The 40,868-nt window shown below is 69.5% G+C and carries 40 protein-coding genes (1 of these 40 only partly in view); 12 read left to right on the top strand and 28 right to left on the bottom strand.

Annotated elements, in window-relative coordinates; genetic code table 11:
• Positions 1 to 123: 123 nt before the first annotated feature.
• The 12 genes from ACWGIH_RS32790 to ACWGIH_RS32735 all read right to left on the bottom strand — a co-directional run bounded on the left by ACWGIH_RS32790 (position 124) and on the right by ACWGIH_RS32735 (position 13,896).
• The gene (locus ACWGIH_RS32790) at positions 124 to 795 is read right to left on the bottom strand and encodes a response regulator (RefSeq protein ID WP_453448809.1); all 672 of its coding nucleotides are present in this window, start codon (positions 793 to 795) and stop codon (positions 124 to 126) included.
• The gene (locus ACWGIH_RS32785; protein ID WP_453448810.1) at positions 792 to 2,078 is read right to left on the bottom strand and encodes a sensor histidine kinase; all 1,287 of its coding nucleotides are present in this window, start codon (positions 2,076 to 2,078) and stop codon (positions 792 to 794) included. Before ACWGIH_RS32785 ends, ACWGIH_RS32790 begins: the two co-directional genes overlap by 4 nt.
• 36 nt (positions 2,079 to 2,114) lie before the next feature.
• Positions 2,115 to 2,915 (bottom strand): ABC transporter permease, encoded by an 801-nt coding sequence (locus tag ACWGIH_RS32780; RefSeq protein WP_453448811.1) that lies wholly within the window; start codon positions 2,913 to 2,915, stop codon positions 2,115 to 2,117.
• On the bottom strand, positions 2,912 to 3,847 hold the full coding sequence (locus tag ACWGIH_RS32775; RefSeq protein ID WP_453448812.1) for an ABC transporter ATP-binding protein: 936 nt from the start codon (positions 3,845 to 3,847) through the stop codon (positions 2,912 to 2,914). Before ACWGIH_RS32775 ends, ACWGIH_RS32780 begins: the two co-directional genes overlap by 4 nt.
• A gap of 110 nt (positions 3,848 to 3,957) precedes the next feature.
• A complete protein-coding gene (locus ACWGIH_RS32770) occupies positions 3,958 to 5,511 on the bottom strand; it encodes a type IV secretory system conjugative DNA transfer family protein (RefSeq protein WP_453448813.1) in 1,554 nt (517 codons plus the stop codon).
• Between the two features lie 3 nt (positions 5,512 to 5,514).
• A complete protein-coding gene (locus tag ACWGIH_RS32765; protein WP_453448814.1) occupies positions 5,515 to 6,945 on the bottom strand; it encodes an ATP-binding protein in 1,431 nt (476 codons plus the stop codon).
• A 17-nt stretch (positions 6,946 to 6,962) separates the two neighbouring features.
• Positions 6,963 to 8,522: an SCO6880 family protein gene (locus ACWGIH_RS32760; protein WP_453448815.1), complete on the bottom strand. Its 1,560-nt coding sequence runs from the start codon at positions 8,520 to 8,522 to the stop codon at positions 6,963 to 6,965.
• On the bottom strand, positions 8,519 to 9,874 hold the full coding sequence (locus tag ACWGIH_RS32755) for a hypothetical protein (RefSeq protein ID WP_453448816.1): 1,356 nt from the start codon (positions 9,872 to 9,874) through the stop codon (positions 8,519 to 8,521). Before ACWGIH_RS32755 ends, ACWGIH_RS32760 begins: the two co-directional genes overlap by 4 nt.
• On the bottom strand, positions 9,864 to 10,703 hold the full coding sequence (locus ACWGIH_RS32750; RefSeq protein ID WP_453448817.1) for a hypothetical protein: 840 nt from the start codon (positions 10,701 to 10,703) through the stop codon (positions 9,864 to 9,866). Before ACWGIH_RS32750 ends, ACWGIH_RS32755 begins: the two co-directional genes overlap by 11 nt.
• Positions 10,704 to 10,899: 196 nt before the next feature.
• Positions 10,900 to 11,208: a hypothetical protein gene (locus ACWGIH_RS32745; RefSeq protein WP_119293922.1), complete on the bottom strand. Its 309-nt coding sequence runs from the start codon at positions 11,206 to 11,208 to the stop codon at positions 10,900 to 10,902.
• Positions 11,209 to 11,444: 236 nt separating this feature from the next.
• Positions 11,445 to 13,163, bottom strand: a complete 1,719-nt coding sequence (locus ACWGIH_RS32740; RefSeq protein ID WP_453448818.1) for a hypothetical protein — start codon at positions 13,161 to 13,163, stop codon at positions 11,445 to 11,447.
• A 511-nt stretch (positions 13,164 to 13,674) separates the two neighbouring features.
• Positions 13,675 to 13,896, bottom strand: coding sequence for a hypothetical protein (locus tag ACWGIH_RS32735; RefSeq protein ID WP_453448819.1), 222 nt, complete (start codon positions 13,894 to 13,896; stop codon positions 13,675 to 13,677).
• Between the two features lie 93 nt (positions 13,897 to 13,989).
• On the opposite strand from ACWGIH_RS32735, the gene ACWGIH_RS32730 reads away from it, so the two are divergent.
• Together ACWGIH_RS32730 and ACWGIH_RS32725 are read left to right on the top strand one after the other, a co-directional pair.
• Complete coding sequence (locus tag ACWGIH_RS32730) at positions 13,990 to 14,742, top strand: TetR/AcrR family transcriptional regulator (protein ID WP_453448820.1); 753 nt, start codon at positions 13,990 to 13,992, stop codon at positions 14,740 to 14,742.
• A 149-nt stretch (positions 14,743 to 14,891) separates the two neighbouring features.
• The gene (locus ACWGIH_RS32725; protein ID WP_453448821.1) at positions 14,892 to 15,527 is read left to right on the top strand and encodes an NADPH-dependent F420 reductase; all 636 of its coding nucleotides are present in this window, start codon (positions 14,892 to 14,894) and stop codon (positions 15,525 to 15,527) included.
• Positions 15,528 to 15,549: 22 nt separating this feature from the next.
• On the opposite strand, the gene ACWGIH_RS32720 is transcribed toward ACWGIH_RS32725, so the two are convergent.
• Entirely contained in the window at positions 15,550 to 16,269 is a 720-nt protein-coding gene (locus tag ACWGIH_RS32720; protein ID WP_453448822.1) for a DUF4232 domain-containing protein, read from the bottom strand.
• 321 nt (positions 16,270 to 16,590) lie between these two features.
• Between ACWGIH_RS32720 and ACWGIH_RS32715 the strand changes: the two genes are divergently transcribed.
• The 3 genes from ACWGIH_RS32715 (at position 16,591) to ACWGIH_RS32705 (ending at position 19,276) form a co-directional block, all read left to right on the top strand.
• Positions 16,591 to 17,235 (top strand): dihydrofolate reductase family protein, encoded by a 645-nt coding sequence (locus ACWGIH_RS32715; protein WP_453448823.1) that lies wholly within the window; start codon positions 16,591 to 16,593, stop codon positions 17,233 to 17,235.
• 144 nt (positions 17,236 to 17,379) lie between these two features.
• Positions 17,380 to 18,378 (top strand): C40 family peptidase, encoded by a 999-nt coding sequence (locus ACWGIH_RS32710; RefSeq protein ID WP_453448824.1) that lies wholly within the window; start codon positions 17,380 to 17,382, stop codon positions 18,376 to 18,378.
• 199 nt (positions 18,379 to 18,577) lie between these two features.
• Positions 18,578 to 19,276: a phosphatase PAP2 family protein gene (locus ACWGIH_RS32705; protein WP_453448825.1), complete on the top strand. Its 699-nt coding sequence runs from the start codon at positions 18,578 to 18,580 to the stop codon at positions 19,274 to 19,276.
• Positions 19,277 to 19,614: 338 nt separating this feature from the next.
• Here ACWGIH_RS32705 and ACWGIH_RS32700 read toward each other — a convergent pair whose 3' ends face one another.
• Entirely contained in the window at positions 19,615 to 21,198 is a 1,584-nt protein-coding gene (locus ACWGIH_RS32700; RefSeq protein ID WP_453448826.1) for an FAD-binding oxidoreductase, read from the bottom strand.
• 104 nt (positions 21,199 to 21,302) lie between these two features.
• Complete coding sequence (locus ACWGIH_RS32695) at positions 21,303 to 21,458, bottom strand: hypothetical protein (protein ID WP_363213191.1); 156 nt, start codon at positions 21,456 to 21,458, stop codon at positions 21,303 to 21,305.
• Between the two features lie 120 nt (positions 21,459 to 21,578).
• On the opposite strand from ACWGIH_RS32695, the gene ACWGIH_RS32690 reads away from it, so the two are divergent.
• Both ACWGIH_RS32690 and ACWGIH_RS32685 read left to right on the top strand, forming a co-directional pair.
• Entirely contained in the window at positions 21,579 to 22,397 is an 819-nt protein-coding gene (locus tag ACWGIH_RS32690) for a hypothetical protein (protein ID WP_453448827.1), read from the top strand.
• A 120-nt stretch (positions 22,398 to 22,517) separates the two neighbouring features.
• A complete protein-coding gene (locus tag ACWGIH_RS32685; RefSeq protein WP_453448828.1) occupies positions 22,518 to 22,700 on the top strand; it encodes a hypothetical protein in 183 nt (60 codons plus the stop codon).
• A gap of 107 nt (positions 22,701 to 22,807) precedes the next feature.
• Here ACWGIH_RS32685 and ACWGIH_RS32680 read toward each other — a convergent pair whose 3' ends face one another.
• Complete coding sequence (locus ACWGIH_RS32680) at positions 22,808 to 23,161, bottom strand: metal-sensitive transcriptional regulator (RefSeq protein WP_363213188.1); 354 nt, start codon at positions 23,159 to 23,161, stop codon at positions 22,808 to 22,810.
• 223 nt (positions 23,162 to 23,384) lie between these two features.
• Here ACWGIH_RS32680 and ACWGIH_RS32675 point away from each other — a divergent pair, with 223 nt between their 5' ends.
• Both ACWGIH_RS32675 and ACWGIH_RS32670 read left to right on the top strand, forming a co-directional pair.
• Positions 23,385 to 24,005, top strand: a complete 621-nt coding sequence (locus ACWGIH_RS32675; protein ID WP_453400812.1) for a DUF47 domain-containing protein — start codon at positions 23,385 to 23,387, stop codon at positions 24,003 to 24,005.
• A 9-nt stretch (positions 24,006 to 24,014) separates the two neighbouring features.
• Positions 24,015 to 25,013: an anion permease gene (locus tag ACWGIH_RS32670; RefSeq protein WP_453448829.1), complete on the top strand. Its 999-nt coding sequence runs from the start codon at positions 24,015 to 24,017 to the stop codon at positions 25,011 to 25,013.
• A gap of 172 nt (positions 25,014 to 25,185) precedes the next feature.
• Here ACWGIH_RS32670 and pstB read toward each other — a convergent pair whose 3' ends face one another.
• The 10 genes from pstB to ACWGIH_RS32620 all read right to left on the bottom strand — a co-directional run bounded on the left by pstB (position 25,186) and on the right by ACWGIH_RS32620 (position 35,812).
• The gene (pstB, locus tag ACWGIH_RS32665) at positions 25,186 to 25,962 is read right to left on the bottom strand and encodes a phosphate ABC transporter ATP-binding protein PstB (RefSeq protein WP_249589096.1); all 777 of its coding nucleotides are present in this window, start codon (positions 25,960 to 25,962) and stop codon (positions 25,186 to 25,188) included.
• A gap of 52 nt (positions 25,963 to 26,014) precedes the next feature.
• Positions 26,015 to 27,064 carry a phosphate ABC transporter permease PstA gene (gene pstA / locus ACWGIH_RS32660; protein ID WP_453448830.1) on the bottom strand — a complete coding sequence of 350 codons (1,050 nt, stop codon included), beginning with the start codon at positions 27,062 to 27,064 and terminating at the stop codon, positions 26,015 to 26,017.
• A complete protein-coding gene (gene pstC, locus ACWGIH_RS32655) occupies positions 27,061 to 28,083 on the bottom strand; it encodes a phosphate ABC transporter permease subunit PstC (protein ID WP_453448831.1) in 1,023 nt (340 codons plus the stop codon). The genes pstA and pstC overlap by 4 nt, the downstream gene beginning before the upstream one ends.
• A gap of 117 nt (positions 28,084 to 28,200) precedes the next feature.
• Complete coding sequence (gene pstS, locus ACWGIH_RS32650; RefSeq protein WP_453448832.1) at positions 28,201 to 29,331, bottom strand: phosphate ABC transporter substrate-binding protein PstS; 1,131 nt, start codon at positions 29,329 to 29,331, stop codon at positions 28,201 to 28,203.
• Between the two features lie 220 nt (positions 29,332 to 29,551).
• On the bottom strand, positions 29,552 to 29,974 hold the full coding sequence (locus ACWGIH_RS32645; RefSeq protein WP_453448833.1) for an NUDIX hydrolase: 423 nt from the start codon (positions 29,972 to 29,974) through the stop codon (positions 29,552 to 29,554).
• A complete protein-coding gene (locus ACWGIH_RS32640) occupies positions 29,971 to 31,044 on the bottom strand; it encodes a CHAD domain-containing protein (protein WP_453448834.1) in 1,074 nt (357 codons plus the stop codon). The genes ACWGIH_RS32645 and ACWGIH_RS32640 overlap by 4 nt, the downstream gene beginning before the upstream one ends.
• Positions 31,025 to 33,373 (bottom strand): RNA degradosome polyphosphate kinase, encoded by a 2,349-nt coding sequence (locus tag ACWGIH_RS32635; RefSeq protein ID WP_453448835.1) that lies wholly within the window; start codon positions 33,371 to 33,373, stop codon positions 31,025 to 31,027. The genes ACWGIH_RS32640 and ACWGIH_RS32635 overlap by 20 nt, the downstream gene beginning before the upstream one ends.
• Positions 33,374 to 33,480: 107 nt before the next feature.
• Entirely contained in the window at positions 33,481 to 34,503 is a 1,023-nt protein-coding gene (locus tag ACWGIH_RS32630; RefSeq protein WP_453448836.1) for a hypothetical protein, read from the bottom strand.
• A complete protein-coding gene (locus ACWGIH_RS32625) occupies positions 34,500 to 35,399 on the bottom strand; it encodes an ABC transporter ATP-binding protein (RefSeq protein WP_453448837.1) in 900 nt (299 codons plus the stop codon). The genes ACWGIH_RS32630 and ACWGIH_RS32625 overlap by 4 nt, the downstream gene beginning before the upstream one ends.
• Entirely contained in the window at positions 35,396 to 35,812 is a 417-nt protein-coding gene (locus tag ACWGIH_RS32620) for a GntR family transcriptional regulator (protein ID WP_453448838.1), read from the bottom strand. The genes ACWGIH_RS32625 and ACWGIH_RS32620 overlap by 4 nt, the downstream gene beginning before the upstream one ends.
• Before the next feature lie 167 nt (positions 35,813 to 35,979).
• Here ACWGIH_RS32620 and ACWGIH_RS32615 point away from each other — a divergent pair, with 167 nt between their 5' ends.
• A complete protein-coding gene (locus tag ACWGIH_RS32615; RefSeq protein WP_453448839.1) occupies positions 35,980 to 36,333 on the top strand; it encodes an LppU/SCO3897 family protein in 354 nt (117 codons plus the stop codon).
• Positions 36,334 to 36,407: 74 nt separating this feature from the next.
• On the opposite strand, the gene mshD is transcribed toward ACWGIH_RS32615, so the two are convergent.
• Complete coding sequence (gene mshD / locus ACWGIH_RS32610; protein ID WP_453448840.1) at positions 36,408 to 37,331, bottom strand: mycothiol synthase; 924 nt, start codon at positions 37,329 to 37,331, stop codon at positions 36,408 to 36,410.
• Positions 37,332 to 37,624: 293 nt separating this feature from the next.
• Between mshD and ACWGIH_RS32605 the strand changes: the two genes are divergently transcribed.
• A complete protein-coding gene (locus ACWGIH_RS32605) occupies positions 37,625 to 39,445 on the top strand; it encodes a bifunctional metallophosphatase/5'-nucleotidase (RefSeq protein WP_453448841.1) in 1,821 nt (606 codons plus the stop codon).
• Between the two features lie 97 nt (positions 39,446 to 39,542).
• Positions 39,543 to 40,838, top strand: a complete 1,296-nt coding sequence (locus ACWGIH_RS32600) for an LmeA family phospholipid-binding protein (RefSeq protein WP_453448842.1) — start codon at positions 39,543 to 39,545, stop codon at positions 40,836 to 40,838.
• A gap of 4 nt (positions 40,839 to 40,842) precedes the next feature.
• Here the strand turns inward: ACWGIH_RS32600 and ACWGIH_RS32595 are convergent, their stop codons facing one another.
• On the bottom strand, positions 40,843 to 40,868 hold the 3' portion of the coding sequence (locus ACWGIH_RS32595) for a sensor histidine kinase (RefSeq protein ID WP_453448843.1). It continues 1,381 nt past the right edge of the window; 26 of the gene's 1,407 nt are visible here — the last part of the coding sequence; the start codon falls outside the window, past its right edge; the stop codon is at positions 40,843 to 40,845.

The raw sequence follows: 40,868 nt of genomic DNA, 5'->3' as shown, positions 1-40,868 counted from the left end.
CTGCAGGGGGGACCCTGTGGGAGAGTAGGACGCCGCCGAACTATTATTAACGGGAAACCCCCGCACCCTCTGGGTGCGGGGGTTTTCTGCGTTCAGGGCCCATTGCGCCGCCGTGCCCACCATTCACTCCGGCCTCACCAATTTCGTGTCGTACGCCAGAATGACCGCCTGAACTCGGTCCCTCGCCCCCGTCTTCGCGAGAATGCGTCCCACGTGCGTTTTCACCGTCGACTCCGCGACGTGCAGCCGGCCCGCGATCTCCGTGTTCGTCCAGCCCTGCCCGATGACCGTGAGGATTTCGCGCTCCCGTTCCGTCAGTGAGGCCAGGCGTGGGTCCCGGAACGGGTCGGTGTCCTCGCCGGGCCGTGGCGGCAGGTGTTCGGCGTACGCGTCGAGGAGGCGGCGGGTCAGGCTCGGGGCCACGACCGCGTCTCCCGTGGCGACCGCTCGGATACCCGCGAGGAGCTCCTCCGGCATCGCGTCCTTGATGAGGAAACCCGAGGCTCCCGCGCGCAGGCCCGCGTACGCGTACTCGTCGAGGTCGAACGTGGTGAGGATCAGGACGCGGGTGCGGTCGCCCGCGGCCACGATGCGGCGCGTGGCCTCGATGCCGTCGAGGCCCGGCATGCGGATGTCCATCAGGGCGACGTCCGGGTGGAGTTCGGCCGCCATACGGACCGCTTCGCTGCCGTTGCCGGCCTCTCCCACCACCCTCATGTCGTCCTGGCTCTCCAGGAGCATGCGGAAGCCGAAGCGTTGCATCGGCTGGTCGTCGACGATGAGTACGGTCGTCACTGAGGGGAGTCCTTGAGTTCTTCGGGAAGATGGAGTCTTACCTGCCAGCCGCCTGCCGGTTTCCGCAGTGGGCCCGCCTCAAGTGTCCCGTCGTACAGCGCCGTTCGCTCGCGCATTCCCGTGAGACCCCGGCCGGGCGCATCTCCGGGTGAGGGGCCGGGGGATCCGGTGGGGCCGGCCCCCGTGCCCGTGTCCGTCACGGTCGCCCGTACCCCGTCGTCGCCGTACACGACCTCCACGTACGCCGTCGCCTCCGGGCCGCCGTGCTTGAGGGTGTTCGTGAGGGCCTCCTGGACGACGCGGTAGACCGTCAGCTGGCGGCCCGCAGGCAGGGAGTCCGGGCGGCCGCGCACCGTGCTGCGGACCGGAAGCCCCGCGGCCCGTACCCCGTCGATGAGTTGGTCGAGGTCGGTGAGGGCGGGCTGGGGAGCCAGGGCGGCGGCGTCGGGGGCGTCCTCGCGCAGGACGTCCAGGAGCCGGCGCAGTTCCGTCAGGGCCTGGCGGCTGGTCGTGCCGATGGCCGTGAGCGCCTGGGCGGCACGTTCCGGGGACTTGGCGGCGGCGTACGAACCGCCGTCCGCGAGGGTCGTGATGACCGAGAGATTGTGGCCGATGATGTCGTGCATCTCCCGGGCGATGCGCGTGCGTTCGGCGTTGGTGGCGAGCTGCGCCTGCTGGTCGCGTTCGACTTCGAGCTGCCGGGCGCGTTCGACGAGGGCCTCGGTGTAATCCTGGCGCGAGCGCACCGCGATGCCGAGGAGGGCGACGAGGGCGTACGCCCACACGTACGGGACGATCTGCTGGTCCCAGCTGTTCTCCGGGTAGCGGAACGCGCCCACGACGAGCGGTGCGGTCATCATGAGGCCCGCACCGCCCAGCGTCTTCAGGGGCAGCCACATCGCGACGCTGAACAGGACGATCATCTGGATCAGCGAGGCCTGGAGCATGGCACCGGTCCAGCTGCTGACCAGGCTCGCGGCGACCATGACGGTGAGGGCCGCCATCGGGCGGCGGCGACGCCACAGCAGCGGTAGCGACAGCGCGGTACTGAGCAGGAGGACGAGCCAGCCCGGCACGGCCGTGTTCGGCGCGGTGTTGCGCCAGCCGCCCGCGGCGTCGACGAGGGCGGCCACCACGAAGAAGCCGGTGACCAGCAGGTCCCAGACGAGCGGGCGGCGCCTGTCGAAGGCGCGCACCCGCTGTGTCGAACGCTGGAGGAGCCGGGTGAGGGGATGCGGCGCGGTGCGGGGCTCGTCGTGCGGCGCGATGCGTGGCTCGGTCACGGCCTCATCCTCGTACAGGAGTTGAACGTTCGGGCGTCATACGTCGCGACGCTTGAGCAGCACGGATGCCGCGGCGATGACCGCCGCCGCCCAGAGGGCGAGCGTGATCAGGGCCGTGCCCGGCGCGATGGTGTTCTCCACCCGGGCCACCGATCCGAGGGCGCTCGCCGCCTGGGCGGGGAAGTACTTGACGGCGGTGTCCACGGCGCTGAACGGCATCATGGTCACGACCTCGGGCAGGACCAGGACGGCTCCGACGAAGGCACCGATGGCGCCGGGCACCGAGCGGAACAGGGCGCCGAGGCCGAGCGCGATGAGGCTGAGCAAGGTGAGGGCCGCGGCGCTGGACGCGAGGGCGCCGAGCACGCCGGAGTCGGTGAGGGACAGTTCCTTGTCGGTGCCGGAGAGCCAGATCTGGGCGGTGAGGAACGTGACGACGTTCGTCACGAAGCACACCGTGAAGGCGACCGCCGTGAAGAGGCCGGCCTTGGACCACAGGACGGGCAGGCGGCTCGGGACGGCCGCGAGCGATGCCCGGATCATGCCCGTCGAGTACTCGCCCGCGGTGACGAGGATGCCGAGGACGGCGAGGCAGATCTGGGAGAGCTGGGTGCCGAAGAGGGTGAAGACGATCGTGTCGATCTCGGCGTCGTCCCCGTCGTAGGTGACGCCCATCGTGATGCCGACGGCCAGGACGAGGGCGCCCGCGGTGAGCAACGTGATCCAGGTCGAGCGGAGCGTCCACAGCTTGTGCCACTCGGAGCGCAGGACGCCCTTGGTGCTCAGCCGGTACGTCGACGGGGCCGGCCTGGTGGGGGTGAGAGTGCCGGTGCTCATGCTGCGGCTCCTTCCGGCTGCGGTGCGATCGACGGGGTGACGTACTCGACCGAGTCCCGGGTGAGGTCCATGAACGCCTGCTCCAGCGAGGCGGTCTGCGGGGTCAGTTCGAAGAGGGGGATGCCGTTGCGCGCCGCGGTGCGGCCGATGTGTTCGCCGTCGGTGCCGCGTACGTCGAGGACGCCCGGCGCGTCACTCGTGACCTGTACGCCCGGCTCGGCGAGCAGCTCGGCGAGGAGGCCCGCCTCGGGGGTGACGACCTTGACGGAGCCGGTGCCCGACTCGCGTACGAACCTCTCGACCGTGGTGTCCGCGAGGAGCCTGCCGCGCCCGATGATGATCAGGTGCTCGGCGGTCAGCGCCATCTCGCTCATGAGGTGCGAGGAGACCAGGACCGTACGGCCCTCCGCGGCAAGGGACTTGAGGAGATTGCGGATCCACAGGACGCCCTCGGGGTCGAGGCCGTTGACCGGCTCGTCGAGGATGACCACCGCGGGGTCGCCGAGCAGCGCGGCCGCGATGCCCAGACGCTGGCCCATGCCGAGCGAGAAGCCCTTCACGCGCTTGCGGGCCACCTCGTGGATGCCCACGAGGTCCAGGACCTCTTCGACGCGGCGGCGTGGGATGCCGTGCGTGTGGGCCAGGGCCATCAGGTGGTGGAAGGCGGTGCGGCCCGGATGGACGGACCGGGCCTCCAGGAGCGCGCCCACTTCGTGCAGGGGCGCGGTGTGCGTCGCGTACGGCCGGTCGCCGATGGTGGAGCGTCCGCGGGTCGGGGCGTCCAGGCCGAGGAGCATCCGCATGGTGGTGGACTTGCCCGCGCCGTTGGGGCCGAGGAAGCCGGTGACGGCCCCGGGGCGGACGGTGAAGGAGAGATCCTCCACGACGGTCTTGTCGCCGTAGCGCTTGGTGAGTTCGTATGCCCGAATCATGCTTCTGATGCTGGCGTCCGCGGGGGCGCGGGGCGTCGGACCAGGGGCGGGATGAGGGCGGCGGGGGTAGTACCGCGGTAGGACAGGGACCCCGAGAGCTTCGTCCGTGCCTATCCGGGGAGTTCCGCGTGCGGCCAGCGGGTGCGGGCCTGCTCGCGGGAGCGGAGGAGGGCCAGGGTGGGCAGGCCGCGGTCCGCGCCGGTGGACAGGAGCTCGGGGAGCTGGGGGAGCGGGGCGACGGCGGCCACGTCGTCCAGGACCAGCGTCATTGGTGGGTCGAGCCGACCGGAGGATGACCGTTCGGCCATGCGCCGGCCGTGCTCGACCACGCTTGAGGCGAGAGCCGTGAGGAGCGGCATCGCGCCGGGCCCTTGGGGCGACTTGGGGTCCTCGATGGGTTCACCCACCACAAAAAGCGTGCCCCCTTCATCGATGAAGGAATCCAAGGTGAGGGCATCGGTTCGGTTTGGGGTGCACGATTCCCGTACGTTCAGGGTGAAGAGGGCGGAGAGCGCCCTCGCCGTCAACTCCTGTGCCATGTCCCGGCGTTCCGGATACGCGGTGAGTGCCGCCTCCAGCTCGCCCCCGGATCCCGAGGCCGCCCTCTGGTGGGTGCGGAGGATGCGGACCGCGTCCTGGACGCCCGTTCCCTGGGCCCAGCGGTGTACGTGCTTGATGGGGCGGCCGTCCACCGCCGCGGCGTGCAGGAAGCTGCGGAGGAGGGTTTCCGCGGTGTCGGCGACGGTGCTGTCCAGCTTGGCGCTGGGCCTTATGGCGGCCAGCAGAGCGGTGGCTCGGTGGGCCGCTGTTTCCTTGTCCTCGCAGTTGGCCGTGGGGGACCAGTGCATTCTTGCGGGGGTGTCGCAGAGGTGGGAGGGGTCGTAGACGAGGACTGGGCCGAGCTTCGCGCGGGCGTCCTTGGTCTCTTCCCACAGGGTGGGGTCCGAGGTGAGGATCAGGGCTGCGCTTTCCGCGTCGCGGATGGCCTGGATCGCGTGTGCTCGGCGGGTCTCGGCGGGGCCGAGCACCAAGGGCGTACGGGGGGTGGGGACCGTGGCTGTTTCTGCCCCCGGCGGCTCGGTGCCATACCCCACGGTGGCCCTGAGGCCCTCGTCATCAGCCCCCGGCGGTGTGGGCACAGTGGGAGCAGCTGCGGGGACGGCCTCGACGGGAGCCGCCTCGACCGGAGCCGGAGCCGGAGCCGGAGCCGGAGTCTGAGCCGCCTCCGCCGGAGCCTGCGTCTGTGGCGGCTGTGCGAGGCGGGTCTCGCGCCTGGCCCTCCGTACCGCCCGCCACCGCGTCACCGTCCCCATGACGAAGATCGTCAGGACCACGAGCACCATCAGCTGGCCGATCAGCAGGCCCCAGAACAAGCCGTAGCCCGTGAGTTGGGTGGCCGGAGTGGCCGGCCAGGCGCCCGCGATGTCGTGCGGCTGCTGGAGCAGGTGCCGCATCGCCACCGGCGTATTGCCGAAGGTGACGTTCTTGGGCCAGGAGCCGTGCGAGAACAGGCCCGCGAGGCCCGTGGCCGACCAGACCAGGACCGTCAGGCCGAGCACGAAGGCGAGGCCGCCCACGAGGAGGCCGTCGGGGATGCCTCGCTCGCGTGACTCGCGCCGCCCGCCCCGGTAGCCGTGCTCGGGCTCAGGCCCCCGGTATCCCATCGCTCATGCCACCCCGGAACGCGACGACGAAGGACCGTTCATCTGCTGCTCCATGTATGCCGCACGCTCCTCCGCCTCCAGCTCCGCCGCCCGCAGCGCGTCGTCGCCGAGCAGCTGGTCCGCCGCCTCCACCGACGATTCGGTCATGGCGCGGTCGGTGAAGACCAAGGGGCGTTCGGTCTCGGTGATCAGGTGTTTGACCACCTGGACGTTGCCGTTCACGTCCCATACGGCGATGCCGGGCGTCAGGGTGGGGATGATCTCCACCGCCCAGCGCGGCAGGCCGAGAACGCGGCCCGTGGCTCTGGCCTCGTCCGCCTTCTGGGCGTAGATGGTCCTCGTGGAGGCCATCTTGAGGATCGCGGCGGCTTCCTTGGCCGCCGCTCCGTCCACCACGTCGCTCAGGTGGTGGACCACCGCCACGAAGGAAAGACCGAGCCGTCGGCCGAACTTGAGCAGCCGCTGGAAGAGCTGGGCGACGAACGGGGAGTTGATGATGTGCCACGCCTCCTCCACCAGGAAGATGCGCTTCTTGCGGTCGGGGCGGATCCAGGTGTGTTCGAGCCAGACGCCCACGATCGCCATCAGGATCGGCATCGCGATCGAGTTGCGGTCGATGTGCGAGAGGTCGAAGACGATCAGTGGGGCGTCCAGGTCGATGCCCACCGTCGTCGGGCCGTCGAACATGCCCCGCAGGTCACCGTCGACCAGGCGGTCCAGGACGAGTGCGACGTCCAGACCCCACGCCCGTACGTCGTCTATGGCGACGTTCATCGCTTCGGCGGACTCCGGCTCCGGGTGCCTGAGCTGTTCCACGATGTCCGTGAGGACGGGCTGGCGCTCCACGATCGTCTCGTTCACGTACGCGTGGGCGACCTTGAGCGCGAAGCCCGAGCGCTCGTCGAGCCCGTGCCCCATCGCGACCTCGATGATCGTGCGGAGCAGGGCGAGCTGGCCCGTCGTGGTGATCGAGGGGTCCAGCGGGTTGAGGCGGATGCCCATGTCGAGCGCGGCCGTCGGGTCCAGGCGGATGGGAGTTATCCCCAGCTCCTGGGCGATGAGGTTCCACTCGCCCACGCCGTCCTCGCCCTGTGCGTCGAGGACGACGACCTGCCGGTCCTTGAACCGCAACTGCCGCAGGACGTACGTCTTCTCCAGCGCCGACTTGCCGTTGCCCGACTCGCCGAGCACCAGCCAGTGCGGTGCCGGGAGCTGCTGGCCGTACAGCTGGAACGGGTCGTAGATGTAGCCCTTGCCGGAGTACACCTCACGCCCGATGATCACGCCCGAGTCGCCGAGGCCGGGGGCGGCCGTCGGCAGATAGACCGCCTGGGCCTGCCCCGTCGACGTACGCACGGGGAGTCTGGTCGTCTCCACCTTCCCGAACAGGAAGGACGTGAAGGCGTCCGTGAGGATGGTCAGCGGATCCCGCATCTTGGCAGCCCTCAGCTCTAGCGTCGGATGCCGGTCGCGAACGGCAGCGTGTTGACGAAGGCCCTGTGGTGCTCGCGGTCGCACCACTCCAGCTTCAGATACGACTTCCCGGCCGAGGCCCGGATGGTGCGCTTGTCGCGCGCGAGGGCTTCGGGGGAACGGGACGAGACGGTGATGTAGCCGACCAGATTGACGCCGGCCGCGCCGCTCGCGAGGTCCTCGCCGCGCTGGTCCAGACGGGAGTTCGAGGCGATGTCGCGGGGGTCGACCGTGCGGTTCATCTTGGCCTGGCGGCTGGCCTCCGCCTCGTCGTTCGTCTTCTCCGTCAGCATGCGCTCGATGGCGACCTCGGTGGGTTCGAGGTCCATGGTCACCGCGACCGTGCGGATCACGTCCGGGGTGTGGACGAGCAGCGGGGCGAGGAAGTTGACGCCGACGGGAGTCATCGGCCACTCCTTCACCCAGGCCGTGGCGTGGCACCAGGGGGCGCGGGTGGAGGACTCGCGGGTCTTGGCCTGGAGGTAGGTGGGCTCCATGGCGTCGAGCTCGGCCGGCCAGGCGTTGCGCTTCGTCATCGCCTGGATGTGGTCGATGGGGTGGTCCGGGTCGTACATGGAGTGCACGAGGGAGGAGAGGCGCCCCTGGCCGAGCGGCTGACGCACCCGGATGTCGGCTTCCTGGAGCCGCGAGCAGATGTCGGTCAGTTCGCGCGCCATGACGACCGCGAGACCGGCGTCCTTGTCGAGCCTCCTGCCGCCGTGCGGGCGGCTGGCGCGGGCCATCGCCTGGGCCTCGGCGGCCAGGTCGCGGGAGTAGTGCATGCAGGCGACGAGATACGCGCGGTGCTGCTCGCTGCTGGTGGACACCATGGACTGCAGCTGCTCGTACGACTGCTGCAGCCAGGGAAGTGCCCGGTCGTCGCCTCGTACGCTGACGTCCTTGGCGTGGGCGTCCGGGTCGGCGGGGAGGGTGCGCGCGAGCATCTGGAGCCGCGTCACGAAGCCGTCCCCGTTGGCGACGTGCTTGAGGAGCGTGCCGAAGCGGTCGACCAGGGCCTCCTGGTCCTCGGAGTCGCGCAGGCCGACGCCGGGGCCCTCGATCTCGATGGCGGCGGTGACGGTCCTCCGGTCGGCGTGAAGGAGTACGGCGATCTCGTCAGGACCGAAGGGTGCGGCCAGCCAGCTGATGCGGCCGATCCCCGGCGGCGGGCCGACCTCGATCTCCCTGCCGTCGAAGCGGATGCCCGCCTCGGGGGTGGCGGAGCGGTAGGCGGTGCCGCGCTTGAGGGAGCGCTTGTAGCTGCGGTTGATCTCGAACCACTTGAAGAACGTGCGGCCCTTGTAGGGGACGTAGACCGCGGCGATGCCCAGCATCGGGAAGCCCATGAGCAGCACGATGCGCAGGGAGAGGACAGGGACCAGGAGCCCGCACATCATCCCGACGAAGGCGCCGGCGATGATCAGCGCGATCTCACCGGTCTCCCGGTTCTTGCCGACGATCGCGTTCGGCCGCGCACGGCCGATCAGATATGTGCGGCGGGGCGCGACCGGATGGGACACGTGGGACTGGGTGGTCATGAACGCCCTTCACCTCCCGAGCGATTGGTGCCAGTGGAGCCATTTCCTGAGCCGCGGTTGCGCGCGTGCGGAGTGCTGGTCGCGGCGCCCCGGGGCGGGGGTGCGGCGGAGGGGACAGATCCGCCGCCGTTCGATGAGCCTCCGCCGCCGCCTCCGCTGGGGCGGCTGCTGTGGGCGGCGACGCCGCCGCTGGCGGGGTTGGAGGGCCGGGCCTGGTTGTTGCCGCCGCCTCCGCCGCCCCCACGGGAGCTGTGGGTCTTGATGCCCTGGGAGACGAGGGACGCGGGGGAGGTGATGACGGCCGCGGCGCGGTTCTCCGCACCCTGGGAGATGCGGTTGTTCCGGGAGCCCGCGATCTCGTCGCCGAAGCCGGGGACGAAGCGGTAGATCATGGCGCTCGCGAAGATGGCGAGCAGGATGATCGAGAGCCCGGAGACGACCGCCGAGAAGGCGTCGGGCCCGTCGTCGGCGGACAGCGCGCCGGCGAGGCCGAGCACGATGACGATGATCGGTTTGACGAGGATGACGGCGATCATGATCCCCGCCCAGCGGCGGACGTGCGTCCACAGGTTCTTGTCGACCAGACCCGCGTACACGACGGTGCCGAGCAGGGCGCCCACGTAGAGCAGGGCGGCCCGGATGACGAGCTCCAGCCAGAGGACGCCGGCCGCGAGGATCGACACGAGCGAGACGACGATCAGCATGATCGGGCCGCCGCCGATGCCCTCGCCCTTCTTCAGGGCTTCGGAGAACGTCCCGAAGAAGTTGTCCGTCTGGCCGCCGGTGGCCTTCGCGATGACGTCCGTGATCCCGTCGGCCGCCGAGACGACCGTGTAGAGGATCAGCGGCGTGAACGCGGAGGCGAGGACCGTCAGCCACAGGAACCCGATGGCTTCGGTGAGCGCGGTGGTGAGGGGGACGCCTCTCACTGCGCGTTTGGCGACGGCGAGGAGCCACAGGAGCAGGGTCAGGATGGTGGACGCGGCGAAGACGACCGCGTACTGCTTGAGGAAGCTGGCGTTCGTGAAGTCGACCTCGGCGGTCTCCTTCACGGCTTCGGAGAGCTTGTCGACGGTCCAGGACGCGGCTTCGGCGCAGCCCTTCGCCAGGGAGGAGAGGGGGTCGGCGGTGGAGTCCAGGGGGGCGTCGGTGGGGTACTTGTCGCTGTTGTCGCCGCTGCCGGAGTTCTGGCCTTTTTCGCAGTACTTTTTGGCGGGGCCCGCGATCAGCTCACAGGGGTCGTCCTTCGGCTCAGGGGCTGCGAAGGCACGGGTGGCCAGTAGCACCGTCGCAGTCTGTGCGGCCGCCACAACTCCCATGACCGTGAGCGCGCGGCGTGGGCTACCGGGCATACGTGAACCCTCCGTACTCCTTGACCGCCTTGCCGATGTCGTCGGCTCCGGAGATGGGGTTGTCGCCGTTCACCGGTGTCGGACCGGACTTCTGGCTGGACGCCAGGACCTTCCAGTCGTCGTCGTTCCACTTCAACTTCATCGTCACGGTGAACCAGCTGCCGGTGACGGGGTTGGTGGACTTCTCGCCGGTGAGCCCGAACAGGCCGCTGCACCAGACCTCGACGGTGGCCCCGCTGTCTCCGTAACTCGTGACCTTGGTGCCGACGGGCATCGTCCGGTTCACGAACGTGCTGCCCGCAGGGGCGGTGCCGTTGCTGCCAAGCCCGATCTTCTTCAGGAAAGCCTGGGAGTAGTCGGCGTCGAACCCGGTCTGGAGCTTGTTCACCGAGCTGGGATCCGCAACGGCCTGCACGATCTCGCGACGTTTGGCCTGATTGAACATCCCGTCAGAACCCAACGCTGACGCATAGTTCGCCGCAGCGGACTCCGCCCCCTGCTCACTCTTCGCGAAGCCCGAAGGGATGCCCGACGTCTTGCCGTCGACAGGCTTCTCCCCGGAGGGGGCGGTGGGATTCGCCTGCGCCTTTTTTCCGTCACCCTCTCCGGATGACGCCCCGCCGCTGTCCCCGCGGTTGGCGAAGGCGATGGCGGCGATCAGTACCACCACCACACCCACCACCGTCACGAGACTCCGTGACGAAGAACGGCTGGATCTGCGCGCTCCTCCGTACACATCCTGGCCGCCCCCCTCACCCTCGGGGAGGCGAGTCCGGGTCTCGCCGGAGCCGCCGTAGAGGCCGCCGTTTCGCTCGTCGTCGAGACTCATGCCGCGTACGCCCCCTCAACCTCTCGGTGTACCGCCACGTACGACGGTAGCCGTGCTGGTTCCCGCGCGGGCGCGGTGTGGTGACTCGACATCAGGGAGTTGCAACCTCAGCCGGTGGGCACGACGGATGGGTGGGTCGGAGGGGGACAGGGGGTGGGGGGACGGGGACGTAAGTGATGTAAGTGGGTCGCGGGGGCTAGACCGCCATGCCGTACACGATGGTGAAGACCGTGCCGAGGGACCCGATGATGAAGACGCCGGTCAGGCCCGCGACGATCAGGCCCTTGCCCTGTTCCGCGCTGAAGGTGTCGCGCAGCGCCGTCGCGCCGATGCGCTGCTTCGCGGCGCCCCAGATCGCAATGCCGAGACAGAGGAGGATGGCGATCGCCATCACGACCTCGATCATCACCCGTGCCTCGTTGCCCAGGCTCCCGAAGGGACCCCAGTCGGGGGCGATCCCGCCAATGATGGTGGTGATGTCGCCCTTTTCGGCTGCCATAAGCATGTGTAACTCACCGCCCCTAGTGGGTTGTTCCGTCACCTCTGCCTACCGCAGTACAGAGGACAGCTCATTCTCGCCGACAAATGGGCCAGTGCATGTCGACTTGGCGTCATTCGTTGGCTGAAACGTACGGTCACTCTGTGTATCACGGTGAGTGACGCCGGGCAATGACGGCCCGGCGAGCCCTCTGACCAGGTCTCATTCTGACCGGGTCCGGTGACGGAGACTCACATCATCGGTCATGGGCGCCTGTCGGGGCCATCCAGCCCCCGGAGGTCGCTCACGTCGTCGAGTCCGTCGAGCCCGTCAAGGCCGTCGAGCCCGTCGAGGTCTCCGAGGCCGCCTCCCGTCACGACGTACGAGCAGTCGGTGTAGCGGTAGCCGGGCTGGATCTTGCTGCCCTCGGTGTTGTTGCGGACGCTTCCCACGCTGCTCGCGTCGCGCTTGTAGAGGAAGTGGTAGTCGCCGGGGGGCAGCCGGAGCGTCTTCTGCGGGTACCCCTTGCCCGCCAGGCAGGCCTTCTTGCCCTGGGCCCTGCTGGTGTACGTCTTGCAGTCGCCGCACGCGGAGAGCTTGAGGCTGCCGGTGGTCGGGCCTGTGTAGAGGACCTCGAGCGGGCCGGGGCCGCCGTTCTCGATGACGTACGTGAGCCTCGCGCCGCCCGGTGACTTCGCCGGCGGCAGGCTGCCGCCCGCCGCCGGGCGGGCCGCGGCGATCTCGGCGGCGATGGCGATGTCCTTGGCGCGGTCGCGCTTGCCGTTGCTCTTGTAGGTCCCCGTGAAGTCGTTGAGGGTCTTGGCCGCCTGGCTGAACTTTCCGTCCTTGAATTCGTCCACGCCGCACGCGTAGACCCCCGACTCCACCGCGTTCGCGGCGTCGTCGGAGAGGCCGTCGCCCTTGCCGTCGGGCAGGGCCTTGGCGGTGGTGCCGATGCCGCGGAGTTCCTCGGTGGCCGTGCAGGGGTCGGAGCCCTTCAGGTCCGACGAGCGGGCGTCGATGGCGTCGCGGATGGCGGGCTCGACCTTGCCGGCCTGGTCGGAGTCGGGGAACGTGCGCAGGAGCTCGCCCAGTTCACTGCCGCCGGCGCTCCCGGCTGCCGCCGTGGAGGCGGTTCCGAGGCCTTGGCTGCCGCACTCGTAGAGGGAGGTCGCCAGGCGGTCGTCGGGCCAGGTGGCGAGGGTGCCCACGCGGTCCTTGCCGAGGGAGCCGGGGAGGGTGCGGAGGTACTTCAGGGGCTTGAGGGCGTCGCAGTACTTGCGCTCGCCGTACGGGGCGGCGACGGACTTGTAGTACGCGGCGAGGCTGTCCGGGACGCGCTCGGCGGCCTTGGAGTCCGGGTGGTCCTCGCCCAGGTCGCGGTAGATGGCGAGGGCGGAGCGGTAGTCGTCCTTGGCGGCGTCGAAGGTGCGGCCGTCGGCGGCCGTGACGAGCTTGTCGGCCTTGTCGAGCCGGTCGAGCAGCATCTGCTCCACGGCCTCGTCACGCGCGGCGTCGTACGCGATGACGCCGCCCGCGGGGACGGCCAGCAGGACGAGCCCGAGCCCGACGGCGAGCGGCGCGCGCAGCGGCCAGTGCTGGTGCGTACGGAGGGCGCGGCGGGCCCCGTCGGCGGCCGCGAGGACGAGGAAGGCCACGAACCCGACGAGTACGCCGCCGGGCACGCCGTCGACCTCGGCGGGGAGCGCCACGAAGAGGAGCGCGGCGGTCGCGGCCCAGCAGAGGGCGGCCAGGAGCCAGCGCTTCAGGAGGACGTAACCGAGGCCGAGGCCGGTGAGGTTCAGGAGCGCGGCGGAGAGGGCGCGCAGGGCGTCGGGGGCGGCAGGGGGCGGGGGCGGGGCCGCGGGGGCGCCTGCGGGCGGGCCGTACGCGGGCGGGGTCGTGGGAGGCGGGGGCTGGGGCGGGAGGAATGGCGGCGGTGCGGAGGGCTGGGAGGGCTGGGGTGAGGGTGGCGGTGCCATCGGGGGCGGTGTCATCGATGGTGGTGCCATTGGAGGCGGTGCCATCGGAGGCGGCGGCCCGTACTGACCCCCCTGGGGGGCGTCGGGCGGCGGAGGAGCGCTTGGCCCTGGGGCGGGCGCGGGGCTCCGGCTCGCACCCGGGTCATGGCCGCCGTCACGGCCGTGGTCCTGACCCTGCCCTGCCGGTGGCGCGCTCGGCGGGGCGTGGTCCTGCCCCTGCCCCTTCCCCTGCCCTGGCGTTGGCGCACCCGGTGGTGCGGGGTGCTGCTCCCCGCCCGCCGGACCGGCGCCGTGGCCGACGCGTTCCCCGCTCCCGGGGACCGCGTCGCTGGGCCCCCGACCGCCGGGTACGGCGTCGTTGGGCTCCGCCCCAGTGGCGTGCTCGTCCCCAGGTTGCATGCTCGGCTCCCCCCAGCCGTCACAACGCAGCGCCTTGATTTGCGCTCAATTCCCCAACGATCGGCGAAAGTTGGACACCCGTCAACAGGCAGTGCAGCGCTGGGTCGCACCGTCAGTCACGACGGCCGACGGCCTTCGCCTGCGAGTGGGACCAACCGGTGAGGAGTACGCCTGCGGTGACCGCGACGACGTAGGCGATCAGAAGGACCGCGAAGCCGCCGGGAAGCCCGCCGAGGAGGCCGGTGTGGTCGTGGTCGATGAGCAGTCGGATGAGGCCTTGCGCGGAGAAACACATCAGGATCGCGCCGAGGACCTGCAAGATGTCGTACTTCACGTTACGAACGTATCAGCGGGGTTTCAGAATTCCCGCCAACTAAAGGGCTTTGACCTGCATTACGTCACACATTCCAAGTTCTATAGTGGGGCCGTGCGTGATGAAAAGAAGGCCCGCTGCACGGTCTGTCGTGCCGGAATGAGCCCCGCGGGCAGGCGCGGCCGCCCCGCTCTCTACTGCTCCCGCAGCTGCCAGGCGAGGGCGTACCGCCAGCGGAAGCGACCCCCCGTCCCGGCGCCCGAGCGCCCCACGGCCACGTCCGACGCCCGCTCGCGCAGGCGCCGCCAGATCGCCGAGGCGGTGTGGCGCATCGCCGCGGAGCGGGGCCTGGAGGCAGCGAGCATGCGGGAGATCGCGGCGGAGGCGGGGGTGTCGCTACGGGTGGTCCAGTACCACTTCGGCAGCAAGCACCAGCTCCTCGTCGCCGCCCTGAACATGCTCCACCGCGAGAACGAACGCCTGGCCAGGACCCGCGTCCACTTCGACCCCGCGAACCTGCGCGGCGTACTGAGCGCGATGCTCGACGAGTTCCTGCCCCTGGACGCCCAACGGGCCATGGCGTTGCGGGTGTTCTCCGCGTACTACGCCCGCAGCCTCACCGATCCCGCCATGGCGGCGGTCTTCCTGAGCGACGACCACCCTCTGGAGGAACTCGTCGCCGGCTTCATCGCCACGGCCCAGGAGAGCGGCCAGACGGCTCCCGGCCTGAACGCCCAACGCGAGGCGGACCTCCTCGTGGCGGCCGCGGTCGGCCTGGGCGGGGACGTACTGCACGCCCGCCGCACCCTGAACGACGTACGCGCCACGCTGGACTACCACTTGGCCAAGATCTTCAGCGTTGGCTAGCGTCGCGCGTTGTGCCAGAAGTGCTGGGGTAACGGAGTCCGGGGTGGACTGGGGCCGGGGGTCGGGCCGATGGCTTACGTCCAGCGGACCAGCGGGGCAGGGACCTCTGGCGGATCCCATTTCGGGGGGTGCTCCCTAGCGTCGTCCGCATGCGAATTGGACTGCTTGGGACCGGGAATGTCGCTCGTGCGTTGGCCAGTGGCTGGCGGGGGGCGGGACATGATGTCGTGCTGGGGTCGCGTTCCCCGACGGTGCGGGGGGATGCCGAGGAGTTGGGTGGGTTTGCTGTCGTGGGCCTCGGGGAGGCCGCCGCGCATGGGGAAGTGGTGGTCAATGCCACGCCCGGCACGGAGTCGGTGGGGCTCCTGAAGGGGATCGGCGCGGCTGCCCTGGGCGGGAAGGTGCTGGTCGATGTCGGTGTCGGGTTCACCGAGAACATGGAGCTCTCCCACCCCAACTACAGCCTCAGCGAGGAGATTCAGGCCGAGTTTCCCGAGGCGCGTGTGGTCAAGACGCTCGTCACCATGGACTCCGTGGTGATGACGCATCCGGAGACCCTGGAGGAGCCGGGCATGGTCTTCCTCTCCGGTGACGACGCCGCCGCCAAGGTGACGACGCGGCAGCTGCTCGGCGACCTCGGATGGCCCGATGCCGCCCAGTTGGATCTGGGCGGCATCGGGACCGCGCGCGGGCAGGAGCATGCCGCGCTGCTGTTCATCGGGGTGGGCGATGCGATCGGCACGTATGGGTTCGGCTTCAAGGTGGTGCGTCCGCGGGCCGCCTGAGCAGGTGCCGCGGGCGGGGGTTTCAGCCCGCCGGGGAGTCGCTGACCTTGCCGACCGGGTTGATCTCCAGCTTGACGGCGCTCTCTCCGTCGGAGACCGGGAGCGTGCCCGCGGGCCAGTCGAGCGTGACGTGCTTGGTCTCGTTCGGGGGCGTCACGACGAGGCTGGTGATGCGTACGCCGGAGCCGCCCGAGTTGTTGTACGGGAACGTGATGTTGAAAGCGGCGGACTCGCCGTCCTTCAGGACCCCGGCCGTGGCCGCCTCACCGTTGCGGCTGACGGAGAGCGTGTCACCCGTGGACGCCGTCAGGTCGACCCCGGCGTAACCCTTGATGGTGCAGTCGCGGCCGCCGCCGTTCTTGAAGACGACGGTGACGATGCCTTCCGTCTTGTCGGTGGTGTTGTCGGTGGCGTTCACCTCGAGCTCGTCGGTGCGGCAGATGCCGACCTTCTTGGTGTCGGTTCCGGTGCCGGTTCCAGCGCTCGCACCGGAACCGGCGTCGTCACCGGTGCTCTTGTCGTCGCCCGTGCCCGCGGCTGACCCCTCGCCGCTTCCTTCACCCGAGGACTCCCCGGTGCCGCCGCTGTCCTTCTCCGTCGTATCCGCATCCGAGCCCGAGGCCGAAGCCGACGCGCTGGGCTTGGTGTCCGCCGACGCGTTGTCGTCGCCGTTGCACGCGGTGAGCGAGAGGGCGGCGACGAGGCCGACGACTGCTGCGACGGCCTTGCGGGTGTGCTTCATGGGTTCCCCCGGAGTAGTGCTCGGCTGTGGTGATCACAGCTAAGGGGGAGGGCTCAGGCAGCGGCAAGGAACGCCGGGGCATCCGGGACGCTGGAACGGTTGCAGGGCTCTGACCTGCATGAATGTGCCTTGCCTGGAATGGTGAGGTGGGATGATGCCGTGCCCACGAGGCCATGAAGCCATGAGGCAGGCCATGAGCCCACGAGCCCGCGAGAAAAAGATCCCGTGTCGCTGTCGATCCAGCCCCGCCCCGTTCGACGCACTGACGTGAGGCACCTCGCCCCACGAGGAACGCGAACACGACAGAACCCACGAGGACACATGAACCAGCTGCTCAGAGTCATGAACTTCAACGTCTCAAGCGACGGAATCGGTGCCGGTGAGCACCAGAGCCTTGAGAGCCCCTTCGGCCACGCCCACCCCGAGAAGCTGTTCGCCTGGGCCGGTGCCACGGCGAGCTGGCCCATGCGTGCCGAGCCCGGAGGGAGCCGCGGCCTCGACGACTACTTCACGCGGGACTTCGACCGCAACATCGGTGCCGAAATCATGGGCCGCAACAAGTTCGGCCCCCAGCGCGGGCCCTGGCAGGACCATGAGTGGTGTGGCTGGTGGGGTGACGAACCCCCTTTTCACACCCCGGTCTTCGTCATGACCCACCACGAGCGTCCTTCGATCACGCTCTCCGACACCACGTTCCACTTCGTCGACGCCGACCCGGCCACGGTCCTCGGGCGGGCGCGGGAAGCGGCGCCGGGCAAGGACGTCCGGCTGGGCGGCGGGGTCACCACCGTCCGGCAGTTCCTCGACGCCGACCTCGTCGACACCCTGCATGTGGCGGTCTCACCGATGGAACTCGGGTCCGGGATCCGGCTCTGGAATTCCCCCGATGAGCTGCTCGACCGGTTCCACCTGGAGGTCGTGCCCAGCCCGAGTGGTGTCACGCACCACCTGTTCTGGCGGAGGTAGGGCCGGCTCGCGGACCGGCCACCTCGGCGCCGTACGGGACGGGAAACTGCTCCGGGCGGAGGTTGGCGGTGGTCCCCCGCAGGCGCAGGTGCCGCATCTAGACTGATGGGCGGCGGACTCCCGCGCGATGAGGGGTGGTTGACGGTGCGTAAGACGTGGCTGGTCGCGGCCGTCGGCATCGGTGGGGCGATGAGCTTCATCGCCCTGCTCGTCGTGGGGACGTACATGGCCGCGGGGAGCATCGCGAACGGAGCCGGTCAGGGGAACGTGGGGCTCGCGAAGGGCGCCGTGCCCGCCACCTATCAACCGCTCGTGCAGAAGTGGGGCAACCTCTGCAAGGCGATCAACCCCGCCCTGCTCGCCGCGCAGCTGTACCAGGAGAGCGGGTTCAACCCGAACGCGAAGAGTCCGGCCGCCGCCCAGGGGATAGCGCAATTCATCCCGGGGACCTGGGCCACGCACGGGGTGGACGGTGACGGCGACGGCGACCGCGACGTCTGGGACCCGAAGGACGCCATCCCGTCCGCCGCTTCGTACGACTGCAAACTCGCCGGTTATGTGAAGGACGCCCCGGGAAGCCCGACGGAGAACATGCTCGCCGCTTACAACGCGGGCGCGTACGCCGTCATCAAGTACGGCGGCGTTCCCCCTTACCGCGAGACCCAGAATTACGTGAAGACCATCACGGACCTGGAGAAGAGCTTCGCCCGGCCCACCGGCAGGGTGCAGCCCTCGCAGCAGGCGGCAGGCGCGATCTACTACGCGCAGAAGAAGCTCGGCACGCTTTATCTGTGGGGCGGCAATGGAACCGCCGAACAGAACGGCAGGTTCGACTGCTCCGGTCTTACTCTCGCCGCCTATCGCAGCGTGGACATCGACCTGCCGCGCGTGGCCAACGACCAGTACAACGCGGGCCCCCATCCGAAACGGGACGAACTGCTCCCGGGCGACCTGGTGTTCTTCTCGGACGACCTCACCAATTCCCGGGCCATCCGCCATGTCGGGATCTATGTGGGCGGGGGCTACATGATCAATGCCCCGCGGCCCGGCGCGGTGATCCGGTTCGACCCGATCGATACACCGGATTACTTCGGCGCGACCCGCGTCACCGAGGACGGCGCGAAGGCCGTTCGCGGCGCGTGATGTGGCTTGAACTCTCCGTCAGTACACTTCTCTGAGCTGCGGTGATGAGTCTCTCTTCGGTAACGTCTGCGTGATCATTCGGTGGAGAGTGGAACGTAGTGAAGGGGGCCACGCGTTCCCTTGACTGTAGCCACGGGGGTTGACGGAAGGACGCACGGCAAGGTGCGTCCGAGGCGAGAAGACAAGGGGCCGCAGCACCATGGCTGGACTCGACACAACAGGGTCGAACCCCGACGTCAGCCTGCTCTACGACATCAACGGCCTTGCCGAGGATTCGCCGGCCTGGCTGGCGAAGTCGATCGCATTCGTCGGCGAGTACGGACTGCTGTTCGCGCTTGTTCTGCTGGTCCTCTGGTGCTGGTGGGGTCAGCGAAAGCGCGGGGCGCTCGATGATGCCGCTTCCTCCGTCGCCGCTGTTGTCTGGGCGCCCTTGGCGGCCGCGATCGCCGTCCTGGTAAATGTGCCGATCCGGGGATTCGTCGAGCGCCGTCGCCCTTTCAAGGACCATGACGGCCTTGAGCTCCTTGTGCACGGAAAGACCGACTTCTCCTTCGTGAGCGATCACGCGACGCTCGCGATGGCTCTTGGCGTCGGGCTTTTCGTGGCCAACCGGAAGTTCGGTCTCGTCGGCATCGCCCTCGCCTTGTCCGAGGGTTTCTGCCGGGTCTTTATGGGCGTGCACTATCCGACGGACGTCATCGGCGGATTCGCGCTCGGAACGGCTGTCGTGCTGCTGCTCTCGCCGCTGGCCATGGCTCTGCTCACGCCTGTGGTCAAGGCCGTCGGGCGGACGGGGCGGGGCGCTTGGCTGGTGTGGGCGCAGCCGCGGGACGAGGCTGTGGCCGAGCTTCCCCGGCGGGCGGCTCCGGGGCCGGACGAGCGGGATCTTGCGGCGTAACGGTCGGCTTCTCGTCCTCGCGGCGGCGCTTCAGGAGCCACCAGCCGGTGCCGGCCGCCGCCACGGTCACTCCTGCGGAGATGGCGGCCAGGGGGCCCGCCTGGGGGTGCGTGCCTGCGTCGGCCGCGTGGGCCACGGGGGCCGTCAGGGCCAGTAGGGCGGCGGTGGACGCTGCGGCTGTGCCTATTCGCGGGTTCATACCCCCAGGGCAGCCGGGAGCCGGGGAGTGGGCCACCCGAGGGCGTGTCGGACAGGGCCGTTCGGGTTGCGGGGGACGCCGTCCGGGGTAACGGAGGGTTCAGGGCGCCGCCGGGAGGATCAGAGGGCCTGCGCGAAGATCAGAGGGCCTGCGCGAAGTCGAAGAAGCGCTTCGGGTCGTACTGCTGCTTCAGCTTCTTCAGGCGGGGGGCCGCCGGACCGTAGTAGGCCGCACGCCAGTTCTTCAGGGTCGGGTCCGCGTAGTTCTGGTACGCCGCTCCGGACGCGTACCGGCCCATCGCCCCATGAGCCGTTTTCAGCCATGCCTGGGCCGGCTTGCCGGACGTGCCGGGGCGCCACGCCGCGATGTACTGCGCCAGCATCCGGGAGCGGCGGTGCACGAAGGCCGTGGCCGTCGGGTCGACCCGGTTGATCGCACCGCCCAGGGCGGTGAGGGCGATGCTGCCGGCGCTCGCGCCCGTCACGTTCTCCACCTGGGTGAGGAGCGTGCGGATTCCGGCCGCCGACAGCGAGCGGTCGAAGAAGTCCGAACTCGCCGCGTACGTCTCGCGGTTCAAGGCCCCCTGCGCGCTGCGCCCCGGCGTCGCGCCGGGCAGATGGCACTGGGCGTCCGACGCGAAGGACGAGCAGCCCGCGTACACCTCCATCGACTCCTCGTACGAGCGCCGCTTCAGCGAGACGCTGCGGGCCGGGGCGCCGATCTTGTCGGCCAGGCGGTCCACCGCGTTCTGCAGTTCGCCGTACGTACCCAGGGAGAAGCACGCCACCGACACCGTGGGCGTCCCGCCCGGCGTGTTCGCCAGGTGCGCCGACGACCAGATCTCGTCCGGCTGGTCGGGACCCCACTCCTGCCACGCCTTGATGACCGCTGCCGCCTTCGACCAGGGCCAGCTCATGTACGCCGAGACGCCCTGCGGGGCCGCGTGCGTGCGGAACCGGAGCTCCGTCACCACGCCGAAGTTTCCGTTGCCCGCGCCGCGCAGCGCCCAGAACAGGTCCTTGTTCTCGCTCTTGGACGCGGTCAGTTGCTTGCCGTCAGCGGTGATCAGCGTCGCCGACGTCAGGCTGTCGCAGGTCAGGCCGTACGCCCGTGAGACCACGCCGTGGCCGCCGCCGAGGGTCAGGCCCGAGACGCCGACGGTCGGACAGGAGCCCGCCGGGATGGTCACGCCCTTCGCGGCGAGGGCGCGGTAGACGTCGATCAGCTTCGCGCCCGCGCCGACCGTGGCCGTCGCACCACTGGCGCGTGTTCCGTTCAGCTTCGACACGTCGACGACGAGGCGTCCCGTGCCGGACGACCAACCCCCGTAGGAATGGCCGCCGTTGCGTATGGAGACCGGGACGTCGTGGGCGCGGGCGTAGGCCAGCGTCGTGCGGATGTCGTCCGGGCCCGCCACGTACGCCACCGCCGTCGGCTTCAGGCTGTCGTAGCGCGTGTTGTAGAGCTGCCGGGCCGCCGCCCACTGTGCCTCGCCCGGCTTGACCAGGGTGCCGTCCAGGTCCTTGGCGAGGGCGGTGAGGTTCGCCGCCGCCGACGCCGCCGCGCTCGACGTACGGAGGGGAGTGCCGGAACGGGGGCCGCCCGCGCTGCGGGAGGTCGTGCCGCCGCCAGTGCCGCCGTCCGAGCCGGAGCCGGAACAGCCCGCCGCCGCGAAGGCCGTTGCGGCCGCCGCCGTGGTGCCGATGAACGTACGCCGTTCCATGTCGCCCCTCCCGTTGCTTCCCGGAGTACGAGACGGCGTGCGGGACCCATGGGTTCCGTCGGGCGGAAAGGGGAGTTGCGCGAGGGGCGGCGGTCCACGGCGGTCTACTCGTGGGAGGAGTGGGACTCCGCGTCCGTCCTGGCCTTGCTGCGCGCTCTGCGGGCCGGGCCGCGCCAGCCGCAACTGCACCTGGCCGCGCAGAAGCGGCCCTGTTCGACCGTCGTCGTGCGGTGGGGTTCGTCCTGTTGCTCCTCTGCCACGGACCCACGGTACCCACGCCGGGTTAACGCTCTTCCGCGTGACGGGTCAACGTACCGGTCGTTACACGGAACGACAGGGGGCTACAGAACCTCGCGGGAAGGCTTGGGGGTAGTCGGGCGATGGGTCAGCAGCAAAGGCGCACAGGCGGAGCGGCCGTCACGGCCGCGGCGGTGGGTCTCATGGCCGTCGCCACGGGCTGTGCGGGCGGCGGAGCCGCGGCCGACGACGGACGCAGCCCCCAGGACGCCGTGGACGCCGTGCGGGACTCCGCCGACGCCCTTGTCCGCGCGGGCAGTTCCAAGGCGCGTACGTCCATGGAGATGGCCAGCGGCGGGACCCGCGTGACCATCCGTGGGCAGGGCTCGTACGACTTCAGGCGGCAGGTGGGGCGGTTCGTGGTGGTCCTTCCGAAGGACCCCGCCGGGGACGAGGAGCACCGTCCCATCACCGAGCTGATGGCGAGCGGCGCGCTCTACATGAAGAACCGGGGGGCCGGGGTGCCCGCCGACAAGTGGGTGCGCATCGACACGGCGTCGCTCTCGGACGGCAACCTGGTCACGGGCGGCGCCACCGATCCCCTCGCCGCGGCGGAGCTGCTGCGGGGCGTGCGCAAGGCGTCGTACGTCGGGGAGACGGCGGTGGCGGGCGTGCGGGTCCGCCACTACCGCGGGACCGCTGACCTGCCGGACGCCGCGAAGTCCGCGTCCGAGGGGCAGCGGCGGGCCCTGGGCGCGGCGGCGAAAGGGTTCAGCAAGGGCGCGGTGCCGTTCGACGCGTACCTCGACGAGCAGGGGCGGCTGCGCAAGCTGCGGCAGCACTTCAGCGTCGCGAACGCGGAGGTGGCTTCGACCACGTTGCTGTTCGACTTCGGGGTGCGGGTGGACGTGCGGCTTCCGGCGAGCGAGGACATCTTCGCGGGGAAGATCGCCGAGAAGTAGGGTGCACGGCTAGTCGCGCCCGGGGGTGTGGAAATGGTCCGTCCGTGCCATGCGCGGTGTGTAGGCCGCTCCCTACTCTAGGAAGTCGGTACCGGCAGGAAGCAAGGTCAGGAAGAGGTGATGAACGTGGCTCTGGTGCGCGGTACGACAGTTCAGGACCACGTTGCCCTTGCCGAGATCGAGCTGTGCGGCGAACTCATCATCGCGGCGTCCGCCGCCGCGGAGCCCTTGAGCGCCGACCGCATCGACGAGGTCCTGAACGTCTACACCGACGTGGAGCGGCTGGGCAATAACCGGGACTAGACCCGGGCCCCCGGTTTCCCCGGGGTGCGGAGCGCGGCCCAGCCCCTGCCGCGTCCCTTCGCCCCCGTCCGTCGCCCGACGGCCCGCCGTGCGCGGCCCGCGGAGGATCAGGTGCGCATCATGCGGGCGATGGCCTTGGTGGCCTCCTCGACCTTCGCGTCGATCTCGTCGCCGCCCTTGACCGCCGCGTCCGCCACGCAGTGCCGCAGGTGCTCCTCGAGGAGCTGGAGGGCGAAGGACTGCAGGGCCTTCGTGCCGGCCGAGACCTGCGTGAGTATGTCGATGCAGTAGGTGTCTTCCTCGACCATCCGCTGCAGGCCCCGGATCTGGCCTTCGATGCGCCGCAGCCGCTTGAGGTGCTCGTCCTTCTGCTTGTGGTAGCCGTGGACACCCTGGTCGTGGCCGGGCTCGGAGGGCGCTTCGGTGTTCATGGCCACACCGGCCGCATCGGTGGTCGTCATCGCGTCCTCCTGCTTGGACAGTCACTCTGCTGGGCAGTGATAGGAAAAGCCACTGGCTCGCCTGGCTTCCTATACCCCTAGTGGGTATAGGATACTCGATTGCTCGGGGGGCGTGCTGATCACTGTGCCTGATGGGCGACACTGGGGTCTGGCCGGTTAGCCGTGGCCGGATGATGCGCCTAGCATCAGCCTGACCGAATCCAAAGCACCCCGAGGACCCCACGTGCGCTTTCGTCTGACCCCCAGGGAGACGAGCTTCTACGACATGTTCGCCGCATCCGCGGACAACATTGTCACGGGCTCGAAGCTCCTGATGGAACTGCTCGGGGCTGACGCCTCCGCCCGAGCCGAGATCGCAGAGCGTATGCGGGCCGCGGAGCACGCTGGAGATGACGCTACCCACGCGATCTTCCACCAGCTGAACTCCTCCTTCATCACGCCTTTCGACCGCGAGGACATCTACAACCTGGCCTCGTCCCTCGACGACATCATGGACTTCATGGAGGAGGCCGTCGACCTGGTCGTCCTTTACCAGGTCGAGGAACTCCCCAAGGGAGTCGAGCAGCAGATCGAGGTCCTGTCGCGAGCCGCCGAGCTCACGGCCGAGGCCATGCCGAATCTGCGGACAATGGACAACCTCACCGAGTTCTGGATCGAGGTCAACCGTCTGGAGAACCAGGCCGACCAGATCCACCGCAAGCTTCTCGCTCAGCTCTTCAACGGCAAGTACGACGCCATGGAGGTGCTGAAACTCAAGCAGATCGTCGACGTGCTCGAAGAGGCGGCCGACGCGTTCGAGCACGTCGCGAACACGGTGGAGACCATCGCGGTCAAGGAGTCCTGAGGCCTCTCCATGGACACCTTCGCTTTGGTCGTGACCATCGGCGTCGCGCTCGGATTTACGTATACAAATGGCTTTCACGACTCTGCGAATGCCATTGCCACTTCCGTCTCCACGCGTGCGCTGACGCCTCGCGCGGCACTCGCGATGGCCGCCGTCATGAACCTCGCCGGCGCCTTCATGGGCAGCGGTGTCGCCAAGACGGTGAGCAAGGGCCTGATCGAGACGCCCGAAGGCAACAAGGGAATGTGGATCCTCTTTGCCGCCCTGGTGGGCGCCATCGTATGGAACCTCATCACCTGGTATTTCGGGCTTCCTTCCTCCTCCTCCCACGCGCTTTTCGGTGGAATGGTCGGAGCCGCGCTTGCCGGTGGTATCGGGGTGATCTGGTCCGGAGTGCTCGACAAGGTCGTCATTCCGATGTTCATCTCGCCCCTTGTCGGTCTCGTCGCCGGTTATCTGGTGATGTGCGCGATCATGTGGATGTTCCGGAAGTCCAACCCGCACAAGGCCAAGCGCGGATTCCGTATCGCGCAGACGGTCTCGGCGGCCGGCATGGCACTCGGACACGGCCTCCAGGACGCGCAGAAGACCATGGGCATCGTCGTGATGGCCCTGGTCATCTCCGATGTCCAGGACGCCGACGCGCCCATTCCGATCTGGGTCAAGATCGCCTGTGCGCTGATGCTCTCCGCCGGTACGTACGCGGGTGGCTGGCGCATCATGCGTACGCTCGGACGCAAGATCATCGAGCTGGACCCGCCGCAGGGATTCGCCGCGGAGACCACCGGCGCGGGCATCATGTTCACCACCGCTTTCATGTTCCACGCGCCGATCTCCACCACGCACGTGATCACTTCCGCGATCATGGGTGTGGGGGCCACGAAGCGTGTGAACGCCGTGCGCTGGGGTGTCGCCAAGAACATCATCCTGGGGTGGTTCATCACGATGCCCGCGGCTGCGATCGTCGCTGCCGTCAGTTTCTGGCTCGTGAACCTGGCGTTCTTGTAATTCTTCGGCTGCGAGCAGTTTGTGGCTGGTCGCGCAGTTCCCCGCGCCCCTTCGGGGCACGGCCCGAACATAGGAAAGGCCCGCCTCCCGGGAGCCAGGAGGCGGGCCTTTCTTGTTGCCCCTGCGGTGGCACCGCCATGCAGCACCGCGGGGAGTCTGTGCTCTGCCGGAATTATCCGAAGCGGCCCGAGATGTAGTCCTCGGTCGCCTGCACGGACGGGTTGGAGAAGATCCGCTCCGTCTCGTCGATCTCGATGAGCTTGCCGGGCTGGCCGACCGCCGCGAGGTTGAAGAAGGCCGTGCGGTCCGAGACGCGCGCCGCCTGCTGCATGTTGTGCGTCACGATGACGATCGTGAAGCGCTCCTTCAGCTCGCCGATCAGGTCCTCGATCGCGAGCGTGGAGATCGGGTCCAGGGCCGAGCAGGGCTCGTCCATCAGGAGCACCTGGGGCTCCACCGCGATGGCGCGCGCGATGCACAGACGCTGCTGCTGACCGCCGGAGAGACCGGAGCCGGGCTTGTTGAGGCGGTCCTTGACCTCGTTCCAGAGGTTGGCGCCCTTGAGGGACTTCTCGACGATGGCGTTCAGCTCGCTCTTCTTGTACGAGCCGTTGAGCCGCAGGCCCGCCGCCACGTTGTCGAAGATCGACATCGTCGGGAACGGGTTGGGGCGCTGGAACACCATGCCGATGGTGCGGCGCACGGCGACCGGGTCGACACCGGGACCGTAGAGGTCCTCGTCGTCCAGGAGCACCTTGCCCTCGACGCGGCCACCGGTGGTGACCTCGTGCATGCGGTTGAGGGTGCGCAGGAAGGTGGACTTGCCGCAGCCGGAGGGGCCGATGAAGGCCGTCACGGAGCGGGGCTCCACGGTCATCGAGATGTCCTCGATGGCCTTGTGGGCACTGTAGTAAGCGGTCAGGCCCGATACGTCGATTCGCTTGGCCATGGGGATCACTGCCTTAGGGGGATTTTACGAGAGGGTCGCTGATGTGGCCGCGTCAGCGGCCCGTCTTGGGGGCCTTCCAGCGGGCTACGCCGCGGGCCGCCAGGTTGAGGATCATGATGAAGCCGATGAGGGCGAGCGCCGCCGCCCAGGCGCGGTCGTAACCTGCCTGGTTGCCGGCCCCGTACTGCTGGTAGATGTACAGCGGCAGGGAGGCCTGCGAGCCCTCGAACGGGTTCGTGTTGATCATGGGGTTCACCCAGACCAGGAGCAGCACCGGCGCGGTCTCGCCCGCGATACGGGCGACCGCGAGCATGACGCCCGTGGTGATGCCGCCGATCGCGGTGGGCAGGACCACCTTGAGGATGGTCCGCCACTTCGGGATGCCGAGGGCGAGTGACGCCTCCCGCAGCTCGTTCGGGACGAGCTTGAGCATCTCCTCCGTGGAGCGCACGATCACCGGCATCATCAGGATGGCGAGCGCCATGGCGCCGGCCCAGCCGGAGAAGTCGAAGCCCAGGATCAGGATCCAGAAGCTGAGGACGAACAGGCCCGCGACGATCGACGGGATACCGGTCATGACGTCCACGAAGAACGTGACGACCTTGGAGAGCTTCCCGCGCCCGTACTCGACGAGGTAGATCGCGGTGAGCAGGCCGATCGGCACGGCGATGGCGGAGGCCAGGAGCACCTGCTCCAGGGTTCCGATGATCGCGTGGTAGATGCCGCCGCCGGGCTCGTCGTCCGCGACCACGCCCATGGAGTGGGTGAGGAAGTAGCCGTTGAAGACGGTCGAGCCGCGCTCCACGGTCTCGTAGATCAGCGAGGCCAGCGGGACCACGGCAAGCAGGAACATGACCCACACCAGCGAGGTGGCGAGGCGGTCCTTGGCCTGGCGGCCACCCTCGACGGTGACCGCGGCGACGTACGAGACGCCGATGAAGAGGATGGCCGCGATCAGGCCCCACTGGATGCGGCTGTCCAGGCCGGCCCCCACGCCGATGCCGACGGCGACGGCGACGGAGCCGAGCGCGACGACGGCCGGCGTCCAGCGCGGCAGGCGGGCGCCCTGCAGGCTCGCGGGCTTGGTGATGGTGGCGCTCATGCGTTGGCCCCCGAGTACTCCTTGCGGCGCGCGATGATCATGCGGGCCGCGCCGTTGACCAGCAGCGTGATGACGAAGAGGACCAGGCCGGACGCGATGAGCGCGTCACGGCCGTACTCGGTCGCCTCGTTGAACTTGCTGGCGATGTTCTGCGCGAAGGTGCCGCCGCCGGGGTCGAGCACGGACGCGCTGATGAGGAAGGTCGGGGAGAGCACGGTGGCGACGGCGATGGTCTCGCCGAGCGCGCGGCCCAGGCCCAGCATCGAGGCGGAGATCACGCCCGAGCGTGCGAAGGGGAGCACCGACATGCGGATGGTCTCCCAGCGCGTGGCGCCGAGCGCGAGCGCGGCCTCCTCGTGCATCTTCGGGACCTGCAGGAAGACCTCGCGGCTCACGTTCGTGATGATCGGCAGGATCATGATCGCGAGGAGGATGCCGACCGTCATCAGGGAGCGCGGGGCGCCGCCCTGGTACTCGAAGATCCCGGTCCAGCCGAAGTAGTCGTCGAGCCAGCTGTAGAGGCCGGTCAGATTGGGCGCGACCACGAGGGCGCCCCAGAGCCCGTAGACGATCGACGGCACGGCGGCCAGCAGGTCGATCACGAAGGCGATGGGGGTCGCCAGCTTGCGCGGCGCGTAGTGCGAGATGAACAGCGCGATCCCGATGGCCACGGGGACGGCGATCACCAGGGCGATCACCGAGCTCACCACGGTGCCGAAGACCAGGACCGCGATGCCGAAGAACGGCTTGCCGCCGGTGGTGGCACCGGCCGGGTCCCACTCGAAGGTGGTGAGGAAGTTGCCGGTGTTGTCCGCGAGCGCGAGGGCCGCACGGTAGGTCAGGAAGGCCGCGATGGCGGCCATGATCGCGAGGAGCGCGATGCCGGAACCGCGGGAGAGGCCGAGGAAGATCCGGTCGCCGGGGCGGGTCGCGCCGCGGCGGGGGCTCTTGGGGGTGATGCCCGAGGGCTTCACGTCGTTGAGGGGTGGAGGTGCGGTCGTACTGCTTGGTATATCCATAAGATTCTCCGGTCTGCGGAGCCGATCACCGCTTCCTCAGCGGGAGTTGCTCCTGGCGGCGGTGCACCGGACGGTGCGGCCGGCCCTGACAAGCGGGGCCGGCCGCACTCGGTTCGACTAGCTCAGGCCCGCGACGGTCGTGCGGACCTTGGAGATGATCTCGGCCGGGATCGGCGCGTAGTCGTTCTCCTTGAGGACGTTCTGGCCGTCCTCGCTGGCGATGTAGGTCAGGAAGGACTTGGTCGCGGCGAGGGTCTCGGCCTTGTTGCCCTTCTCGCACAGGACCTCGTACGTCACCAGGGTGATCGGGTACGCGCCCTCGGCGGTGGGCTTGTAGTTCAGCTCGAGGGCGAGGTCGTTGCCCTTGCCGACGACCTTGGCCTCGGAGATGGCCTTGGAGGCGTTGTCGACGGTGGCCTTCACCGGCTCCTTGGCGTCGGTCTGCAGGTCGACCGTGCTGATGCCGTCGGAGGCGTAGGAGAGCTCGAAGTAAGAGATGGCACCGGGGGTCTGCTTGACCTGGCCCGCGACACCGGAGGAGCCGTTGGCGGACTGGCCGCCCTTGGCCTCCCAGGACTTGCCGGGCTCGTACGACCAGGCGGACGGGGCCGCGCCCTTGAGGTACTTGGTGAAGTTGTCCGTGGTGCCGGACTCGTCGGAGCGGTGGAACGCCTGGATCTTGGTGCCGGGGAGCTTGGCGTCCGGGTTCAGCTTCTTGATCGCCTTGTCGTCCCAGGTCTTGATCTTGTCGTCGAAGATCTTGGCGAGGGTCTCGGCGTCCAGGACGAGGTTGTCCACGCCGGGCACGTTGTAGCCGACGGCGATCGGGCCGCCGACCATCGGCAGGTCGATGGCCTGGCTGTTCTTGCAGACCTTCTTCGACGCCGCGATCTCCTCGGGCTTCAGCGCCGAGTCGGAGCCCGCGAAGGCGGTCTGGCCCTGCATGAACGCCGTGATGCCGGCGCCGGAGCCCGTCGGGTTGTAGTTCAGCTGAACGTCCTTGCAGGCGGTCGAGTAGACCTTGCGCCAGGCGTCGATCGCGTTCTTCTGCGCGGACGAACCGGAGGCCGCGAGCTGACCCTTGGCGTCGTCACACTTGATGTTGGCGTTGGCGTTGGTCTCCTTGCCGGTGCCACCGCTGCCGCCGCTCGTGTCGTCGGAGCCGCACGCCGTGAGGGCCAGGGCGCCGGAGACGGCGATGGCGCCGAGGGAGAGGGCGCGGAGCCGGTTCTTGCGCTGAAGCTTCACTTTCGGGTCTTCCTTCCGGGAGCCGCCGGCCCTGTGCTGGCGGCGTGCGAGGTCATTCGTCGTTCCGGTGCTGCGGTCGTTCTGTCCTGCGGTCGTACGTTGTGTTGTAAGGCTGAAATTAGGCAGGGCAGGTGAAGCGGCCGATGGGCACGAGTGAACGGCGGGTGAACCTCGGAGGGCGGCCTGGTTAGGCGGGGTGCCACGCAACGTAGCGGATAGGTCACACTACGTTGAGGATGCCGAGCAGAGCGTCGACGAGCTGCTGGTCACGGGGCTGCGTGAGGCGGTTGCGGGCCGCGGTCGGCGAGAGCCACAGGATGCGGTCGACCTCGTCGTTGGGCGAGAAGTGGCCCTCCCTCGCCTCCGCCGCCCAGTAGCTGACCTCCTTGGGGCGCCCCTGGGCCAGATAGCGGACCGTGGGCAGCCGGGCGCCGGGATCGCAGCGGTGGCCGGTCTCCTCCTCGACCTCGCGCAGGGCGCCGGCCAGGGGGGTCTCGGCTCGCTTCAGCTTCCCCTTCGGGTGCGACCAGTCGTCGTACTTCGGCCGGTGGACCAGGCATATCTCCAGGCGGCCGTCGAACGGGGAGTGGCGCCACAAGACGCAGCCCGCGGCGCGCACGGTCTCGCCCTCGGGTCGCGTCACCGCGTGCTCACCGCCTCTGTTTCCCGGAGCCAGGCCTGGTGGAACGCGAAGCGGGCCGCTTCCACCTCGTGGCGCTGGTCGGCGTGCAGGACGCCGAGGGCGTACGCCGTGGCGGGGGCGATGCGGGGGGTGCGGGCGGCCGTCGCCGCCGCCGACGCGGCCTCCGCGGCCTCGCGGTGGCGGTCGAGCGCCCGCCCCGCGTCCGTGAGGCGCGGGTCCCCGCCGGGGCTGCCGGCGAGGACCTCCTGGGCGTACCTGTGCAGGCGGAGGAGGGCGCGGGTCTTCAGCCAGGGGGCGTCCTGGGCCTCGGGGGCCTCGCTCGCCGCGAGGCCGTGCGTCAGCGCTTCCGCGTTGTACGGGTGGCCCGCCTGGCCCAGGGGGAGCGCGGCGACGGCTTCGGCGAGGTTCTCCCCGGCCTGCGCCGCAAGTGGCTTCAGGTCCTCCGGGGTGCTGCTCCTGAGGGGGACATCGCTGGCCAGTACGGCGACGTTGTCCGCCACCGCGTGGAAGCGGGAGGAGCCGAAGGCCTGGAGGGCTGCGGAGTGGGCCCTGGTCCGCGCCAGGGTGAGCTGCCGTTCCAGCAGGGCCGCGGCCTTGGCTGCGCCTACCGTCAGGCCCCTCGGAGCCCCGCCCTGTTCATCGGCGCCCTGTGGTGCGGGCCGCGCCCAGCCGTTCTGCCGCGCGGAGCGTTTGGCGGTGCCGGCCGTGTGGTCGGTGGGCGTCGGCACCCCCGGCGTACCCGAGAGGCGGTACAAGGCGTCGAGGAGCCGCTCCAGGCGGGCCGCGAAGGCGTGCTCCCTCGCCAGCGTGCCGGACAGCCAGGCCAGTTCGGGGCGCATTCCCGCCGCCCACTCCTGGTCGAGGAGCGGGCGGAAGGTGTGCAGGGTGCCGCCGATGCGGCGGGCGGCGCGGCGCAGGGCGCGGGCGGCCTCCAGGGACTCCTCCGCCCCCTGCGCGTCCGTCGAGGACTCGCGGTGCAGCCGCAGCGAGCGCAGGAACTCCGTGGCCTGGCCCTGCAGATAGGCCGACAGGACGTCGCCTGTCGTCGTCTCATGGTTTAGCTGTGCCACGCCGGCGCCTCCGGGCGTCTATGAGCATCTCCTGTACGTTCCGCAGGGGCTGGCCCTCCGGATCCAGTGCGTGCCGGGTCCAGTTGCCGTCCGCGCCCAGGTGCCAGGAGGCGGTGGTGTCCGACATGCCGGTCTCCAGGAGCCGGCTCAGCGCCGCCCGGTGGGCCGGGTCGGTGACCCTGACCAGCGCCTCGATACGGCGGTCGAGGTTGCGGTGCATCATGTCGGCGCTGCCGATCCACACCTCGGGTTCGCCCGCGTTGCCGAAGGCGAAGACCCGGGAGTGCTCCAGGAAGCGGCCGAGCACGGAACGGACCCGGATCGTCTCCGAGAGCCCGGCCACACCCGGTCGCACCGCGCAGATGCCGCGTACCCACACGTCCACCGGCACCCCGGCCTGCGAGGCGCGGTAGAGGGAGTCCACGACGGCCTCGTCGACCATCGAGTTGACCTTGATGCGCACGTAGGCGGGGCGGCCCGCCCGGTGGTGCTGGATTTCCTTGTCGATGCGTGAAATGAGCCCGTCGCGCAGGGACTTGGGGGCGACAAGAAGGCGGCGATAGGTCTCGCGGCGCGAGTACCCCGAGAGCCTGTTGAAGAGGTCGGACAGGTCGGCGCCCACCTCCTGCTTGGCGGTGAGCAGCCCCAGGTCCTCGTAGAGCCGGGCCGTCTTGGGGTGGTAGTTGCCGGTGCCCACGTGCGAGTAGCGGACCAGGGTCTCGCCCTCCTGGCGGACGACGAGCGACAGCTTGCAGTGCGTCTTCAGGCCGACCAGGCCGTAGACGACGTGGCAGCCCGCTTCCTCCAGCTTCCGCGCCCACTTGATGTTGGCCTGCTCGTCGAAGCGTGCCTTGATCTCGACCAGGACGAGCACCTGCTTGCCCGACTCGGCGGCGTCGATCAAAGCGTCGACTATGGGGGAGTCGCCCGAGGTGCGGTACAGCGTCTGCTTGATCGCGAGGACGTCCGGGTCGGCGGCCGCCTGCTCCAGGAAGGCCTGTACGGACGTCGAGAACGAGTCGTACGGGTGGTGGAGCAGTACGTCACGTTCGCGAAGGGCGGCGAAGATGTCCGGCGCGGACGCGGATTCCACCTCGGCGAGGTCGCGGTGCGTGCCCGCGATGAACTTCGGGTACTTCAGCTCGGGCCGGTCCAGGGACGCGATGCCGAAGAGCCCGGTCAGGTCGAGCGGGCCCGGCAGCGGGTAGACCTCGGCCTCGCTGATCTTGAGCTCGCGCACGAGCAGGTCGAGGACGTTCCGGTCGATGGACTCCTCGACCTCCAGGCGGACGGGCGGCCCGAAACGGCGCCGCATGAGCTCCTTCTCCAGGGCCTGGAGAAGGTTCTCGGCGTCGTCCTCCTCCACCTCCAGGTCCTCGTTCCGGGTGAGCCGGAACATGTGGTGCTCCTGGATCTCCATGCCCGGGAACAGCTCCGCGAGGTGCGCGGGAGCGGCGATGACGTCCTCGATGGGGACGTACCGCTGGGGGGAGGCCTCAAGGAAGCGGGAGAGGAGCGGCGGTACCTTCACTCGTGCAAAGTGGGTGTGTCCCGACACCGGGTTGCGCACGACCACGGCGAGGTTGAGCGAGAGCCCCGAGATGTACGGGAAGGGGTGCGCCGGGTCGACGGCGAGAGGGGTCAGGACGGGGAAGATCTGCTGCCGGAAGAGCGTGAAGAGGCGGGACTGCTCCTTCTCGGTCAGCTCGTTCCAGCGGACCAGGTGGATGCCCTCGTCGGCGAGGCCGGGGGCGACGTCCTCCTGGTAGCAGGCGGCGTGCCGGGCCATGAGTTCGCGGGAGCGGTTCCAGATCAGCTCGAGGACCTCGCGGGGCTGCAGGCCCGAGGCCGAACGGGTGGCGACGCCGGTCGCGATGCGCCGCTTCAGCCCTGCCACCCGGACCATGAAGAACTCGTCCAGGTTCGAGGCGAAGATCGCCAGGAAGTTGGCCCGTTCGAGGAGCGGGGTGTTCGGGTCCTCGGCGAGCTCGAGGACGCGCTCGTTGAAGGCGAGCCAGCTGCGCTCCCGGTCCAGGAAACGGCCCTGCGGCAGCTCCTGGCCGTCGTGTCCCACCTGGCCGTCCTCGTCGTACGCGTCGAGATCGGCGTCGATGTCGGGGTCGAGGTCGGACACCGCCGCCGACAGCGTGTGCGGGCGGTGCGCGGCGATGGAGCCCACGGAGGGCTGGGCGTGCTGGACACCTTGCGTGCTGGGCTGGCTCATGGCCCCATTCTTCCGCGCGGGGACCCCGATGGGCGCGTCGGAGAGTGCCGGGGTGAGGACGAGCTTCCCGTTCATGGGGGGAGGGTCGGGCACGGCGGGCTGCATTGAGCGAGGGTCGCAAGCCAGTCTGAATCGCTGGTTACGGCGACATGACGTGCGGGACATGTGCCGGGGTCCCCCGGACGTCTACATGTCCGGGGGCCGTGCGCAACTCAGGCGGTGCGGCGCCGCAGCACGCGGAACGCCGCGTATGTCGCCGCCGCGGCGAGCGCGAGGACGATGCCCGTCTCCACGAACTGGAGGGGCCAGAAGTGGGACGAGGGGTGGAAGTCGTTGTACCAGCCGGTGATTTGGTGCTTGTCGAGGCACTGTTTGTAGCTGTAGTTCGCCACCCCGTCCGAGCACACGGACTCCGGCAGCCGGCCGCCGTCGGCGGTGATCCTGCCCTGTTCCACCCCGAAGCCGAAGGGGGGAGGCCCCTGCGCGTACCCGCCCGACGAGGTGACCGTCTGCGTGGCCCACAGATGACCCCGCAGCAGCGGCAGAGCGAAGACCGTACCCGCCGTGACGGCCAGCGCGGCACCCATCGCGGGCAGCGTCCGCCGCAGCACCACCCCTGCGAGCGCGCCGACGCCGAGCCCGAAGAGGGCGTAGGCGACGGCGACCGGTCCCACGGAGCCGTAGATCCCCCGCTCGAACCAGGATGCCTGCGAACCATTGAAGTTCGGCCCTGTGCTCCACGCCCAGCGCTGGCCCGCGGCGAGCAGCGTGACGGCGACGGCCACCGCGGTGGCGCACAGGCTGAGGCGGACGGCGAGCCAGCGCACCGGGGAGACGGACTGAGTCCAGGCCAGCTTGTACGTGCCGGTCTCCAGGTCGCGTCCGATCATCGGTCCCGCGACGAACAGGCCGATCAGGCAGGGTGCCACGAGCAGGGCCACACCCGAGTAGTCGATGTACCGGCGGAACGAGGAGTCCGTGTCCGCGTACTCGCGGGCCGTGGTGTAGCAGTCGGGGGTGATGTCCATCCCGAGGGAGCAGCCGGTCGCCCTGAAGGCGTCCGCCGCGTGGGAGATCACCAGGTGATTGGTGACGAGCGCCGCGATGCCGAGCACAACGAGCCCGAGTGTGATCCACAGGGCGGTGCGGTGCTGACGCAGTGCGGCGCGGTAGGGGCCGGGGAGGGTGCTCCGGCGGCCCTGCTCCCGGGCGGGAGCCGTCGTCAATGCGCTCACGCGGTCACCGCCGGGTCGGTCACGGTGGTGCCCGGCGTCAGGAGTGCAGGTGCCTCCGGCGAACGCAGATGGGCCAGCAACAGTTCCTCCAGGGAAGGCTCTTCGACGTCCCAGCCTTCGTCGATCGGGCCGTCCGGGCGGATCAGCGCGGTCAGGCCACGACCGGTGGCGCGGGACTCGACGACCGTGTGCGGGGCGAGCTCCTCGGCGGGGCGGCGCCCGGTGACGAGGGCGTGCGCGGCGACGAGGTCGTCGATGCCGCCGCCGAGCCGGACCCGGCCGCCGGAGACGAGCAGCAAGTGATCGCAGGACTCGGCCAGTTCACCCACGATGTGCGAGGACATCACCACGGTGGTGCCGTGCTCGGCGGCCTCCGCCATCAGCGTCCCCATCAGCTGATGGCGGGCGAGCGGATCGAGGTCGGCCATCGGCTCGTCCAGGAGCAGGAGTTCGGCCCGCTTGCCGAGGGCGAGGGCCAGTGCGACGCGGGTGCGCTGCCCGCCGGAGAGCGTCCGCACGCGCAGCTTCGGGTCCAAGTCGCCCTCGCGTACGACACGTCCGGCGAGCGCGGCGTCCCAGCGCCCGGGGTTCAGCTCGGCGCCGAGCCGCAGGGTGTCGGCGATGCTGAGCTGCGGATAGAGCGGCTTGTCCTGGGCGACGTACGCGACGCGTTCGCGCGCGGCGGCCGGATCGGTGCCGAGTACGGCGAGCGTGCCCTCGGTCGGCCTCAAGAGACCGGCGGCCAGGGCCAGCAGCGTCGACTTGCCCGCGCCGTTGGGCCCCACGACCGCGCAGATCCTCCCGGCGGGCAGCCGGAAGGAACAGTCGCGCAGGGCATGGCCCCGCCGCCCGTAGCTCTTGGCCAGCGCGGCCGCCTCGATGGCGGTGTCGGTCATGCGGGGTCCCCCTTGGATACGTGCTCTGCATGCTCTGACTGCGTGAACTGCTCTTCCAGCACGGCGCTGAACAGCGCCGCCACGTCGTCCCTCTCCAGACCGGAGGCGCGGGCACGTGCCGCCCACTGGCTCAGCTCGCCGCGCAGCGGTGAGTCGGCGGGCGTGGAGCCCAGCGACTTCCGTACGAAGGTGCCGAGTCCGCGGCGGGCCTCGACCAGGCCCTCGCGTTCCAGTTCGCGGTAGGCCTTGAGGACCGTGTTCGGGTTGATGGCCGTCGCCTCGACGACCTCACGGGCCGTGGGCAGCTTGTCGCCCGGCTCCAGCAGGCCCAGGCGCAGGGCTTGTTGGGTCTGCTGGACGATCTGGAGGTAGGTGGCGACGCCGCTGCGCCGGTCGATACGGAACTCGACCATGCCCTTGCACCACCCTTTCACTAATTGAGTAGTGAAAGGGTGGTGCAAGAAGCTGCTTTCGTCAAGGAGCTTCGTCAAGGAGCTGGTTTCGTCAACGGGCAGGCGATCTTGTAGCGTCTGCCGCTCAGTCTTGACGTGAACACGCATGGAAAGTCGGGGGACTTACCTTGTCCAATTCATCCTTCAGCCGCCTGTCACCCGTGATGAAGATGGTGACCCTGCTCGTCGCCGCGGTCGTCGCCGGAGTCTGGTGGTACAGCAGCCGGGGCAACACCACGGGCCCCGACAGCGAGGCCGCCAAGGCGCCCGCGGTCGCCGAGGTCGGCGACTGCGTGCAGAACAAGGGGTCCGACAGCAGCCCCGACATGGAGGTCATCGGCTGTTCGAGCGCCAAGGCCGAGTACAAGGTCGCGAGCAAGTTCGAGAGCGAGTGCAAGCCGGGCCAGTCCCAGTACCAGGAGACCCGCCGCGGGCGGGTGCAGTTCGAGATGTGCCTGTCGGCGGTGGAGCCGGCGAAGTAGCCGGGCGCACATGACGAAGGGCGCGGTGTCCCCACCTGGGGAACACCGCGCCCTTCGTGGCGTACGTACGGGTGTCAGGACTCCGTGCGGTACATCAGGTCCGTCTCGTGTGTGACGAAACCGAGCCGTTCGTAGACGCTCACCGCCGCCTTGTTGTCCGCGTCCACGTACAGCATCGCGGTCGGCAGGCCCGCCGCCGCCAGGTGGTTGAGGCCGATCGTCGTCAGGGCCTTGCCGAGGCCGCCGCCCTGCGCGCCCGACCGCACCCCGAGGACGTACACCTCGCCGAGGCCCTCGTCCGCGTGCACCTTCGTCCAGTGGAAGCCGACGAGCTCGCCGTCCTTCTCGGCCAGGAAGAAGCCCGCCGGGTCGAACCACGGCTCGGCCTTGCGGTCGTCCAGGTCGCGCTGGGTGAGCGAGCCCTGCTCGGGGTGGTGGGCGAAGGCGTCGGCATTCACCGCGAGCCAGGCCGCGTCGTCCTGGCCCGGGACGAAGGGGCGTACGGACACGCCTTCGGGAAGGACGGGTTCGGGCAGGTCGAGGTCGCCCAACGAGCGCCGCATCTGCCGCAGTTCGCGGAAGAGGGTGAGCCCGAGGACCTGCGCGAGGTGCCGCGCTGCCGAGTGGCCGCCGTGCGCCCAGATCCGCACCCGGCGCCCGGACTCGGCGAGCAGCGCGGTGCCCAGCGCCCGGCCGTGCCCGCGGCCGCGGTGCGCGGGGTGGACGACGAGCTCCGCCGCCGGTGCCTCGATGGGGTCGGTGTCCTCCAACTGCGCATATCCGACGAGCTCGTCGCCGAGGGTGAGCAGCAGATGCCGTACCCCGTCCCGCGCACCTCCCCGCAGCTGCAGCCGCCCCTGCTCGGACACGGCCTGCTGGCCGTCCGAGCGGGCCGCTTCCGCGAGGAGCCCGAGCACGGCGTCGGCCTGGTCGGAGGTGAGGGCGGCGACCGTGTCGATCTGCCGCAGGGTGGCGGGAGGCTGCTGCTCGTCAGTCATGGAGTCGAGGGTACGGCGGCGGCCGGTCCAGGAGCAGGTCACCGACGTACTCACGGCCCGCGGGGGAGTGCGCGACGGCGTACGCGCCGCTGTCGCCGCACCCGGCCGGCTTCGCCCCCGTACGCCCGCACGGTCGTCCGAAGTGGTCCGAAGTGTCCGTAACGTTCCCGCCGTGCCCCTCGACGGCAACCACCTCGTAACCCGTAACCCCCTGTCGCGCTACGCGCGTTGACTTTAGGCTGCGCGGAGTTTCACCACCCTCAGTTCGTCTCAGACCTCTCCCAGGGGGACACGTGCCAGTCACTCCTCAGCCGCGTCGGCCAAGACGCCGCGCCACCCGTGTGCTCGCCGCCGCGGCCGGTCTCGCCACGATCGGTGCGCTGGCCGCGGCGCTGCCCGCGAACGCCGGGCAGGACCGCACGGGCGCGGCGGACGCGGCGGGCAAGAAGCGCACCGTCGACGTGCAGCTGCTGTCCTTCAACGACTTCCACGGCAATCTGCAGCCCCCGGCCGGATCCTCGGGCCAGGTCACGGAGAAGCAGGCCGACGGGACCGAGAGGAAGATCGACGCGGGCGGCGCCGAGTATCTCGCCACGTCGCTTCGTACGGCCCGCAAGGGGAAGCCCTACAGCGTCACGGCCGCCGCCGGTGACCTGATAGGCGCGAGCCCGCTCCTGTCCGGCCTCTTCCACGACGAGCCGACCGTCGAGGCGATGAACAAGCTCGGCCTCGACGTCACCAGTGTCGGCAACCACGAGTTCGACGAGGGGGCCAAGGAACTGGCCCGCATGCAGAACGGCGGCTGTCACCCCAAGGACGGCTGCTTCGAGAAGGACAAGAAGTTCAAGGGGGCCGACTACCCCTACCTCGCGGCCAACGTGACCGACGAGAAGACGGACAAGCCCGTCCTCAAGCCGTACTGGGTGTGGAAGCACAAGGGCGTCAAGGTCGGCTTCATCGGTGTGACCCTGGAGGGCACGCCCGACATCGTCTCCGCCGACGGCGTCAAGGGGCTGAAGTTCCACGACGAGATCGAGACGGTCAACAAGTACGCCAAGATCCTCGACAAGCAGGGCGTGAAGTCGATCGTCTCGCTCATCCACGAGGGCGGCGCCCCCGCGAGCCAGGCGTACAACTACAACTGTGACGCGCCGGGCGCGGGCGACGGCATCTCGGGCCCGATCACCACCATCGCCAAGGGCATCTCGCCCAAGGTCGACGCGCTGGTCACCGGGCACACCCACTCCGCGTACGTCTGCACCATCCCCGACCCGTCGGGCAAGCCCCGCATGGTCACGTCCGCCTCCTCCTTCGGGAAGCTCTACACGGACACCACGCTCACGTACGACCGCAGGACCAAGGACATCGTCCGTACGTCGGTGAAGTCGGCGAACCACGTCGTCAGCCGGGAGCAGGCGAAGGCCCCCGACATGACCTCGCTGATCCAGCGCTGGGACAAGCTGGCCGCCCCGGTCGCCAACAAGCCGGTCGGCTTCATCTCCGCCGACATCCCCGGCCGTGGCGCCACCACTCCCGAGGCGCCGCTCGGCGACCTGATCGCGGACGCGCAGCTCGCGCACGGAAAGTCGCTCGACCCGGAGACGGATCTGGCGCTGATGAACCCCGGCGGCATCCGCTCCGACCTCGTCCACAAGGCGAGCGGGAGCGAGGGTGACGGGGTCGTGACGTACGGCGAGGGCTTCACCGTCCAGCCGTTCAGCAACACGGTCAATCTCGTCGACCTGACCGGCGCGCAGCTGATCACTGGGCTGAAGCAGCAGGTCAGTGGGTCGAACGAGGCATCCCCGAAGATTCTGCAGATCTCGGACGGCCTGACGTACACGCTCGACATGACGAAGTCCGGCGCCGATCGCGTCGTGACGGATTCGATCAAGCTGGGCGGTAAGGCGATCGATCCGGCCGCCACGTACCGTGTGGCGATGAACTCCTTCCTCGCGGGCGGCGGCGACGGCTTCGCCGAGCTCGGCAAGGGCACGAAGCCGCTGGTCGGCAGCGATGACCTGAAGGCGTTCAACGACTACTTGACCGCCAACTCCTCGGCGGACAAGCCGATCGCGCCGCCCAAGGCGGACAGGATCACCATCGTGAAGTGAATGACGCGTTAACAGACGTGCTCAGAAGGTGACCTAAATCGGTCGTTACTGGGCGTAAGGCTTGGGGTGGGGTGTGAACGTATGGTGAAATCAGCTGATGCGTTCCCCCCACCGCATAGCCACGCTTCCGCCCGATCACAACCAGGCCTATCCGTCTGATGGTTGGCACGCCGAATCGGTTCCCCCCGAAGCATCGCAGGCGGAGACGACCGCTCCGCTGAATCCGTACGACGAGCTCGGCGCCCTCGCGTCGCCGAACCCGCTGGAGGACTTCCTCCACGACACGGACGACGACAACGCAGCCGACAAGACCGAAGCCCCCTGGCAGCCCCCGAACCACCGCCGCGGCAGCCGCCGCCGCATCAACCGGTTCGCCGGGCTCCCGCTCGCCGCGAAGGCCGTCGTGGCGCTCCTGGTCGCCACCGCCTTCCTCGGGCTCGGTGACCGCTGGGCCCTGCTCTACGCCGAGCACGAGGCCGCGGAGAAGCTCAAGGACTCCCTGCACCTGAGTGCCACGCCCGAGGTCGACATCGAGGGCTTCCCCTTCCTGACCCAGGTCGTCGACAAGCGCGTCGACAAGGTCAAGGTCACCGTCCCGGACGTCGCGGCGGACCGGATCTCGCTCGCCCAGGTCTCCGCCACCGCCACGGACGTGACGATCACCGGCGACGGCCCCACCGACATCAAGGGCGCCCTCATCCGTGAGATGAAGGGCGAGGTGCTGCTCTCCTTCGACGACCTGAACCGTGAACTGGGCGCGTCCCAGGTCACGTTCACCGGCCACGGCAGCGACCAGGTCCTCGCGCGCGGCACGCTGCCCGTCGCGGGCCACGACCTGAAGCTGCGCGCGGACGCCCGCATCCAGCGCAACGGCGACCGCGGCATCTCCACCGACATCGGCAGGATGAGCCTGCAGATCGGCGACCTGGCGACCTACCGGCCCGGCACCCGCGAGTCCGAGGGCCTGCACCTCAGCAAGAAGTCCGCGGACCGCCTCGCCGAGGAGACCGCCAAGGCCAAGGCGCTGCTCTCCGTGCCGTCGATCGTCAAGCGGCTCGGCGTCCCGGACTCCGTGGTCAGCGGCGCCCTGAAGAGCGACACCAAGCTCCACGACCTCGTCGGCTCGCCGCGCTTCATCAACGACGTGATGGGCCTGAACCTCATCGACGTCGCGATGGGCCACCCCGAGCTCCTGAAGAAGCTGGGCCTGGACCCGGGCCTCCTCAAGGGCCTCTCCCAGCTCACCCGCCCCGTCCTCACCGACCGCCTCACGCTCGCCTTCCAGCTGCCGAAGCTGCCGGGCAAGGGGAACGTCTGGCTGCAGGACGTGAACGTGCAGCAGGACGGCATCCGGGTGCGGCTGAGCGGTACGGGTCTGGGGATCGGCAAGTAGCGCCTTACGCGGCGGGGGGCGGGGTCGGCG

The sequence above is a fragment of the Streptomyces sp. NPDC054872 genome, assembly GCF_053610705.1.
The sequence above is the reverse complement of the archived record's forward strand: the minus strand, read 5'-3'. Positions and strand labels throughout refer to the sequence as shown.

Coding starts and splice junctions, on each gene's coding strand:
- ACWGIH_RS32770 (WP_453448813.1), bottom strand. CDS start 5,511: ATGGGATACCGGGGGCCTGAGCCCGAGCACGGCTACCGGGGCGGGCGG.
- ACWGIH_RS32755 (WP_453448816.1), bottom strand. CDS start 9,874: ATGCCCGGTAGCCCACGCCGCGCGCTCACGGTCATGGGAGTTGTGGCG.
- ACWGIH_RS32680 (WP_363213188.1), bottom strand. CDS start 23,161: ATGACGACCACCGATGCGGCCGGTGTGGCCATGAACACCGAAGCGCCC.
- ACWGIH_RS32775 (WP_453448812.1), bottom strand. CDS start 3,847: ATGATTCGGGCATACGAACTCACCAAGCGCTACGGCGACAAGACCGTC.
- ACWGIH_RS32780 (WP_453448811.1), bottom strand. CDS start 2,915: ATGAGCACCGGCACTCTCACCCCCACCAGGCCGGCCCCGTCGACGTAC.
- ACWGIH_RS32725 (WP_453448821.1), top strand. CDS start 14,892: ATGCGAATTGGACTGCTTGGGACCGGGAATGTCGCTCGTGCGTTGGCC.
- ACWGIH_RS32690 (WP_453448827.1), top strand. CDS start 21,579: ATGGGTCAGCAGCAAAGGCGCACAGGCGGAGCGGCCGTCACGGCCGCG.
- ACWGIH_RS32600 (WP_453448842.1), top strand. CDS start 39,543: ATGCGTTCCCCCCACCGCATAGCCACGCTTCCGCCCGATCACAACCAG.
- ACWGIH_RS32745 (WP_119293922.1), bottom strand. CDS start 11,208: ATGCTTATGGCAGCCGAAAAGGGCGACATCACCACCATCATTGGCGGG.
- ACWGIH_RS32750 (WP_453448817.1), bottom strand. CDS start 10,703: ATGAGTCTCGACGACGAGCGAAACGGCGGCCTCTACGGCGGCTCCGGC.
- ACWGIH_RS32705 (WP_453448825.1), top strand. CDS start 18,578: ATGGCTGGACTCGACACAACAGGGTCGAACCCCGACGTCAGCCTGCTC.
- ACWGIH_RS32760 (WP_453448815.1), bottom strand. CDS start 8,522: ATGACCACCCAGTCCCACGTGTCCCATCCGGTCGCGCCCCGCCGCACA.
- ACWGIH_RS32635 (WP_453448835.1), bottom strand. CDS start 33,373: ATGCAGCCCGCCGTGCCCGACCCTCCCCCCATGAACGGGAAGCTCGTC.
- ACWGIH_RS32685 (WP_453448828.1), top strand. CDS start 22,518: ATGAACGTGGCTCTGGTGCGCGGTACGACAGTTCAGGACCACGTTGCC.
- ACWGIH_RS32670 (WP_453448829.1), top strand. CDS start 24,015: ATGGACACCTTCGCTTTGGTCGTGACCATCGGCGTCGCGCTCGGATTT.
- ACWGIH_RS32765 (WP_453448814.1), bottom strand. CDS start 6,945: ATGCGGGATCCGCTGACCATCCTCACGGACGCCTTCACGTCCTTCCTG.
- pstA (WP_453448830.1), bottom strand. CDS start 27,064: ATGAGCGCCACCATCACCAAGCCCGCGAGCCTGCAGGGCGCCCGCCTG.
- pstB (WP_249589096.1), bottom strand. CDS start 25,962: ATGGCCAAGCGAATCGACGTATCGGGCCTGACCGCTTACTACAGTGCC.
- ACWGIH_RS32625 (WP_453448837.1), bottom strand. CDS start 35,399: ATGACCGACACCGCCATCGAGGCGGCCGCGCTGGCCAAGAGCTACGGG.
- ACWGIH_RS32740 (WP_453448818.1), bottom strand. CDS start 13,163: ATGGCACCGCCACCCTCACCCCAGCCCTCCCAGCCCTCCGCACCGCCG.
- mshD (WP_453448840.1), bottom strand. CDS start 37,331: ATGACTGACGAGCAGCAGCCTCCCGCCACCCTGCGGCAGATCGACACG.
- pstC (WP_453448831.1), bottom strand. CDS start 28,083: ATGGATATACCAAGCAGTACGACCGCACCTCCACCCCTCAACGACGTG.
- ACWGIH_RS32620 (WP_453448838.1), bottom strand. CDS start 35,812: ATGGTCGAGTTCCGTATCGACCGGCGCAGCGGCGTCGCCACCTACCTC.
- ACWGIH_RS32720 (WP_453448822.1), bottom strand. CDS start 16,269: ATGAAGCACACCCGCAAGGCCGTCGCAGCAGTCGTCGGCCTCGTCGCC.
- ACWGIH_RS32715 (WP_453448823.1), top strand. CDS start 16,591: ATGAACCAGCTGCTCAGAGTCATGAACTTCAACGTCTCAAGCGACGGA.
- ACWGIH_RS32700 (WP_453448826.1), bottom strand. CDS start 21,198: ATGGAACGGCGTACGTTCATCGGCACCACGGCGGCGGCCGCAACGGCC.